This window comes from Burkholderia sp. AcTa6-5 (assembly GCF_017815075.1).
In the GTDB taxonomy this organism is placed as follows: domain Bacteria; phylum Pseudomonadota; class Gammaproteobacteria; order Burkholderiales; family Burkholderiaceae; genus Burkholderia; species Burkholderia sola.
Window position 1 is genome coordinate 53,612 of the sequence record NZ_JAGIQE010000025.1, and the last position, 48,945, is coordinate 102,556.

The 48,945-nt window shown below is 66.1% G+C and carries 45 protein-coding genes and 1 pseudogene (1 of these 46 running past the window's edge); 32 read left to right on the plus strand and 14 right to left on the minus strand.

Features of this window, described 5'->3' with window-relative positions:
• From J8I33_RS27465 to J8I33_RS27475, 3 genes are all read left to right on the plus strand, one after another.
• Positions 1 to 221, plus strand: the final stretch of a protein-coding gene (locus tag J8I33_RS27465; RefSeq protein ID WP_124594885.1) for an NAD(P)/FAD-dependent oxidoreductase. 1,138 nt of this gene lie to the left of the window's left edge; 221 of the gene's 1,359 nt are visible here — the last part of the coding sequence; the start codon falls outside the window, past its left edge; it ends in the stop codon at positions 219 to 221.
• Between the two features lie 326 nt (positions 222 to 547).
• Positions 548 to 982: a phosphatase gene (locus J8I33_RS27470; protein ID WP_050017113.1), complete on the plus strand. Its 435-nt coding sequence runs from the start codon at positions 548 to 550 to the stop codon at positions 980 to 982.
• Positions 983 to 1,164: 182 nt separating this feature from the next.
• Positions 1,165 to 2,784, plus strand: coding sequence for a histidine-type phosphatase (locus J8I33_RS27475; RefSeq protein WP_209939473.1), 1,620 nt, complete (start codon positions 1,165 to 1,167; stop codon positions 2,782 to 2,784).
• Positions 2,785 to 2,858: 74 nt separating this feature from the next.
• Here J8I33_RS27475 and J8I33_RS27480 read toward each other — a convergent pair whose 3' ends face one another.
• The gene (locus J8I33_RS27480) at positions 2,859 to 3,662 is read right to left on the minus strand and encodes a YcxB family protein (protein WP_245170263.1); all 804 of its coding nucleotides are present in this window, start codon (positions 3,660 to 3,662) and stop codon (positions 2,859 to 2,861) included.
• A gap of 60 nt (positions 3,663 to 3,722) precedes the next feature.
• Between J8I33_RS27480 and J8I33_RS27485 the strand changes: the two genes are divergently transcribed.
• Positions 3,723 to 4,031, plus strand: coding sequence for a hypothetical protein (locus tag J8I33_RS27485; RefSeq protein WP_050017116.1), 309 nt, complete (start codon positions 3,723 to 3,725; stop codon positions 4,029 to 4,031).
• 22 nt (positions 4,032 to 4,053) lie between these two features.
• Here the strand turns inward: J8I33_RS27485 and J8I33_RS27490 are convergent, their stop codons facing one another.
• The gene (locus tag J8I33_RS27490; protein ID WP_050017117.1) at positions 4,054 to 4,350 is read right to left on the minus strand and encodes a hypothetical protein; all 297 of its coding nucleotides are present in this window, start codon (positions 4,348 to 4,350) and stop codon (positions 4,054 to 4,056) included.
• A 425-nt stretch (positions 4,351 to 4,775) separates the two neighbouring features.
• On the opposite strand from J8I33_RS27490, the gene J8I33_RS27495 reads away from it, so the two are divergent.
• Complete coding sequence (locus J8I33_RS27495; RefSeq protein ID WP_209939474.1) at positions 4,776 to 6,380, plus strand: EAL domain-containing protein; 1,605 nt, start codon at positions 4,776 to 4,778, stop codon at positions 6,378 to 6,380.
• 18 nt (positions 6,381 to 6,398) lie between these two features.
• Here J8I33_RS27495 and J8I33_RS27500 read toward each other — a convergent pair whose 3' ends face one another.
• Positions 6,399 to 6,758 (minus strand): hypothetical protein, encoded by a 360-nt coding sequence (locus tag J8I33_RS27500; protein WP_239469000.1) that lies wholly within the window; start codon positions 6,756 to 6,758, stop codon positions 6,399 to 6,401.
• A gap of 221 nt (positions 6,759 to 6,979) precedes the next feature.
• On the opposite strand from J8I33_RS27500, the gene kdgT reads away from it, so the two are divergent.
• From kdgT to J8I33_RS27520, 4 genes are all read left to right on the plus strand, one after another.
• Positions 6,980 to 7,999, plus strand: coding sequence for a 2-keto-3-deoxygluconate transporter (gene kdgT / locus J8I33_RS27505; RefSeq protein ID WP_050017119.1), 1,020 nt, complete (start codon positions 6,980 to 6,982; stop codon positions 7,997 to 7,999).
• Between the two features lie 139 nt (positions 8,000 to 8,138).
• Complete coding sequence (locus tag J8I33_RS27510) at positions 8,139 to 8,435, plus strand: hypothetical protein (RefSeq protein ID WP_050017120.1); 297 nt, start codon at positions 8,139 to 8,141, stop codon at positions 8,433 to 8,435.
• A gap of 79 nt (positions 8,436 to 8,514) precedes the next feature.
• Positions 8,515 to 10,899, plus strand: coding sequence for a DNA polymerase II (locus J8I33_RS27515; RefSeq protein WP_209939475.1), 2,385 nt, complete (start codon positions 8,515 to 8,517; stop codon positions 10,897 to 10,899).
• Positions 10,900 to 11,079: 180 nt separating this feature from the next.
• The gene (locus J8I33_RS27520) at positions 11,080 to 12,213 is read left to right on the plus strand and encodes a J domain-containing protein (protein WP_209939476.1); all 1,134 of its coding nucleotides are present in this window, start codon (positions 11,080 to 11,082) and stop codon (positions 12,211 to 12,213) included.
• Between the two features lie 41 nt (positions 12,214 to 12,254).
• Here the strand turns inward: J8I33_RS27520 and J8I33_RS27525 are convergent, their stop codons facing one another.
• The 6 genes from J8I33_RS27525 to J8I33_RS27550 form a co-directional block, all read right to left on the minus strand.
• Positions 12,255 to 13,160 carry a LysR family transcriptional regulator gene (locus tag J8I33_RS27525; RefSeq protein ID WP_209939477.1) on the minus strand — a complete coding sequence of 302 codons (906 nt, stop codon included), beginning with the start codon at positions 13,158 to 13,160 and terminating at the stop codon, positions 12,255 to 12,257.
• 61 nt (positions 13,161 to 13,221) lie between these two features.
• Entirely contained in the window at positions 13,222 to 14,466 is a 1,245-nt protein-coding gene (locus J8I33_RS27530) for an acyl-CoA dehydrogenase family protein (RefSeq protein WP_124675950.1), read from the minus strand.
• A 39-nt stretch (positions 14,467 to 14,505) separates the two neighbouring features.
• Positions 14,506 to 15,264, minus strand: coding sequence for an SDR family oxidoreductase (locus tag J8I33_RS27535; RefSeq protein WP_209939478.1), 759 nt, complete (start codon positions 15,262 to 15,264; stop codon positions 14,506 to 14,508).
• A gap of 7 nt (positions 15,265 to 15,271) precedes the next feature.
• A complete protein-coding gene (locus tag J8I33_RS27540; protein ID WP_050017141.1) occupies positions 15,272 to 16,036 on the minus strand; it encodes an SDR family oxidoreductase in 765 nt (254 codons plus the stop codon).
• Between the two features lie 50 nt (positions 16,037 to 16,086).
• Positions 16,087 to 17,118 carry a phosphotransferase gene (locus tag J8I33_RS27545; protein WP_050017142.1) on the minus strand — a complete coding sequence of 344 codons (1,032 nt, stop codon included), beginning with the start codon at positions 17,116 to 17,118 and terminating at the stop codon, positions 16,087 to 16,089.
• 19 nt (positions 17,119 to 17,137) lie between these two features.
• Entirely contained in the window at positions 17,138 to 17,812 is a 675-nt protein-coding gene (locus tag J8I33_RS27550; RefSeq protein ID WP_209925910.1) for a histidine phosphatase family protein, read from the minus strand.
• Positions 17,813 to 18,013: 201 nt separating this feature from the next.
• Here J8I33_RS27550 and J8I33_RS27555 point away from each other — a divergent pair, with 201 nt between their 5' ends.
• The 14 genes and pseudogenes from J8I33_RS27555 to J8I33_RS34610 form a co-directional block, all read left to right on the plus strand.
• Complete coding sequence (locus J8I33_RS27555) at positions 18,014 to 18,169, plus strand: DUF3309 family protein (RefSeq protein ID WP_006483086.1); 156 nt, start codon at positions 18,014 to 18,016, stop codon at positions 18,167 to 18,169.
• 375 nt (positions 18,170 to 18,544) lie between these two features.
• Positions 18,545 to 19,282 (plus strand): response regulator, encoded by a 738-nt coding sequence (locus J8I33_RS27560; RefSeq protein WP_209939479.1) that lies wholly within the window; start codon positions 18,545 to 18,547, stop codon positions 19,280 to 19,282.
• Positions 19,279 to 20,364 (plus strand): ATP-binding protein, encoded by a 1,086-nt coding sequence (locus J8I33_RS27565; RefSeq protein ID WP_209939480.1) that lies wholly within the window; start codon positions 19,279 to 19,281, stop codon positions 20,362 to 20,364. The genes J8I33_RS27560 and J8I33_RS27565 overlap by 4 nt, the downstream gene beginning before the upstream one ends.
• A 189-nt stretch (positions 20,365 to 20,553) precedes the next feature.
• Entirely contained in the window at positions 20,554 to 21,828 is a 1,275-nt protein-coding gene (locus J8I33_RS27570) for a sugar ABC transporter substrate-binding protein (protein ID WP_209939481.1), read from the plus strand.
• Positions 21,812 to 22,771 carry a sugar ABC transporter permease gene (locus J8I33_RS27575; RefSeq protein WP_239468949.1) on the plus strand — a complete coding sequence of 320 codons (960 nt, stop codon included), beginning with the start codon at positions 21,812 to 21,814 and terminating at the stop codon, positions 22,769 to 22,771. The genes J8I33_RS27570 and J8I33_RS27575 overlap by 17 nt, the downstream gene beginning before the upstream one ends.
• Positions 22,759 to 23,586: a carbohydrate ABC transporter permease gene (locus J8I33_RS27580; protein ID WP_050017147.1), complete on the plus strand. Its 828-nt coding sequence runs from the start codon at positions 22,759 to 22,761 to the stop codon at positions 23,584 to 23,586. Before J8I33_RS27575 ends, J8I33_RS27580 begins: the two co-directional genes overlap by 13 nt.
• A 10-nt stretch (positions 23,587 to 23,596) precedes the next feature.
• The gene (locus tag J8I33_RS27585) at positions 23,597 to 24,631 is read left to right on the plus strand and encodes an NAD(P)-dependent alcohol dehydrogenase (protein WP_124556811.1); all 1,035 of its coding nucleotides are present in this window, start codon (positions 23,597 to 23,599) and stop codon (positions 24,629 to 24,631) included.
• 3 nt (positions 24,632 to 24,634) lie between these two features.
• The gene (ugpC, locus tag J8I33_RS27590) at positions 24,635 to 25,828 is read left to right on the plus strand and encodes a sn-glycerol-3-phosphate ABC transporter ATP-binding protein UgpC (protein WP_209939482.1); all 1,194 of its coding nucleotides are present in this window, start codon (positions 24,635 to 24,637) and stop codon (positions 25,826 to 25,828) included.
• Between the two features lie 29 nt (positions 25,829 to 25,857).
• The gene (locus J8I33_RS27595) at positions 25,858 to 26,793 is read left to right on the plus strand and encodes an AraC family transcriptional regulator (RefSeq protein ID WP_209939483.1); all 936 of its coding nucleotides are present in this window, start codon (positions 25,858 to 25,860) and stop codon (positions 26,791 to 26,793) included.
• Positions 26,790 to 28,256, plus strand: a complete 1,467-nt coding sequence (xylB, locus tag J8I33_RS27600) for a xylulokinase (RefSeq protein WP_209939484.1) — start codon at positions 26,790 to 26,792, stop codon at positions 28,254 to 28,256. The genes J8I33_RS27595 and xylB overlap by 4 nt, the downstream gene beginning before the upstream one ends.
• A gap of 82 nt (positions 28,257 to 28,338) precedes the next feature.
• Positions 28,339 to 29,394 (plus strand): MerR family transcriptional regulator, encoded by a 1,056-nt coding sequence (locus J8I33_RS27605; RefSeq protein WP_209925918.1) that lies wholly within the window; start codon positions 28,339 to 28,341, stop codon positions 29,392 to 29,394.
• A 31-nt stretch (positions 29,395 to 29,425) separates the two neighbouring features.
• On the plus strand, positions 29,426 to 29,713 hold the full coding sequence (locus J8I33_RS27610; protein ID WP_050017163.1) for a barstar family protein: 288 nt from the start codon (positions 29,426 to 29,428) through the stop codon (positions 29,711 to 29,713).
• A 385-nt stretch (positions 29,714 to 30,098) separates the two neighbouring features.
• The gene (locus tag J8I33_RS27615; protein ID WP_209939485.1) at positions 30,099 to 31,055 is read left to right on the plus strand and encodes a hypothetical protein; all 957 of its coding nucleotides are present in this window, start codon (positions 30,099 to 30,101) and stop codon (positions 31,053 to 31,055) included.
• Between the two features lie 42 nt (positions 31,056 to 31,097).
• Positions 31,098 to 31,199, plus strand: a pseudogene (locus tag J8I33_RS34610) (GNAT family N-acetyltransferase); the annotation flags it as partial.
• 68 nt (positions 31,200 to 31,267) lie between these two features.
• Here the strand turns inward: J8I33_RS34610 and J8I33_RS27620 are convergent.
• The 3 genes from J8I33_RS27620 to J8I33_RS27630 form a co-directional block, all read right to left on the minus strand.
• Positions 31,268 to 32,098 (minus strand): peptidyl-prolyl cis-trans isomerase, encoded by an 831-nt coding sequence (locus J8I33_RS27620; protein WP_124631472.1) that lies wholly within the window; start codon positions 32,096 to 32,098, stop codon positions 31,268 to 31,270.
• Between the two features lie 287 nt (positions 32,099 to 32,385).
• Positions 32,386 to 34,320, minus strand: a complete 1,935-nt coding sequence (locus tag J8I33_RS27625; protein ID WP_209939486.1) for an SMP-30/gluconolactonase/LRE family protein — start codon at positions 34,318 to 34,320, stop codon at positions 32,386 to 32,388.
• 453 nt (positions 34,321 to 34,773) lie between these two features.
• On the minus strand, positions 34,774 to 36,072 hold the full coding sequence (locus tag J8I33_RS27630; RefSeq protein ID WP_050017156.1) for a dicarboxylate/amino acid:cation symporter: 1,299 nt from the start codon (positions 36,070 to 36,072) through the stop codon (positions 34,774 to 34,776).
• A gap of 480 nt (positions 36,073 to 36,552) precedes the next feature.
• On the opposite strand from J8I33_RS27630, the gene J8I33_RS27635 reads away from it, so the two are divergent.
• Both J8I33_RS27635 and J8I33_RS27640 read left to right on the plus strand, forming a co-directional pair.
• Positions 36,553 to 37,707: a glycosyltransferase gene (locus tag J8I33_RS27635; RefSeq protein ID WP_209925922.1), complete on the plus strand. Its 1,155-nt coding sequence runs from the start codon at positions 36,553 to 36,555 to the stop codon at positions 37,705 to 37,707.
• Between the two features lie 103 nt (positions 37,708 to 37,810).
• A complete protein-coding gene (locus tag J8I33_RS27640; protein WP_050017165.1) occupies positions 37,811 to 38,545 on the plus strand; it encodes a polysaccharide deacetylase family protein in 735 nt (244 codons plus the stop codon).
• 187 nt (positions 38,546 to 38,732) lie between these two features.
• On the opposite strand, the gene J8I33_RS27645 is transcribed toward J8I33_RS27640, so the two are convergent.
• Positions 38,733 to 40,814, minus strand: a complete 2,082-nt coding sequence (locus J8I33_RS27645) for a hypothetical protein (RefSeq protein ID WP_209925923.1) — start codon at positions 40,812 to 40,814, stop codon at positions 38,733 to 38,735.
• 246 nt (positions 40,815 to 41,060) lie between these two features.
• Between J8I33_RS27645 and J8I33_RS27650 the strand changes: the two genes are divergently transcribed.
• The 7 genes from J8I33_RS27650 (at position 41,061) to J8I33_RS27680 (ending at position 48,656) form a co-directional block, all read left to right on the plus strand.
• Positions 41,061 to 42,179: a LuxR C-terminal-related transcriptional regulator gene (locus J8I33_RS27650; RefSeq protein WP_124631476.1), complete on the plus strand. Its 1,119-nt coding sequence runs from the start codon at positions 41,061 to 41,063 to the stop codon at positions 42,177 to 42,179.
• Between the two features lie 426 nt (positions 42,180 to 42,605).
• Positions 42,606 to 42,992 carry an ectoine synthase gene (locus J8I33_RS27655; protein WP_209939487.1) on the plus strand — a complete coding sequence of 129 codons (387 nt, stop codon included), beginning with the start codon at positions 42,606 to 42,608 and terminating at the stop codon, positions 42,990 to 42,992.
• Between the two features lie 107 nt (positions 42,993 to 43,099).
• On the plus strand, positions 43,100 to 44,320 hold the full coding sequence (locus tag J8I33_RS27660) for an MFS transporter (RefSeq protein ID WP_209939488.1): 1,221 nt from the start codon (positions 43,100 to 43,102) through the stop codon (positions 44,318 to 44,320).
• Complete coding sequence (locus J8I33_RS27665) at positions 44,310 to 45,833, plus strand: class I adenylate-forming enzyme family protein (RefSeq protein ID WP_209939489.1); 1,524 nt, start codon at positions 44,310 to 44,312, stop codon at positions 45,831 to 45,833. Before J8I33_RS27660 ends, J8I33_RS27665 begins: the two co-directional genes overlap by 11 nt.
• Positions 45,728 to 46,867, plus strand: a complete 1,140-nt coding sequence (locus tag J8I33_RS27670; RefSeq protein ID WP_245172474.1) for a class I SAM-dependent methyltransferase — start codon at positions 45,728 to 45,730, stop codon at positions 46,865 to 46,867. Before J8I33_RS27665 ends, J8I33_RS27670 begins: the two co-directional genes overlap by 106 nt.
• Complete coding sequence (locus tag J8I33_RS27675; protein ID WP_209939490.1) at positions 46,867 to 48,099, plus strand: acyl-CoA dehydrogenase family protein; 1,233 nt, start codon at positions 46,867 to 46,869, stop codon at positions 48,097 to 48,099. Before J8I33_RS27670 ends, J8I33_RS27675 begins: the two co-directional genes overlap by 1 nt.
• Complete coding sequence (locus J8I33_RS27680) at positions 48,096 to 48,656, plus strand: RidA family protein (RefSeq protein WP_089489956.1); 561 nt, start codon at positions 48,096 to 48,098, stop codon at positions 48,654 to 48,656. The genes J8I33_RS27675 and J8I33_RS27680 overlap by 4 nt, the downstream gene beginning before the upstream one ends.
• Before the next feature lie 113 nt (positions 48,657 to 48,769).
• On the opposite strand, the gene J8I33_RS34785 is transcribed toward J8I33_RS27680, so the two are convergent.
• Positions 48,770 to 48,907, minus strand: coding sequence for a hypothetical protein (locus tag J8I33_RS34785; protein ID WP_348636028.1), 138 nt, complete (start codon positions 48,905 to 48,907; stop codon positions 48,770 to 48,772).
• Positions 48,908 to 48,945: the final 38 nt, after the last annotated feature.

Below are 48,945 nucleotides of genomic sequence, written 5' to 3' on the forward strand. Positions count from 1 at the left end.
CGGGCACCGTCGTGTCGCTCGGGCAGGCGGGCGCCGTGTACCAGGCGGACATCGGCGTGCGCTCGCGCTCGCTGATCGTCGACGGGCTCGCGGCGATCGGGCTGTACAAGTTCCTGTATCGCAAGCACCTGTTCAGCGTGGTCGGCGCGAAGCGCGCGCTGTTCCAGTCGCTGAGCCACTGGCTGCAAAGCCGTAACCAGCCGTCGATCAAGCTGCACTGATCGCACCTGTTCGCGCACGGCATCGCAACGCGGCATATCGGGCCGGCATCGCTCGATATGTCGTTTTTTTATATGCCTATGCTCGATGCATTCACCATGCGCGCCACGCTGGTGCATCACGTCGAACGCCGTCGACACGATTCCATTCATGCGGGGCATGCCGCGCGACACGCAGCCCGCGCCCGCTCTGGCTTGCCGCCCCATTCATTAGTCGAATCGTATAAGTCGGCTAAAAATATTAATTGGTCGCGTTTTCCGGATCGACGCTAAGGTGTGTGGCATTCCCGTCGGCGAACGGATCATCACGTTTCTGAAAAGGAATCACCGTGGTCATCGAAGCCATCGTCACCCGTCTCGACGCAGCATTCGCGCAGATCGAAGCAACCCCGGATTCGCGCGAATCGCGCCATCAGCGCGACGCGATCATCCAGTGGCTCGACCGCGCATCGGAAGAAGGCTATCGGCTCGGCCTCGTCACGACGCTGCCGGCCGCGCGGCTCAACGACATGTTCGAAGGCCAGTTCGGCCGCGCGAACCTCGACCGCTTCTCGGTCGTCGTCACGGACACCAATCAACAGGACTCCAGATCGAATCAGCATCCGTTCGATGTCGCGCTGCAAGCGCTCGGCGTGCCGCGCGAGCGCGCGGTCGGGATCGCGAGCAGCGAACCGGAACGCCGTGAAGCCGAGCATTTCGGGCTGTCGCGCTGCGTGAACATCACCGATACAGTGCGCTCGATCGCATCGGCCGGGCTGCACTGAACGCCCGCACACGGGCCGGCCGTGGCCGGCCATCATCGTCGATTCGGCGGCAATCCGACGATTGCCCGACCTCACCCTGACATTCTGCTGTCAAAGTCGCTTGCAACACTTCGGGGCTCGACTACTTTCCCCAGAAGACGGGACGACGCACATGCGCTTCGTCCCGTCCGTTGCCCGTCACGATGACACGCCCGACCCGCACCGCCGCCGCCCTCGCAATTGCCTGCCTGTTGCTCGCCGCTTGCGGCGGTGAAGATTCGACACCACCCGCCACGTCGGCCGGCAACAACGGCACGACGCCCGCACCGCAGCCGCAGCCCACGCCGACTCCGGCACCCGCGACCTACTACCAGACGAAGACGCCGTACCGCCCGCAGCAGGACGCCGCGACGTACGAAGCGCCGCCGGCCGGCTACGCGCCCGTCTATGCCGAACTCGTCGCCCGTCATGGCTCGCGCGGGCTGTCGGGCTTCAAATACGACGGCGCGATCTACGCGATGCTGGTCAAGGCCGAGGCCGACGGCGCGCTGACGCCGCTCGGCGTGCAGCTCAAGGCCGACACGTACGCGATGATGAAGGCCGATGCGCTGCTCGGCTACGGCGTACAGGGCATCTCGACACCCGGGTACGGCAACCTCACGCAAACCGGCATCCGCGAACATCAGCAACTTGCCGCGCGTCTCGCGCAGCGGCTACCCGCGCTGTTCGCGGCGGGCAACCGGCAGGTGGTCGTCGTCAACTCGGGCCAGGATCGCGCGGTCGACAGTTCGACGTATTTCTCGGCGGCACTGGTTGCCGCGCAGCCGGCACTGGCGCCGGCCATCACGCTGCCGGCCGCGCCGGCCGGCTATCCGGCGAGCGCACCGGTCGCGCAGCCGGCCGGCACCAACCGCTTCCTGCTGTATTTCCATTCGCTGAAGCCGGCCACCGATCTCGTGACCGACACGAGCGATCCGTACTACGCGACCTATCAGGCGAGCCAGGCGTACCAGACCTATGCAAACGACGCGACGGTGGCCGCGAAGCTGAAGGCGATCAAGGCCGCGCCGCAGGCCGCCGACGTCGCGCAAACGGTGCTGTCCGCGCTCGTGTCGCCGGCCTTCATCGCGAAGCTCGGCGCCGACGGCTACACATTCGCGAACACCGGCACCTATGCGTTCACGTCGACGGATGGCAAGTTCACCAACACGCTGAAGGGCGACGGCAAGACGAAGATCGCAACCGCCGTCGATGCGGTGAACGTGTTGTACAACCTGCTGCAGGTCGCGCCGGCCATGACCGCGGAAACCGGCGGCGTCACGATGGAAAAGTACATCGGCGCGGAGCAGGCGCAGTATCTCGCGTATCTGCAGGATGCCGAGGACTACTATCAGAAGGGGCCCGGCATCCAGGAAGCGAACCCGGTGACGTACCGGATGGCGAAGGTGCTGCAGGACGATTTCTTCGGCGAAGTCGACGCGATCGCGCGCGGCGACCTGACGCACGCCGCGAAGCTGCGCTTCACGCATGCGGAGATCGTGATTCCGTTCGCGTCGATCATGAACCTGAAGAACGTGTTCGTGCCGACGCCTCAGGCGCAGACGTACACGTATGCGAACAATCCGTGGCGCGGCGACCAGGTGTCGCCGATGGCCGCGAACATGCAGTGGGATGTCTATCGCAACGGATCGCGCCTCATCGTGAAGATGCTGTACAACGAGCGCGAGACGGATTTCCAGGCCGCGTGCGACGGCGCGAAGATCGCGCCGGGCAGCCACTTCTACGACTACGCGGGGTTGAAGCGGTGTTACGGGTATCAGTGATGGGATGCGCGGGGCCTCCTGGCCGCAAGCGCGCGTTGAAACCCGGACGGCGCAGGCCGTCCGGCCACGGCCCGCTAGACTTTGTGCACGCCGTTCTGAAGCAGCACTCGATACAGGAATGCCACTTGTCCGTCGTTCAGCACGCGCTTCGGTACCACGCGGAACATCACCGATGACTGATATAGCAGGATCATTTGACGATCCTCGCTCCAGTGAATGAGATCCGCGTAGTGAATTTCGTCGCGCGAAGTCGGCGTTTCGACAATGAACCGGTCGCCTTGGAAAATGACCGTGTGAACCTGATGAAGCGTCCTTTGCTGGTCGTAAATCTTGCGACCTGCGCGCGGCAGTATCAGATGATTCAGGATGGGCACGCCGATCGCGACGACAGCCGCGATTCCCGCGGCCATCCAGACATAGCGCCATTCCGGAAAATGTCCGCTTGCTATCCGGACGCCGCCGACCAGCAGGACGATGTACACGATCGCACCGATCGCAAATGACTTGAGCAGGTATTTCCAGTTGCACCTGCGCCAAAGATGCAGGCGGTAGGCGTGGACGAGATCGTCCGCGGTTATTTGAAAAACGACTTCGGTATCGCTCATGGGCGGGCTCGGAACGCTCTCTGGTTCTTGTAATTGCTCTGGACGCTTCGCCGCGAGCACCGCGCTCGGGCGGGTTGGCAGTGCGCGCACAGAGACGTGCAAACGAAGCGGCGCGATATCGCCGGCCGATCGATGCACGGCGACAATATACATGCGTGGAACGACACCCGTGCGGCGAGTCGCCGCGGCGGTGGTGCGGCCTGCGGCGAGCGGCAGACGCGGACGGCCGGCATTGTACGCGGCCAGCAGTCTGTTCGGGGAGGTGACTCGCATGTTGCGCCCACGAACTCACGGCGGCTCGCATGGTCGAACGTGCATCGCCGGAGAACCCTCATGAAACGCGTCGCCCTTGCCGCTGCCCTGACCCTGTTTGCCACCATCGGCGTGTCCGCGCCGGCCTTCGCCGGTGCGTCCTCCGGCATCGCGCCGGTTCCGGTTCAGGCCTACGCGAAAAATTGCGTGCCGTCGCGGGATGCCGCGCAAGGCGCCCATTCGCCGTCCAGCGCGCCGCCGATCCGCGTCTGCGTCGGCGATTCCGATACGCAGTTGAACCTGCCGTGGTTCGTGACCGATGTCCTCACCGCCGTGGACACGCACCAGTCGCCCAGCGGCCTGCTCCACAAGATGCGCAACGACTTCTGACGCGCCGCCGGCACCGCATCGTTCATGGCTCGTCGGGGCGCGTCAGCACCTGGATGAACGTGCCGACGATGCCGGCCCACATCGCGGGGTCGGCGATGCGCGCCAGCAGCCCCCGCAATTCCCGTCGCTCTCTTTCCGACAGCACGCCGTGCGCGCCGCGGATGCTGTCGTAACGCGGCGTACCGCGCGACGCGAGCGCGCGATCGAGCGAATAGTCGCGGGCCTCCCCGTCCACCGAAATCCGGATCCACAGCGAACCGCCGTCCGCCGCGGCGGCGCCATCGGTCACGATGACCGTCGGTGTGGCATTTTCTTTCATCGCAACGCTCCGGTTTGACGCGCTGGCGGCAAATTGCCGACCACGGCGCCCTATTGAAATGTTTCTTTTCGAGACGCAATCCCGAAACATCATCAATTTTTAGACAACGATATTACGTAATGGCGCGCCGCATCTTATACTTGCCACGCACCATCCTCGTGCCAAGAGACGGTGTCTTTTGTCCCGGCTGCACGCACCGTGCGGCCGGGGCTTTTTTCGGTACGTTACATCGAGATACATGCCGAATGTGCGCATGTTCTTAAGGAATGCTGCCAGATGAATGGCTGATCGCGACTGGCCGAGCGGATGCCGTCGCGACGCCCGACTCGATCGGCGTCCCGAAACCGGCGCGCAAGCCGCATGGTCCGAATCAGGCATGCGGCTTGCGCGCCGTCGGCGCACCGACCGGTTCGACTTGCCACGCCATGCGTACAACACCAAAGGCAACCGCGGGATTACGGGCGCTCCCGCCCGGCTCGACGCATCTTTTCCACCGCGGCGGCGCGTGGCCGCACGTCGTCCTTTTCGCCGCCGTGATCATTTGCGTGCTCGTGCCCGCGTTCGCGATCGTGCTGGCCGACCGCTACGCCCGCGATACCGTCACCGCGCATGAGCGCGCCGTGGCCCACGACATCGTGGCTTCCGTGGACCGCATCCTGGACGGCGTGCGCCTCCGCCACGCGGACGAGCTGACCGCGCTGGTCGGACAGCCGTGCGCGACGGTGTTCCGGACGCTGGCCGAAGTGGGCACTCGCCTGCGCTATCTGCGTGCAGTCGCGCTGGTGAACGACGGCCGCGTCATATGTTCGTCGGCGCTCGGCTCGATCGACGTGCCGCTCGTCAAGTATGCGCGCGAGCCCGAACCGGGATCGATGACCGTCACGCTGCTGCGCCAGACGGCGTTCCAGCGCGGCATTCCGGTGCTGTACGCATTCCGCGCCACTGCGCGCGGCGCGGGCGTCCTGTACCTGATCGAAGGCGACTACGTGGCCGACGCGCTCGCCCTCGGCACCGCCAACGGGGCGGAAACGGCCACGCTGTCGATCGCGGGGTCGGGCCGCCTCGATCAGCACGGGACGTTCGCGCCGGACACGGACGCCGGCCCCACGGGCGGCAGCACGATTGCGTCGCAGCGCTGGCCGTTCACGGTGTCGGTCGTCGCATCGGCGCGCTACGCGTCACAGGTCCGGCGCCACGACCGGCTGATTTGCGCGACGATCGTCCTGCTGGCCGACAGCCTCGTGATGGCCGCCTACCTGCTCGCGATGGCGCCGCGGCGGCTGTTGCTGAAGGCCGTGCGCCACGCGCTCAGGCGCAACGAATTCCATGTCGTATACCAGCCGATCGTCGACGTGCAGACGCGCAGGACGGTCGGCGTCGAGGCGCTGCTGCGCTGGCACCATCCGAAGTGGGGGGCCATCAGCCCGGCCGTGTTCATCCCGCAGGTGGAATCGAGCACGCTGCTGCCGAAGGTCACCGAATTCGTGTTGCGCACGGCGGTGTCCGAGCTGACCGCGCTGACGCCGTCCGCGCCGCTGCGCATCGCCGTGAACGTGGCGCCGCGGGATCTCGAGCGCGCGCGGTTCGTGGCCGTCGTCGAGGAAACGATCCGCGCGCTGCCGCCCGGCTTCACGCTGGTGCTCGAAGTCACCGAGCGCATCCTGCTCGAGAAGAACGCGCGCACCACCGAGATCTTCCAGGCGCTGCGATCCAAAGGCGCGAAGTTCGCGATCGACGATTTCGGCACGCATCACAGCAATCTCGACATGCTGTCGCGCTTCCCTTTCGACTACGTGAAGATCGATCGACAGTTCGTCTCGCAACTGGACAGCGGCAGCGCGAAGCTGATCGAAGGGATCGCGACCGTCGCGCACCACTACGGCATGAAGATCATCGCGGAAGGCGTGGAGACGGAAACCCAGCATCGCGCGCTGCATGCGATCGGGATCCAGTACGCGCAGGGATACCTGTACCAGCGGCCGCTGCGCGCGAAGAACCTGAAGCGCGACGTCGCATGGGCGACGGTGTAGCGGCGACGCCGAAGGCGACTACTGCGCGCCGTATTGACCGCCGACGCGCACGCGATCCTGCTCGACCCATCCTTCGACGTCGTCGCCGGTCTTGCCGTTCACGTACATGATGTTGTACCAGCGCCCGTGCGACTTGTAGACGGTCACCGAATCGCCAGGAACGATGAAGGTACGCTTCGTGATGCACTGCGCGTCGGGCGCAGAGTAGAAATACGCGCGCCCCGTGCCGACGACCGTGCCGGACGCCGGCGGCCGAAAGTTGTCGTCCGGGCCGCTCGTGGCCGCGTCGAGCTTCCCGCAATCGACCGCGCTCTTTGCGTGCGCGCCGTTCGCGCCCACGCTCGCACCGAGCACCAGCATCGCGATGCCGATGCGCATCGTCGTTTTCATCTTCATCATTCGCCCGCTACGCCCTATCGTTTTCTCGGTTTGCCGGTTCGCGGCCGGCACTCGCTCAATCCTGCGCGACGGTCGTCGCTTCCGGATGATACGACGACCATCGAAGCGCATAAAAACGGACCACCGTTCCGAATCATGTCCTATAGTCAGTCAGCAGACATCATTCGACAACGGGACGCATCGACGTCCACGGAGGAGACGTGAAGCTGAAACAGGCCATCGACCGCATTCCGGGCGGGCTCATGCTGGTCCCGATGCTGCTGGGCGCGTGCGTGCACACGTTCGCCCCGAACGCCGGGAAGTACTTCGGCTCGTTCACCAACGGCCTGATCGCGGGCACGGTGCCGATCCTCGCCGTCTGGTTCTTCTGCATGGGCGCGACGATCGACCTGCGCGCGACGGGCGTCGTGCTGCGCAAATCGGGCACGCTGCTCGCGACGAAGATCGTGGTCGCATGGCTCGCGACGCTGATCGCCGCGCGGTTCATCCCCGACGACGGTATCCGCACGGGCCTGTTCGCGGGCCTGTCGCTGCTCGCGATCACGACGTCGATGGACATGACCAACGGCGGCCTCTATGCGGCCGTGATGCAGCAATACGGCACCAAGGAAGAAGCCGGTGCGTTCGTGTTGATGTCGATCGAATCGGGGCCGCTCGTCAGCATGCTGATTCTCGGCGCGGCCGGCGTCGCGGTGTTCGAGACGCGGCTTTTCGTCGGCGCGGTCCTGCCATTCCTGATCGGCTTCACGCTCGGCAATCTCGATGTGCAGCTGCGCGACTTGTTCGGGCGCTGCGTCCATCCGCTGATCCCGTTCTTCGGCTTCGCGCTCGGCAACGGCATCGATCTGAACGTGATCGCGAAGAGTGGGCTGCCGGGTATCGCGCTCGGGCTCGCGGTGATCGTCGTGACGGGCGTGCCGTTGATTCTGGCGGACAAGTTCCTGGGCGGCGGCAACGGGACGGCCGGGCTGGCCGCGTCGTCGACGGCCGGCGCCGCGGTCGCGAACCCGGCGATCATCGGCGAGATGATCCCGAAGTTCAAGCCGATGGTGCCGGCGGCGACGGCGATCGTCGCAACCGCGTGCCTCGTGACGGCGATTCTCGTGCCGATTCTGACGGCGATGTGGGCGAAGCGGGCGGCGAGGGTGTCGGGGGTGCCGATGCAGGTCGCCGCGCGCTCGTCGCCGGGACGGGCGATCGAGCATGAGGGGCATGTTTGAGGGGGTGCCGGTTCGAGTCTGGCCTCAGGCACCGCACATCCTGGCGTCTGCCAGCCATGATCCCGCAAACGCTCACCTTCATGTAGGCTCCGGAAGCCGGCTCACGTCGCCCAGGCCGGCGTTTTCCGGAGCGCTTTTCATGCCCACTGCCGTCCTGCTGCGGACAAACCATTCGCACCTCTACCCGGGCAGCATCGTGACGCTCGACCGCGATGCGCCGCGCACCGCCCAGCCGCATCCCGCCGTCATCGAATTCGCGGACGGCTCCGGCGCCGCCGCGACACTGTCCCGCGTCGGCGACGATACCCTTGAACTCGCGGTAGACGAATACGTCACGCAGAAGCGCAATACGATCGCCGCGCGCCGCTGGTTGCTGCAGCCGATCGATGCGGCCCAGACGGGATGGCGCGTCGCGCTCCGCCTTCCTGCCACCTGATGCCAGACGACCGCCGCCGGCGCGAAGCGCTTCCAGGCGCTAAAATCCGCCGCCTGAGCATCCACGACGAGCAAGCGTTTTGACGGCGTTCGAGCAGGGTTTCATCCTCACCCGCCACTGGCGGGACACCGCATCCGGCATCGAGATCGAGTTCTGGCTGGCAACCGAACACGGTCCGCGCCGCGTACGGTTGCGCCCGCAGGAAGCCGTCGCGTTCATTCCGGCCGAACAGCAGGCGCTCGCCGAACGCACGCTGGCCGGCGAGCGCGAGGCCGAGTTGCGCCCGCTCGCGCTGCGCGACTTCCGGCAGCGCCCCGTCGTCGGCCTCTATTGCAAGCGCTATCGCCATCTGTCCGGGCTGCAGAAGCGGCTCGCCGCCGCCGGTGTCGACGTCTACGAAGCCGACGTGCAGCCGCCCGACCGCTACGCGATGGAGCGCTTCATCACGGCGTGCGTGCAGTTTCGCGGGCAACCCGGCCCCGACGGCACGCTCACCGGCGGCGAGCTGAAGCCCGCAACCGGTTACCGCCCGACGCTCCGCTGCGTGTCGCTCGACATCGAAACCAGCGTCCACGGCGAGTTGTACTCGATCGCGCTCGAAGGCTGCGGGCAACGACAGGTCTACATGCTCGGGCCGCCGAACGGCGACGCAAGCGGCAGCGCAGGCGCCTTGGACTTCAACCTCGACTACTGCGACAGCCGCGCCACGATGCTCGCGCGGCTCAACGACTGGTTCGACGAGCACGAGCCCGACGCGGTGATCGGCTGGAATCTCGTGCAGTTCGACCTGCGCATCCTGCACGCGCACGCGGAGCAATACGGCGTGCCGCTGAAACTCGGGCGCGGCGGCAGCGTGCTCGACTGGCGCGCGCACGGTCAGCAGCCCGACCACTTCTTCGCGGGCGCGGCCGGCCGGCTGATCCTCGACGGCATCGACATGCTGAAATCCGCGACGTGGACCTTCCCGTCGTTCAGCCTCGAATACGTGTCGCAATCGCTGCTCGGCGAAGGCAAGTCGATCGACAATCCGTACCAGCGGATGGACGAGATCCAGCGCCGCTTCGATCACGACAAGCCCGCGCTCGCGCGCTACAACCTGAAGGATTGCGAGCTCGTCACGCGCATCTTCGACAAGGCCGACCTGCTGTCCTTCGCGCTCGAACGCGCGAGCGTCACGGGGCTGGCTGCCGATCGCACCGGCGGGTCGGTCGCGGCGTTCACGCACCTGTACCTGCCGCGCATGCATCGACTCGGCTATGTCGCGCCGAACCTCGGCGACGTGACGGGGCAGAACAGCCCCGGCGGCTTCGTGATGGATTCGCGCCCCGGGCTGTACGACTCGGTGCTCGTGTTCGACTACAAGAGCCTCTATCCGTCGATCATCCGCACGTTCCTGATCGATCCGGTCGGCCTGATCGAGGGGCTCGCGCATCCCGGCGACGACGCATCGGTGCCCGGTTTTCTCGGCGCGCGTTTCTCGCGCACCGCGCACTGCCTGCCCGACATCGTGCGGCGCGTGTGGGAAGGCCGCGACGACGCGAAGCGGCAGCGCAACGCGCCGCTGTCGCAGGCGCTGAAGATCATCATGAATTCGTTTTACGGCGTGCTCGGCTCGACGGGCTGCCGCTTCTTCGACCCGCGCCTCGCGTCGTCGATCACGATGCGCGGCCACGAGATCATGCACCGCACGCGTCAACTGATCGAAGCTCAGGGTTACGAAGTGATTTACGGCGATACCGATTCGACGTTCGTGTGGCTCGGCCGCGCGCATGACGACGACGAAGCCGGCGCGAAGGGTCGAGCGCTCGTCGAGCACGTGAACCGCTGGTGGCAAGCGCACCTGCGCGAACAGTTCGGGCTGGACAGCGCGCTGGAGCTGCAATACGAACGGCATTACCGCCGCTTCCTGATGCCGACCGTGCGCGGCGCGGAAGAAGGCAGCAAGAAGCGGTACGCCGGCCTCGCGGCGACGGCCGACGGCGGCGAGGACCTCGTGTTCAAGGGGCTCGAAACGGTGCGCACCGACTGGACGCCGCTCGCGCAGCAATTCCAGCGCGAGTTGTACCGGCGCGTGTTCAGGCTCGAACCGTACCAGGATTTCATTCGCGACTACGTACGCCGCACGCTGGCCGGCGAATTCGACGATCAGCTCGTGTACCGCAAGCGCGTGCGCCGGCCGCTGCGCGAATACGAACGGAACGTGCCGCCCCACGTGCGCGCGGCGCGCATCGCCGACGAGTTCAATCATGCGCAGGGCCGGCCGCTGCAATATCAGCGCGGCGGCTGGATCAGCTACGTGATGACGACGGCCGGCCCCGAGCCGCTCGAAACGATGCGCTCGCCGATCGACTATGCGTTCTATCTGAGCCGCCAGCTTCAGCCCGTCGCCGATGCGATCCTGCCGTTCCTGCGCGACGATTTCGAACGCGTGATCTCCGGGCAGGGCCAGTTGTTCGGCGACTGACGGGCCGATGGGCCGAACGGTGCACCGGGCGCGGATTCCGGCGCGCCAGCCGTGCCCGCCGTGAAGCGCCGACGCGCCGCCGATCGCTGCGGGGAAGCACCCCGTTCCACGCCGCCCCGCAGGCATGCGGCTAAAATACCGGCCTGCCGCGCGTCCCGCCGCGGCCGGAGGACACTCATCATGACCGCACGTCGCGGTGCCGCGGTCGCCATCGCACCCGGCCACGAGACAGCCAGCCTGTCGAAAGCCCAGCAAACGTTCAATACGCTCGTCGAGCAGATCGAGACGCGGCGCGAGCGGCTCGGTGCATGGGAAGCCGTGATGCCGGCGTTCCAGAAGAAGTTCGTCCACGGCCTGTTGCCGCTCGAACAGGAAGCGACGGCGCTGCGCATCCGACTGATCCATCTGCTCGACGACGCGTTCCTGCAGAAAGGCCTGAGCAAGGCCGAGCAGCGCACGCTATCCGCGCTGATCGCCGACATGGCGCGCGACTTGCTCGGCGTCAGCGACGACGCGACGTTGAAAATCATCTACAACCGGCACTGCCCGTCCGACGACGACGGCGCCGCAGCGACGGCCTCCGCACGGACGAAGCCGGAACCGGAAACGGAAACGGAACCCGCCGCCGAACCAGCGGACGATCTCGACACGCTGTCGCCCGACGAACTCGCCGCCCGCATCCAAGCCGAATTCGACGAACAGTACAAGCGCGACATGGCCGCCCACGAGGCCCGCGAAGCCCAGCGCGCGAAGCGCAAGAAAGCGCCCCGGCAATCGGCCGCGCAGGCGCGACGCGAAGCCGAGCTGGCCGAATCGAGCAAGTCGCTCCGCGACGTCTATCGCAAGCTCGCCAGCGCGCTGCATCCCGATCGCGAAACCGATCCCGAGGAACAGGCGCGCAAGACCGTGCTGATGCAGCGTGTCAACCACGCGTATGCGAACGGCAACCTCCTGCACCTGCTGGAGCTGCAACTGGAGATCGAACAGATCGACCGGCGCGCGATCGACGGCCTGAGCGAAGCGCGGCTGACGCACTACAACGGCATCCTGGAGGAACAGCTCCGCGAGCTCGACCAGGAGATCGGGCACGTCGAGAACGATTTCAGGCGAACCTACGGCATCGCGTCGTCCACCAAGGTCGCACCCGATACGGTGATGCGCATGCTGACGCGCGACATTGCCGGCATGCAGCGCAGCAACCACGACCTGACCGTCGCGCTGTGCGAGTTCGACGATCCGGATCAGGTCAGGCGCTGGCTGAAGGACATGAAGCGCCGGCCGGCGTCGTCTCGCTTCGACGACGATTCGTATTGAGCCGACAAGCACGGGCGAACGGGCGACGCGCACGCCACCCTTTACCGCCCCTTCCCCATCCCGCCCATCAGCGCCATCAGCTGCCCGCGCAGCCACTGGCTGCCCTGATCCTGATCGGCGCTGCGATGCCAGTAGCAGAAGTAATCGAGTCCCGGCATCTCGAACGGCAGTTCCAGAATGCGCGCCGGATAGCGCTGCAGCAGCCGCAGCGGCGCCGTCAGCGCGAGATCGCCGCGCATCGCGATCAGCGGCGCGACCATGTAGTGCTGCACGCGCATCTGGATGTTGCGGCGCAGCCCGAGCCGCGTCAGTTCCGCGTCGACGTGCCCGCTGCCCTTGCGGCGGCTCGATACGTGGATGTGCCCCATCGACAGGTAGTCGTCCAGGGTCAGCGTGTCGCCCTTGAACGGATGATCGTCGCGGATCATGCACGCGTAGCGGTCCTGCACGAGCAGCGCCTGGTGCAGATGCGGATCGCCGATCAGCGGCGCGTCGATCGCGATGTCGACCGAGCCGTTCGCGAGCGCGGTCGCGACCTCGCGGCGGTCCATCGTGTAGCTGCGCACGTGCATGCCGGGCGCATGCGTCTGTAGCAGCTCGCCGAGCGCCGGCAGCAGCAGCGCTTCGGTCAGGTCGCTCATGCTGAGCCGGAACACGCGCTCGGACGAAGCCGGATCGAACACGTCGCCTTCGTGCGCGCTCGAATCGAGCAGTTGCAGCGCCTCGCGCACGCGGCCGACGATGTTCTCGGCCATCGGCGTCGGCATCATTCCGGCCGGCGTGCTGACGAACAGCGGATCGTTCAGCGTCTTGCGCAGCCGCGCCAGCGCGTTGCTGACGGCCGGCTGCGTGAGGTTCAGCACCTCGGACGCGCGCGTCAGGTTGCGCTTGTTGTAGATCGCCTCGAATACGACGAACAGGTTCAGATCAATCTTCGAAAGGCGCATCGCCGGATCTCCTTGCCGAGATCTTACGGCGGGCGCCATTCGTTCGTCCATGTCGCCCCGCTCAGCCGCGCGGCGGCGGCGTCAGGTACGGCGCGGTCGCACCGGGTTCGCCGCCCTTGATCTCCATCCGCGCGATCGCCTGCAGGTGGACCTCGTCCGGGCCGTCGGCGAAGCGCAGCGCGCGGCCCCAGGTCCACAGGTCGGCGAGCGGCGTATCGGGGCTCAGGCCCGCTGCGCCGAATACCTGCATCGCGCGATCGCACACGTCCGTATAAACGGTCGGCACGAGCGCCTTGATCATCGAGATCTCCTTGCGCGCGGCCTTCGCGCCGACCTTGTCGATCATCCACGCGGCCTTCAGCACCAGCAGGCGTGCCTGGTCGATCTCGATACGCGAGCGCGCGATCCATTCGCCGACGGTGCCGTGCCGGTTCAGCGGCTTGCCGAACGCGACGCGCGACTGCGCGCGGTCGACCATCAGCTCCAGCGCCAGCTCGGCCGCGCCGATCGAGCGCATGCAGTGGTGAATGCGGCCCGGCCCGAGGCGCGCCTGCGCGAGCGCGAAGCCGCTGCCTTCCTCGCCGAGCAGGTTGCGCGCCGGCACGCGCACGTTGTCGAACGTGATTTCGCAGTGCCCTTCCGGCGCGTGGTGATTGACCACCGTGATGTTGCGCACGACCGTCACGCCCGGCGTGTCGCGCGGCACGAGGATCATGCTCTGCTGCTGGTGCGACTCGGCCTCGGGATCGGTCTTGCCCATCACGATGAAGATCTTGCAGTTCGGATGCGCGGCGTTCGTGATGAACCACTTGCGGCCGTTGATCACGTACTCGTCGCCCGCGCGCTCGATGCGTGTCGTGATGTTGGTCGCATCCGACGACGCGACGTCGGGCTCCGTCATCGCGAACGCCGAGCGGATTTCGCCGCGCAGCAGCGGCAGCAGCCACTGTTCGCGCTGCTCGGGCGTCGCGAACATGTGCAGCAGCTCCATGTTGCCGGTGTCCGGCGCATTGCAGTTGAACACTTCCGACGCCCAGCTCACGCGCCCCATGATTTCGGCGAGCGGCGCGTATTCGAGGTTCGTCAGGCCCGTGCCCGGCTCGTCGTCCTTCAGGTGCGGCAGGAACAGGTTCCACAGCCCCTCCGCTTTCGCGCGCTCCTTCAGTTCCTCCATGAACGACACCGGATACTTGCCGGCGTGCACCTCTTCGTTCCACTGGCGGATGCGCGGCACGATGTGCGCATCCATGAATGCGCTCACGCGTTCGCGCAGTGCTTCCACTTTCGGGGTGTAGCCAAAGTCCATGATCGACTCCTCGAGATTCCGTATTTCCGTTCGTTCGGTTCAGAAGGCCGAGACGCCGCCGTCGACGGCGACGGCCTGCCCGGTCAGATACGTGTTGTCCTTCGCGCACAGCATCAGCATCGTCGCGACGATTTCGTCGGGGCGGCCGAGCCGCTTCATCGGCGAGCCCTGCGCCAGAAAATCCTGGCGCTCGCCGATCTCGCTGTCGGTGACCATCGGCGTCGTGCTGTAGAACGGGCACACCGCGTTCACGCGGATGCCGTGGCGCGCGTATTCGAGCGCGGCCGTCTTCGTGAGCCCGACCACCGCATGCTTCGACGCCGCATACGCGGCCAGCTTCGGCGCGCCGCCGAGCCCGGCCATCGACGCGACGTTCAGGATCACGCCTTCGCGCTGCGCGAGCATCTGGCGGATCTGGTGCTTCATCCCGAAGAACACGCCCTTCGCGTTCACCGCGAAGCTCAGGTCGAGATCGGCTTCGTCGGTGTCGATAAGCGCCTTCATCGGCGGGGCGATACCCGCGTTGTTGATGCCGACGTCGAGCCGCCCGAAGCGTGCGACGGCTTCATGCACCAGCGATGCGACGTCCGTTTCGATGCGCACGTCGCAGTGCCGCGCGACGACGTCGGCGCCGGCCGCTCGCAGCGGCGCGGCCGCGCGTTCGAGCGCATCGCCGTTCAGGTCGCCGAGCGCGAGCCGCGCACCCATCGCGGCGAGCTCGCTCGCGAGCAGCGCGCCGAAGCCGCTCGCGGCGCCGGTGATCATCACGGCCTGGCCGGCGTAGCTGTCGAGTCTCATCGTGCGCTCAGATCGTCAGGCCACCGTCGACGACGATGCATTCGCCGTTCGTGTAGCTCGCCGCGTCCGACACGAGATACAGCACGGTGCCGGCCATTTCGCGCGGCTCCGCGTGGCGGCGCAGCGGGATCTTCGTCATCCACGCGTCGTAGATGTCCTTGTCGGCGAACAGCGCGCCCGCGAACTTCGTCTTCGTGAGGCCCGGCAGCAGCGCATTCACGCGGATGCCGAGCGGCCCGCACTCCTTCGCGAACGCCTTCGTCATGTTGACGACGGCCGCCTTCGTGATCGAGTAGATGCCTTGCCGGTCGCCCGGCTGCAGCGCATTCACCGACGCGGTGTTGACGATCGCGCCGCCGCCGTGTGTCTTCATCAGCTTGCCGGCTTCGACCGACATGAAGAAGTACCCGCGGATGTTCACGTCGACGGTCTTCTCGTACGCGGCGAGATCGGTATCGAGGATGTGCCCGAAATACGGGTTCGCGGCCGCGTTGTTCACGAGGATGTCGAGGCGGCCGTGCTTGCCGCGGATGTGCTCGAACGTCGCGGCGATGTCCTCCAGGCGCCCGACGTGGCACGCCAGCGCCTCGGCGCGGCCGCCCGCCGCGACGATCGCGTCGGCCACGGCCTGGCAGTCGTCGAGCTTGCGGCTCGACACGATCACGTACGCGCCCTGCTCCGCGAGCAGCTTGGCGATTTCCTCGCCGATGCCGCGGCTCGCGCCCGTCACCAGCGCGATCTTGCCCGTCAGGTCGAACAGATTCGTTGCCATGTTGCTGTGCTCCTCCATTGATTGAGTTGTCGTGTCGCCGCGTGGCGATATCAGCGATGCGCGTCGATCACGCCGACGGCCAGTTCGGCCAGCCGGCCGGCCATTTCGCCGACGCGCAGCGCCTGCTCGCTCGATGCGTTGCCCTGCAACGCGCGCGCCTTCACGCCCTGCGCGATCGCCGCTAGCCGGAAGAAACTGAAGGCGAGGTAGAAATGCCAGTCGCGGATCGGCGCGATGCCGCGCAGTTCGCAGTAGCGCGCGACGATCGCCGCTTCGTCCGGAATGCCGAGTTCGGCACGATCCTGGCCCGCGAGCCCGCGCACCTGGCCGCCGGACGGTAGCCGCAGGCACATGCAGAAGTACGCGAGATCGGCGAGCGGGTTGCCGAGCGTCGACAGTTCCCAGTCGAGCACGGCCTGCACGCGATAGCCGTCCCGCGCGAACATCAGGTTGTCGATCCGGAAGTCGCCGTGCACCAGCGCCGGCCGGCCCGTGTCCTCGGGGCATGCCTTCGGCAGCCAGTCGATCAGCGTCTCCATCGCGTCGAGGCGCCCGGTTTCGGCCGCGCGATACTGCTTCGTCCACACGCCGATCTGCCGCTCGAAGTAGTTGCCCGGCCGGCCGTAGTCGGCGAGGCCCACCGCGTCGACATCGACGTCGTGCAGCGCGGCCATCGTCTGCAGCAGCGCGTCGTAGCAGGTCGCTCGCTCGGCCTTCGGCAGCTCCGGCAGCGCGGGGTCCCAGAAGATCCGGCCGTCCTCGAAACTCATCACGTAGAACAGGCTGCCGATCACGTCGCGGTCAACGCAGAGGTGATACGGGTGCGCGACCGGCACCGCGGTGCCCGACAGCGCGGTGAGCACGCGGAATTCGCGGTCGACCGCGTGCGCGGATTTCAGCAGTTCGCCCGGCGGCTGGCGGCGCAGCACGTAGCGGCCGCTCTTCGCATTCAGCAGGAAAGTCGGATTCGACTGGCCGCCGGCAAACTTCTCCGTGTCGACCGGGCCTTCGAAGCCCGGCACGTGGGTTTCCAGATAGCGCGTAAGGCGGGCTACGTCGAGTTGCTGGGAAGGATTCGTCATCGTCGCGATCGTTCGTGGGTCAGCCGTAGGTGCGCAGCGCGTGTCGTTCGGGGTCCTCCAGATGCGGGATGCCGTTGAACGACGCGAGGTGGAACGCCTCGGCGTTGAAGAAAAACTGCGAAAGACTGCTGTTGCGGATCTGCAGGTTCAGCGCGATCGCGCTCGACGGCGGCGCGGCGAGCACCTGCTGCACGGTGACCGCGATCGGGCCGCCGGAACTCACCGCGAGCACGCGCTGGCCGCCGCCCTCGCGGATCGCCGCGCGCGCGTCGGCCACGCGCTGCTGGAAATGGGCCCAGGTTTCGGGGGCCGCCTCGCCGAGCTTGTCCTCGGTCCACAGCTGCAGCACCTGCCGGAGCGCGCGGAAGTGTTCCTTCATCGAGCCGGCCGAGAGCCGCGCGATCTCCGGATAGTCGCTGGCGGCTGCCGCGAACAGCCCGTGGAAATCGTATTCGTTCAGGCCCGGATGGCGATCGACCACGACGCCTTCGCGGCCCATCCCGCGCAGAATCGCGGCGACCGTCTGCGCATGGCGGTTCATCGTGCCGCAAATCACGCGGTCGAACGTCAGGCCCTGCCGCGCGAAGTATTCGCCGAGCCACACGCCCTGCTGGTCGCCCGCCGCGGACAGCCGGTCGTAGTCGTCGGTGCCGAACGACGCCTGCCCGTGCCGTACCAGAAAGAGTTCAGCCATTGCGCTCGCCTGAGGAAAACGAAGGCCCAGCATAGCGACCGGGCGTGCATTTTTGAAATTTATTTTCTGAATCAAACAGTATTCATCGCATGAATTACGCGGATTCATACGATGCGCTTGCGCCGGTTTCATCTGTCCCCACGTCGCGGCACGCGAATTGCGACAGCGCACACCGTGTCGAATAAATTCTGGAGGGATGCGATGCTCGGTACGATCCTCATCATCGTTCTGATTCTGCTGCTCATCGGAGCATTTCCTGCATGGCCGCACAGCCGAAGCTGGGGTTACTGGCCATCGGGGACCGTCGGGCTGATCGTCGTCATTGTCGTGATACTGGTGCTGCTCGGTCGCATCTGAACACGGCCGCGCGTGCCGCTGCATGGGCACGCGCGTTCCGATCGACGTCCGATCTGCCGCCGTGACTTCTTTACACGCGAAAGTAAGCCGTAAAGGAAAACGCGACGGCATCGCGTACGCTTACTTGGGCGTCCGCTCGCTTGCGGTCCAGCCATCCACGGACACGCACAGGTGCGGCGCATGATCAGGTGCGCCATTTCTTGCGAACACAACGTCTCGCCGATGTGCGGGTGCGTCACCGGATAATCCATCTGCATCGCGCAACACAGCGCCTTGCGCGTCAACTCGCGCGCCCCGTTCGTCTTCATTCGATGGATTTGGCCGTACGGTAGTATGGCGATTCGATGGAACCCCGCTGAATCCGAACGAGTGGCCATGCCCGAATTTCCCTCATCTCCCGGCGCCGGCCAAGGCGCGCAAGCGCTCATCCTCATCGCCGAGGACGAACCCGAGATCGCCGAGATCCTGACCGCCTATTTCGCGCGCAACGGCCTGCGCACCGTGCACGCCGCCGACGGTCGCCGCGCGCTCGAACTCCACCTGTCGCTGAAGCCGGACCTCGTGTTGCTCGACGTGCAGATGCCGCACGTCGACGGCTGGAAGGTGCTCGCCGAGATCCGCCACCGCGGCGACACGCCCGTCATCATGCTGACCGCGCTCGACCAGGACATCGACAAGCTGACCGGGCTGCGCATCGGCGCCGACGACTACGTGGTCAAGCCGTTCAACCCCGCCGAAGTCGTCGCGCGCGCGCAGGCGGTGCTGCGCCGGTCGATGGCCGGCTCGCGCCAGGAAGAGCAGCGCGTGCTGCGCGCCGCGCCGTTCGAGATCGATCTCGAGCACCACGAAGCGACGGTCGAAGTCGACGGCGCGCGCCACACGCTCGTGCTGACGCTCACCGAATTCAAGCTGCTCGCGCAACTCGCGCGCGCGCCGCGCCGCGTGTTCAGCCGCGCCGAGCTGATGGCGACCTGCCTCCCGGAAGGCGATGCGCTGGAGCGCACGGTCGACAGCCACGTCAGCAAGCTGCGCAAGAAACTCGACGATCTCGGCGTCGCCGGCATGCCGGCCAGCGTGCGCGGCGTCGGCTACAAACTGTGGAGCGGCGAGTGAGACTAGACGGCCTGAGCCGCCAGATCGCGCTGACGATGGGCGCGATCGCCTTTGGCGTCACGGTGCTGATCGTCGTGACGGCCTACGCGTTCTACTACCTGCTGTACCACTACTCGCCGGAGTCGTTCAAGCCGGAAAGCTGGCTCCCGAGCGGGCCGGAGTGGGTGTGGATCACCTCGACCACACTGGTCGGCCTGCTGATCGCGGTCATCGTCGCGATCAACCTGTCGCGCCGCATCCTCGTGCCGCTGAATTCGGTGACGGACAGCATCCGCCGCGTCGCGCGCGGCGATCTCGGCGCGCGCGCGGTCGCCGGCGACCGTTCGTTGAAGGAGGCGGCGCTGCTCGCCGACAACTTCAACGCGCTCGCGAGCGAGCTGCAGCGCGTGACCGACGAGCAAACCTTCTGGAACGCGGCGATCGCGCACGAACTGCGCACGCCGGTGACCGTGCTGCGCGGCCGCTTGCAGGGGCTCGCCGAAGGCGTGTTCACGCCGAGCGACGCGCTGTACCGCAGCCTGCTCGCACAGGTCGAAGGGCTGACGCGTCTGATCGAGGATCTGCGCGTGGTCAGCCTCGCCGACAGCGGCCACCTGAGCATCGAGATCCGCGACACCGATCTCGCCGCCGACGTGCGCGCGGTGGTCGACGTGTTCGCGCACGCGCTGCAGGCCGCCGGCCAGCATCCGGAACTCGATCTCGACCCGCGGCGCATGCGCTGCGACCCGGTCCGCATCCGCCAGGCGTTGCTCGCGCTGCTGGAGAATGCACGCCGCCACGCGGTGCCCGGCACGATCCGGATCCTGACGCGCATCGAGGACGGCATGTGCCGGCTGTGCGTCGAGGACGACGGCCCGGGCATCCCGGCCGAGTTCGCGCCGCACGTGTTCCAGGCGTTCCGGCGCGTCGACGCGTCGCAACCCGGCGGCACCGGCCTCGGGCTCGCCGTCGTCGCGGCGATCGCGCATGCGCATCGCGGCGAAGCGCTGTGCGTGCCGACCGGCGCGGGCGGCACGCGGTTCGAGGTGCGGTGGCCCGACGATCTCGCGCCGGCGCCCGAAGGCGAACGCTTCCCGGCGTAACGCGCGGGCCTCGCCGCTCACGCGCGCGGTTTGCGCCCGGCCACCACATTTTGTGCATCGCACGACCAACCCTGAGCAAAAAGTATCGGTTCCCGAACTCTTTTGATGTGGTGATCGCATCGCCCGCGTCACACCATTGTTCCTGCCGTCATCGGCGGCATTCGAACAAGCAGAATCAAGGAGACACGGGTGAACAAGATGCGAATCGTCGCAGCCGGCGTGCTGCTCGGCGCCTGTCTGCCGGGCGTCGCGGCCGCGCAAACCTGCAAGGTGCCGACCCTCCGCGTGCTCGCGCAGAAGAGCCTCGGCCTGTCGGTGATGGAGAAATCGCTGGCCGACTACGAAAAGAAGAACGGCACGAAGGTCGAGATCAGCTATTTCGGCGAGAACGACCGCCGCGCGAAATCGCGGCTCGACGCGTCGACTGGCGCGGGTTCCTACCAGATCTACTACGTCGACGAGGCGAACGTCGCCGAATTCGCGTCGGCCAACTGGATCGTGCCGCTCCTCAAGTACTACCCGAAGGACTACGACTACGACGACTTCCTGCCCGGCCGCCGCGCGGTCGCGAGCTACAACGGCGTCGCGTACTTCGCGCCGCTGATCGGCGGCGGCGACTTCCTGTTCTATCGCCGTGACCTGCTCGACGCCGCGCATATTCCGGTGCCGAAGACGCTCGACCAGCTCGTCGCCGCGATCAAGCAGCTCAACGCGCCGCCGAAGCTGTACGGCTGGGTCGCGCGCGGCCAGCGCGGCTCGGGGATGAACGTGTGGCGCTGGTCGCCGTTCATGCTCGGCATGGGTGGCACATGGACCGACAAGGGCGGCCAGCCCGCGTTCAATTCGCCGGGCGCGGTGAAGGCCACGCAGCTCTACAGCGACCTGTTCAAGTACGCGCCGCCGGGTTCGGCGACCTACGACTGGAGCAACGCGCTCGAAGCGTTTCGCTCGGGCAAGGTCGCGTTCATGATCGAATCGACGCCGTTCGCGGACTGGATGGAGGATACGAGCAAGTCGAGCGTGGCCGGCAAGGTCGGCTACACGCGGCCGCCCGCACCGCTGCCGTCGGCCGCGTATGGCCACGGCTTCGCGATCTCGGCGGTCGGCGCGAAGGACGACTGCACGCGGATGGCCGCCGGCCGCTTCATCGCATGGGCGACCAGCAAGGATCAGGAACAGGCGCGGCTACGCAACGGCGTGTTCAGCGACTACAACCGCTCGAGCACGATCGGCAGCCCGTACTTCAAGCAGCACGTCGCGCCGCAGATCCAGGCCGGGCTGAACGACACGAACCCCGTCACGCAGGTGACGATCTGGCGCACGCCGCAGTGGCCGGATATCGGCGACAACCTCGGCATCGCGCTCGAACAGGTGTTCACCGGCACGCAGACGGATATCCGCGGCACGCTCGACGACGCGGACCAGTACGCGAAGGACGCGCTCGAACATGGCGCTCGCAAATGACGGCGCCGGCGGACGTGCGCTCGGCGTCCGCCCGGCCTCTCCCGCACCGTCGACCCGGCGCGGCCGCGCGCGCCGCGACCGCACGAGCCTGCCGTGGGTGTTCCTCGCGCCGACGCTCGCGCTGCTCGCGGTCCTGAGCCTCGTCCCGACGATCGCCGCGATCAACCTCGCGCTGCGCAACCGCGTGCTGCGCTACCCGGACAGCGAATTCGTCGGCCTGCGCAACTTCGTGCGGCTCGCGTCGGACCGGCGCTTCCTGAACGCGATCGAGGTGTCGGTGCTGTGGGAGGTCGTCACGGTCGCGGGCGCGGTGCTGGTCGGGATCGCGCTCGCGGTGTTCCTGTTCGAGCGCGTGCACGGCCGCTGGCGCCGCTTCGCGTCGCTGGTGCTGATCATGCCGGTGCTGCTGCCGCGCGTGTCGGCCGCGTTCATCTGGAAGTTCATGTATGCGCCGCTCACCGGCATCCTGAGCTGGCTGCTCGGCGCGCTCGGCGTCGAACACACCGCGTTTCTCGCCGATCCGCATCTCGCGCTATACGCGGTCGCGCTCGTCGACGTGTGGCAGTGGGGGTTGTTCTTCGCGGTCGTGATCCTGAAGCTGCTGGAGACGCTGCCGCCCGAGCCGCTCGAAGCCGCGCGGCTCGACTACGCGACGACGTGGCAGGTGCATGCGTACATCGCGCTGCCGATGCTGAAGGCGCCGCTCGTGAGCCTCGTGTTCATCAAGATGGTCGAGTCGCTGCGCTCGTTCGACCTGATCTACGTGATGACGAAGGGCGGCCCGGGCATCGCGACCGAGACGCTCGATCTCTACGCGTACCAGCAGGGCATCGGCCTCGCCGGCAAGGTGTCGTATGCGTCGGGCATGGCCGTGCTGATGATGGTCGCGACCACGCTCGTGTTCACGCTCATCTGGAAGAGGGTCAACAAATGGGACGACTGATGGCCCGGCGCGGTGCCGCCGCCGTTTCCACCGTCGCGATCGCCGGCGCGATCCTGCTCGTCGCCGCGTTCCCGCTGTTCTGGGCCGTGCTCAATTCGCTCAAGCACCTGCTCGACATCGTCACGCCCGTGCCGCGCTTCTTCTTCACGCCGACACTCGCAAACTACGAGCAGGTGTTGTCGAGCCCCGAGGTGCTGATCGGGCTCGGCAACAGCATCGCGATCGTCGGCGCGGCCGTGCTGATCGGCGCGGTGCTCGGCGTGCCGGCCGCGTATGCGATCGCGCGCTATCCGGTGCGCGGCAAGCGCGACATCCAGTTCTTCCTGCTGTCGCTGCGCTTCCTGCCGCCCGTCGCGGTCGCGCTGCCGCTGATCGCGATCTGGGTCGATCTCGGGCTGTACGACACGAAGCTGTCGATGATCGTCACGTACCTGCTCGTCACGCTGTCGACCATCACGTGGCTATCGATTCCCGTGTTTCGCCGGCTGCCGCGCGAGATCGAGGAAGCCGCCGCGCTCGACGGCTACGGCCCGTACGCGGTGTTCTGGCACATCGCGCTGCCGGTGTGCGCGAGCACGCTGCTCGGCGGCATCGTGTTCAGCTTCGTGCTGGTGTGGAACGAACTGATGATCGCGCTCGCGCTCACGTCGTCGCGCAGCGCGACGCTGCCGGTGGTCGCGTCCGCGTTCACGTCGCTCGGGCAGGAAGTGCCGTGGGGCGTGATCAACGCGTCGACGGTGCTGCTCGCGCTGCCGCCGCTCGTCTTCGTCGGCATGCTGAGCCGGCTGCTCAATTCGATCGTCAAGGGAAAATAAGGAGAACACGTTGAAAGCACTCGTCCTCGAACGCACGCGCGAACTCGCGCTGCGCGACATCGACCTGCCGCAAGCGGTCGGCCCCGGCGACGTCCGGATCAAGGTGCATACGGTCGGCGTCTGCGGCAGCGACGTGCATTACTACGTGCACGGCGGGATCGGCCCGTTCCGCGTCGACGCGCCGATGGTGCTCGGCCACGAAGCGTCCGGCACCGTCGTCGAGACCGGCGCCGCCGTCACGCACCTGCGCGTCGGCGACCGCGTGTGCATGGAGCCCGGCGTACCGCGCCTCGATTCGCCCGCGACGCTGCGCGGGCTCTACAACCTCGATCCCGACGTGCGCTTCTGGGCGACGCCGCCCATCCACGGCTGCCTGACGCCGTTCGTCGTGCATCCGGCCGCGTTCACGTACCGGTTGCCCGACAACGTGTCGTTCGCCGAAGGCGCGATCGTCGAGCCGCTGTCGATCGGCCTGCAGGCCGCGAAGAAGGCGGCGATGAAGCCGGGCGATCTCGCGGTCGTGATCGGCGCGGGCACGATCGGCGCGATGACGGCGCTCGCCGCGCTCGCCGGCGGCGCCGCGCGCGTGATCCTCGCCGACGTCGTGCCGGACAAGCTCGCGCTGTTCGCCGACAACCCGGCCGTCACGACCGTCGACGTGCGTACGCGGCCGCTGGCCGACGCGGTGGCCGAGGCATCCGGCGGCTGGGGCGCGGACGTCGTGTTCGAGGCAAGCGGCAGCACGAACGCGTACGCGGGCCTCGTCGGACTGATGTGCCCGGGCGGCTGCGCGGTGCTGATCGGGATGCCGGTCGCGCCGGTGCCGCTCGACGTGGTCGCGCTGCAAGCGAAGGAAGGCCGCATCGAATCGGTATTCCGCTACGCGAACATCTTTCCGCGCGCGCTCGCGCTGATCGCGTCCGGCGCGATCGACGTGAAGCCGTTCATCTCGCGCACGTTCCCGTTTTCCGAAGGCGTGCGCGCGTTCGAGGAAGCGGCGAGCGGCCACCCGCGCGACGTCAAGATTCAGATCGAAATGGATTGAGTCATGGCCCAGATCACCTGCAAGGCTTTGTCGAAGCACTACGACGGCGGCCCCGCCGTGCTGCATCCGCTCGACCTCGAGATCGCCGACGGCGAATTCATCGTGCTGCTCGGCCCGTCCGGCTGCGGCAAGTCGACGATGCTGCGGATGATCGCGGGCCTCGAGGCGATCACCGGCGGCGAGCTCGTGATCGGCGACGCGGTCGTCAACGACCTGCCGTCGCGCGAGCGCAATGTCGCGATGGTGTTCCAGAACTATGCGCTGTACCCGCACATGACGGTGTACGACAACATCGCGTTCGGCCTGCGACGGCTGAAGGTGCCGGCCGACGAGATCGACCGCCGCGTGCGCGACGTCGCGCGCACCCTGAGCCTCGACGCGCTGCTCGACCGCCGCCCGCGCGCGATGTCGGGCGGCCAGCAGCAGCGCGCGGCGATCGCGCGCGCGATGATCAAGACGCCGGCCGTGTTCCTGTTCGACGAGCCGCTGTCGAACCTCGACGCGAAGCTGCGCACGCAGTTGCGCGGCGACATCAAGCGGCTGCATCGGCAACTGAAGACGACCACGCTGTACGTCACGCACGATCAGCTCGAAGCGATGACGCTCGCCGATCGCGTCGTGCTGATGCGCGGCGGCCACATCGAGCAGATCGGCACGCCGGCCGAACTGTACGGCCAGCCGCACACGCTGTTCGCGGCCGGGTTCGTCGGCACGCCTGCGATGAACTTCGCGGACGGCACGATCGAGCGGGTCGGCGCGAACGTGTGGGTCGACTGCAACGGCGCGCGCTGGCCGCTCGCGTCGTCGCGCTTCGCGCGGCTGCAGCACGGCCAGCAGGTCAAGGCCGCGATCCGACCGAATCACCTGCGGCTCGTCGCGGAAGGCGATCCGCCCCCGGGCACGCTCGCGCTGACCGGCACGGTCGAGCTCGTCGAGTTGCTCGGCGCCGAGGCGCTCGTCACGCTGGACTGGCGCGGCCAGCCGTGCGCGGCCCTCGTGCCGGCCCCGATGGCCCCGGCGCCGGGCGCCGTGGTAGCGTTTCGCTTCGACGAAGAAGCGCTGCATCTGTTCGACGCCGGCACCGAGCGCAACGTCACGCTGCCGGACCCGAACCCGATCGCGCACGCGGTGCCGCCGGCGGCCGCGACGCGCGCCACGCCGCCTGCCGCGACGAGCTGGTCGATGTCCCGTCCGTAGCGCGCCGGCACGCCCCGACGGAGCACACGATGAACCCGGATCTCGAGATCGTTCCCACCCACCGCGACGAATCGTTCCGCGCGTGGGTCCACGACTATCCGCATTCGGTCGCGAAGTGGCACTTCCATCCCGAGTACGAGATTCACCTGATCCAGGCGTCGCGCGGCAAGGTGTTCGTCGGCGACCACATCGGCGACTTCGCGCCCGGCAACCTGATCGTCACCGGGCCGAACCTGCCGCACAACTGGGTCAGCGAGCTCGCCGACGGCGAACGCGTACCGTCGCGCGACGTCGTGCTGCAGTTCTCGCGCGATGCGATCGAAAAGATGGTCGGCGCGTTCAGCGAGCTGCAGCCGGTGATCGACCTGATCGACGACGCGGCGCGCGGCGTGCAGTTTCCCGACCGCGTGGGCGGCGAGGTCGCGCCGCTGATGCTCGAACTCGCTGACGCGCACGGCTGCCGGCGCGTCGAGATCCTGATGTCGCTGTTCGACCGGCTGTCGTCGTGCCGCGAGCGGCGCGTGCTCGCGGGGCCCGGCTACCGCAGCGACGCGCAGCACTACATGTCGTCGACGATCAACCAGGTGCTGTCGTACCTGCAGCAGAACCTGCCCGGCATGCTGCGCGAAACCGACGTCGCCGCGTTCGCCGGCATGAGCGTCAGCACCTTCACGCGTTTTTTCCGGCGTCACACCGGCTCGTCGTTCGTGCGCTACCTGAACCGGTTGCGCATCAACGAGGCGTGCGAGCTGCTGATGTTTTCCGACCTGACGGTGACCGACATCTGCTACCGGGTTGGCTTCAACAACCTGTCGAACTTCAACCGTCAGTTTCTCGCGATGAAGCAGGTGCCGCCGTCGAAGTTCCGCGCGCTGCACCGGCTCAACGAACCGCACGGCCGCGACGACGCGCCGCCCCCGCGACGCGTGCCGCCGCGCGCCCCAGACAGGATGCTTCATACGTGACATATCTCGGCATCGATCTCGGCACGTCCGAGGTCAAGGTTCTGCTCACCGATTCCCGATCGGTCCCCCTCGCGACCGGCTCGGCCGGCCTGTCGATCAGCCGGCCGCATCCGCACTGGTCCGAACAAAGCCCGCAGGCGTGGTGGCACGCGATGCTCGACGCGATCGCGTCGGTGCGCGCCGCGCATCCGGCCGGCTTCGCCGCGCTGCGCGGCATCGCGCTGTCCGGGCAGATGCACGGCGCGACGCTGATCGACCGCGCGGACCAGGTGCTGCGCCCCGCGATCCTGTGGAACGACACGCGCGCCGGCACCGAATGCGTGGAACTCGAGGCGCTGGTGCCGGAATCGCGCGCGATCACCGGCAACATGGCGATGCCCGGCTTCACCGCACCGAAGCTGCTGTGGCTCGCGAAATACGAGCCGGCCGTGTTTCGTGCGGTGCACAAGGTGCTGCTGCCGAAGGACTACCTGATCTGGCGCCTGTCTGGCGAATTCGTGTCCGATATGTCCGACGCGTCGGGCACGCTGTGGCTCGACTGCGCGCGCCGCGACTGGTCCGACCGGATGCTTGCCGCGACCGAGCTGTCGCGCGCGCAGATGCCGCGCCTCGTCGAAGGCAACGCGGCCGCCGCGCAGTTGCGCGACGCGCTGCGGCGCGAATGGGGGATCGCCGGGCCCGTGACGATCGCCGGCGGCGCCGGCGACAACGCGGCGTCCGCGATCGGCATGGGCGTCACGGGCGCCGGCAGCGGCTTCCTGTCGCTCGGCACGTCGGGCGTGCTGTTCGCGGGCAACGACCGCTTCGCGCCGAACCCGGACGCGGCCGTGCACGCGTTCTGCCACTGCGTGGAAGGGCGCTGGCACCAGATGAGCGTGATCCTGTCGGCGGCCGCGAGCCTCGACTGGCTCGCGCGCGCGCACGGCACGACGCCCGGCGTGCTGGCCGCCCGCGCCGAGCACGCCGATCCGGCTCGCGCGCCGCTGTTCCTGCCGTATCTCGGCGGCGAGCGTACGCCGCACAACGACGCGCATGCGCGCGGCGTGTTCTTCGGGCTGTCGAACGAACACGATGCGGACGATCTCGCGTATGCGGTCATGGAAGGCGTCGCGTTCGCGATGGCCGACGGCTACGGCGCGCTATGCGCGGCCGGCACGACGCTCGACGCGGTGTCGTTCATCGGCGGCGGCTCGAAAAGCGCGTTCTGGGCGCGGTTGTGCGCGAATGCGACCGGGCTCGCGATGCAGCGCCATGCGGATGGCGCGGTCGGCGCGGCACTCGGCGCCGCGCGGCTCGCGCGACTGGCGGCGACGGACGACAGCCTGGAAGAAGTCTGTGTCGCGCCGCCCGTCACGGAGACGGTCGCGCCCGATCCCGCGTCGGTCGATCTGCTGGCGGGCCGGCTCGCGCGCTATCGACGGTTGTATCGCGCGCTGCGCGACGAGTTCGCGGCCGGCGACTGAGCGTTGGAGCGATCGCGCTTGACCCGACCCTTGGGACTGCCTTTATGCTGACCGCAACGAATCGACAGCAAAGAGGTGACGGATGGGTACGGACACACTCCGCTTGAACGCATCGGCCGCCGCCGCGCGGCTCGGCATCTCGATCAAGGCGCTACGGCTGTACGAGCGGCACGGCCTCGTCATGCCCGAACGGACGCCGGCCGGATACCGCGCGTACGGCCCGGACGATCTCGCCCGCGCCGCCGACATCGCGGCGCTGCGCAAGCTCGGCCTCGGTCTCGCGCAGATAGCGAACGTGCTCGGCGGCGACGCGCGCAGTCTCGATGCCGCGCTGGCTGCTCACGAAGCGGCGCTCGATCGCGGGATTCAGGATCTCGTTGGCAAGCTCGACAGCGTGCGCGCGATGCGTGCCGGCCTGGCACGGGGACGGATGCCGACAGACGGCGAACTCACCCGGCTGGTCGACCCTGGCAGCGCGGGCGTCGCGTTCGACCTGCCGTGGCCGTGGGGCGGCGAACGGTTCGAGTGTCGCGATATCCGGCCGTTGAACTACATCATCGGTTCCCTCGGGAGCGGCAAGACGCGGCTCGCGCTTCGGCTGGCCGATGCGTTGCCGGGCGCCGTGTTCGTCGGCCTCGATCGGCTGGACGACGACTGTGCCGCGGCATTCGATGCATTGCGTGCCGATCCGGAACTGAAGTCGCGCGTCGACCGCACCGTGGCGTTGCTCGCCGGCAATGGTGCGGCGCCGTCGGCGGCGCTGACCGCCCTGCTCGTCAGCCTCGAAGCGGCAGGTCCGCGCGTACTGATCGTCGACATGATCGAACAGGATCTCGATCAGGCCACGCAACGCGCGTTGATCGCGCATCTGCGCGCATGCGCGGCCGCCGGCATGCGGCCGCTGTTCCTGCTGACGCGCTCGGCGGCGATCCTCGATCTCGCGGCGGTCGGCCCCGACGAAACCATCCTGTTGTGCCCGGCCAATCACAGCCCGCCTGCGCGCGTGGCGCCTTACCCCGGCGCGCCGGGGTACGAGGCCGTCGCGACGTGCCTGGCGGCGCCGGCGGTCCGGGAGCGGATTGCGCGGCCGCCGGAAGCGCGCGCTATGATGCTCGGTACGGCGCGCGAAATGAATTGAATGTTGCGCGACCTGTCCGTCGGAGAACATGATGGCACGCGACACGCGGGTGGAAATCGAGCTCGACGATATCGAATCGACCGAACAGTTGCACGTGCGGCTGATGAAGCAGTTGAGTTTCCCGGATTGGTACGGAAGAAACTGGGACGCGTTCCGGGACGCCATTACCGCGCTGGTCGATATGCCGCTCATTCTTCGGCTGAAAGGCTGGTCGGAATTCGAACGCCGCTTTCCGCGCGACGCGAGGCTGATGCGCAACTGCCTGCAGGACATGGCTCGGCAATATCCGGCCTTCGCATCCCGTGTCGAGTACGATTGATCGAACTCGCCGGGAGCCGCACGATCGCGCGACCCTTCTTTCGGGGCTAGCCTTTTTCCCGCACGGCGAGGAATTGCTCACCGTTCAATTGGCGTTGCATTGCCTCGATCTGCGTGCACAGCGCTTCCAACTGATTCATGGTCGCAGCAACCGGAAATGGATTCGCATCCGGATCCCGTCGCGCCCTCCTCGGCGCCATCGCTGCGTTCACCGCATGCACGGGACCGGACAAGTTCGTTGCTTGCCGCGCGCTATCGGGACCTGTCGAAAAACCGTCTTGTCCAGACGGCCAAAATCGCCTGCAAACGGTCATTCGCGTTCAACATGAAGGGCATCCGGAAGCGTTCGTTTCGGGTATCGTCACCCTCTCCTGCCAGCACTCGACATGACAGCACGCAATGGAAACAGTACCGACCCGGCCGAAATCGGCCCCTTCGACGCGATGAGCCGATTTCGCGTGACGTACGACGGGCCCACGCTCGATTCGTCCGAGATGGACGTGCGCGAACTCGCGCCCGCGCTGCTGGCGTTCGGCGATTTGCTCGACGCGTCGACGCGCGCACTATGCGGCGATCGGGTCCGGCCACTGGTCAACGTGCGCGGCAGCTTCAAGACCGGCAGCTTCGGCATCGACTTCACGCTCGCGACCTCGCTGCTCGGCCGCATGCGCGACATGCTGAGCGGCAACGAAGGCACGGCGCTCGCCAATGCGGTCACGATCCTGACCGCGCTCGGCCTTGCCGCACCCAAGACGAGGAAGGGGCTGTTCGCCGTCCTCAAATGGCTGCGCGGACGCGAAATCACGCATGTGCGGATGCAGGACCACACCGCGGTGCTGGACGTCGACGGCGACACACTCGAAATCGACCTGCCCGTGCTCACGCTGCTGCGCGACGTCCGCGTTCGCCGTGCCACCGCGCAAGTGCTGGCACCGCTCGCGCGCGAAAGCATCGAGATTTTCGCGGCCGGCACCGACACCGAGGTGTACGAGACGGTCGCCCGCAACGAGATCGCATGGTTTCGCGCGCCGGAGCCAACCGATGCGCTTCTGCTCGACGAACATCGCAAGATGGCGTTCTCGATCGTGTCGCTCGCGTTCAAGGACGATAACAAGTGGCGCCTGTACGACGGCACGTCGACGATTCACGCGACGATCTCGGATGCCGGCTTCCTGTCGCGCGTGAACAACAGCCAGATCAGTTTCAGCAAGGGTGACGTGCTGTTGTGCAATGTCCGTATGCAACAGTGGCAAACTTCGGACGGCGCAAAAACCGAATACGAGGTCACCGATGTCCTCGAACATCGCCCGGCCGGCCTGCAGATTCCGTTGTCGGGCCTGTGATCCACGCCGTGGCCTCGCGCCCGACGCAACCGTTCATCACTCATGAAACCGGCGATCCATCTGCGTGCTGCTTCCCAGGAAGATCTCCCGTTCCTGCTGACGCTCCGTCGACTCACAATGACCGAGCACCTGCAGCGCGTCGGAGACCGACACCAGCGCGAACATGATCTGGCGCGCGTCACGCGCGGCGATTCGACACCGCCGCATTACCGTTACTGCGTGATCTTCGCGTCCTTCAGCAGATTGCCGATCATCTGCGCACTCGCCTTCTCGGCCGCGATCGCCTGCAACTGCTGCTGAAGCGTCGGCTTCGCGGTTTCGAAACCCGGCACCTGCGTCGGCCGCTTCGCATCCAGCTTCACGATCGCGCGCGCGCCATCGACCGGAATCGAATCCTTCGTCACCGCGCCGACCGGCAGTTTCTCGAGCGCCTGCGCGACCGGCAGCGGCAGCCCGGCCGTCTTGCCTTCCGCGGCCGGCGTGTTGAAGCTCACCCACGGCAGCTCGCCGCCGGTATCGCGGCTCGGCGCCAGGCTGTACTGGCGCGCCAGCCCGTCGAACGACTTGCCCGCTTTCAGCTCGCTCAGCACGGTCGCCGCCGCCACCGGATCCTTGACGACGATCACGCGCGGCTTGTACTCGTTCTTGCCGAGCGCCGCGACGAGTTCGTCGTAGCGCGCCTTGACCTGCTCGTCGGTGACCGGCTCCGGCTTCACGTTGTCGCGCAGGTACAGCTGCACCTCGGCCGTCACCTTCGCCTGCTGCATCGCCGCCTTGACCTCGGGCTTGTCCGCGTAGTTTGCTTTCTCGGCCGCCTGCTGAACCAGCACGCGCGTGATCAGCTGATTCTTGATCGCCTGACGGATCTGCGGCGAATCGGGCTGCCCGGACGCGCGCAGCAGCGTATCGACGTCGGCCTGCGTGATCGGCGTGCCGTTGACGGTCGCGACGGTCGCCGCCGTCTGCGCGTGGGCAGCGCCGCTCAGTGCGCCGGCCAGCGCGACGATCGTCAACAGGCGATTCGGTGTCGTTTTCATCTTCATCGGTTGGGTCGCTTCGAGCATAAGAAACGCGGCAGGGGTAGCCGCGCCGGTTCATCGTGCACGCCCGCATACCGTTCGCGGGAGTCGCTGCCATTGTGCACGGAACCGCATTTCCACGTCGGGAGGTTCGGGAAGCGGGTCCGACACGGCGCCGCGCGCATGGTGCCCGCGGTTCATTGCGTGCGCGTTGCGCAACAATCCCGCGGAATCGCATCGATTGCGCGCACGATTGCTTTCACGACTTCGCGCCTACGGCCGCTGCCCAAGGCGGCCGCACGTTCAAACCGTCACGGCGTCCACCGGTACACGGTGATGCTGTTCCCCTTCACGTTGTTCTTCATCACCACGTATTCGCCGTTCGAGCGGCGGTACGCGCGGATGCTGTACATCGCATCGATCGCGCTGCTGGTATCGACGGTCGCGGGGCTCGCGTTGATCAGCGTCGTGTCGAGATTGCCGGTGTTGAGGTTGAACGCGTCGACGTTCGGCCACAGCGGCCCGCTGCTGCTGAACCAGTAGCCGACGAACAGGTGGTTGCCCGCCGCGTCGATCGATTTCGCGCCGCTGTGCGGCAGCGTGATCACCGGGTCCGGCTTCGTCGTGTTGCCCGCGCGCCAGCCGTGATACACCTCGATGCGCGTGCCGATCGACGTCCAGTCGTTGGTCCCGACCGCGCCCTGCGCGAGCACCATCGTGTCGCTGTCCGCGAGATAGACGATGCGCGTGAGCGGCAGGATGCTGGCCGGAATGCGGGTCGCGACGCCCGGCCCCCACGACGGCTTGCCGTTCGCGTCGAAGCCGGTCAGCGGGTAATGCGTGATCGCGCCGGTCTTGTCGAGCCCGGCCCATATGCCGCCCAGGCTGTCGACGCTGAAGCCGCCCGTCACGCGCTGCGTCGTGTTGAACGCGGGGCCCGGAAGCGAACCGTCCGGAATCGCGATGTAGCCGTTCGCCGCGTTGAAGTGATAGAAGTAGAAGACCGGCGGGTTCTGGCCGGCCGCGACGAGGATCCGGTTCGCACCGACCGACGTGAGCAGCCCGAAGTGTTCGTCACGCTGCGTGTCGCTCATGTTGATGCGCGGGTCCGACGGATACGTGAACGGATCGACGGTGTTCGCGACGAACTTGCCGCCCGCGCTGCCGCTGTAGATGTGCGTGCCGCCGTAGAACAGCGCGCCGTCCGTGACCGGGTCCGGCGCGGCGATGCCTTCGAAGTTCAGCGACTGCAGCGTCCAGCGCAGGTTGCCGCTGCTGCCGTACGCATGAATGTCGGTCGCGCCGTTGCGGCCGAGATCCCAGCTGCCGCCCCACGGGTTGTTGAGCACGTAGAGGTTGCCGCCGGTGTCCTTGCCGATCCCGGCGATGCGCGTGAAGCGTTGCGCGCCGACCTGCCCCTTGATGCCCGTCGTCGTGTCGAGATAGCCGCCGCGCACGCCGAACGTGCCGGCCAGCGCGGGCCGGCCCGAGATCGAATAACGCTTGATGTTCTGGTCGGGGCCTTCGTCGCCCACCAGCAGTTGTCCGGCCGCCGCATCGACATACAGCGCCGACGGGTGCGAACCGGCCGGCATCCGGATCGTGTTCAGCAGCGCGCCGGCGGGGCCGAAGCCGACGATCGAGCCGGCACGCTTCTGCGCAACCCACACGTTGCCCGCGCCGTCCACCGCGAGCGCGCCCGGCGCCGACACGGCGATGTCCCGCTGCCACACGCCATCGGTCGTGAACACGCGCACGCGATTGCCGTAGAAGTCGCTCGCATAAAGCAGCGAGCCGGCCGTCGCGAGCCCGGTGACGACGTCGATGCGCGGCTGGTTGGTCGCCGCGCTGATCTGGATCACGAGGTCGCGATACTTGGTCGCGCGGTTGTAGCGCCCCACCGCGCCGCTGCCATACGTCTTGCCCGGCTGCAGCGCGACGAACAGCGACGTTGCATTGCCGGTGATCGCGCTGCCCTGGAATTCCGAATGCGCGCCGATCGAGCCGAGGCTCTTGCCGTTCTGGTAGATCGCGACGCCGCCTTCATCCTCGTCCCACATCGATGCGGTGTAGATCACGCCTTCGGGCGCGACCCACATCGCGCGCGCGACGTTGCCGACGTGCGCCGCGAGCGTGCCGTACGTGTTCGCGATCCAGTCGGTGGTGTTGGCTGCGTGCGTAGGGGGCGCAAATGCGGCGATTGCTGCGGCGACAAGCGCGGCCCGGATTCGTTGTCTGGCGACCATGACGGATGCTCTCCTGAACGGGGCAAACATTCACATAAGGGATCGGCCGGCCAGATGGCTTGAAGTCCGCGAGATGTAAATTCTTCCCCGAATCATCCGGCGCGGTCGGTATGACGTACGGCATGCATTCGAAAATGCGCAGGGCGAGAATAGCGTTATATAAATCGAAAAAAATTGCGAATCGCCCGCGCTTGCGACGAGCGCGACTATGCGTCAGTGAATGGTCACTTACGCGGCGGATCGGGAATCGGGAAAATCAGGCACTTGCCTGACGGAATATCGCCGCCAATTCGACGTCGATCAATTGAAACGGCGAATGCCATTTCGGAAGTATCGAAAAAGCTACTGCGCCCAACGCAAATCGCCAGCCTGAATCCGTATCGAATCCAGGCCGGCGCATATCATGTGTCGCGGGTCGGGCAACGCGGCGTTGCACCGCCGCGTTGCAGTGCATCATGCCGACGTTTCACGCACCTTCACTTCGGCTACGCGCGCGCCGTCCGATTCGTCGTCGTCGCGCGGCGCGTCGAGCTGCCCCTCCCATTTCGCGACCACGGCCGCCGCGATCGAGTTGCCGACCGCGTTGGTGGCCGAGCGCCCCATGTCGAGGAACATGTCGACACCCATGATCAGCAGCAACCCGGCTTCGGGCAGGTTGAACTGGTTGAGCGTCGCCGCGATCACGACCAGCGACGCGCGCGGCACGCCGGCCATCCCCTTCGACGTCACCATCAGCATCAGCAGCATCGTGATCTGCGTGCCGAGCGGCAGATGGATGCCGTACACCTGTGCGATGAACAGCACCGCGAACGTGCAGTACATCATCGAGCCGTCGAGGTTGAACGAATAGCCGATCGGCAGCACGAAGCTCGAGATCTTGCGGTTCACGCCGAAACGGTCGAGTGCGTCCAGCAGCTTCGGATATGCGGCCTCGGAGCTGGCCGTCGCGAACGACAGCAGGAACGGCTCGCGAATCAGCCGGAGCAGCGTGAACGCGCGCTTGCCGAGGAACGTCACGCCGGCGAGCGTCAGCACGGCCCACAGCAACGCGAGCGCCAGATAGAAGCTTGCCATGAACTTCGCGAACGTGAGCAGGATGCCGAGCCCTTCGGTCGTGATCGTCGACGCCAGCGCCGCGAACACCGCGACCGGCGCGAACCCCATCACCGCGCCCGTCACCTTCAGCATCACCTGCGCGAGATCGTCGATCACGCCGGTCAGGCGCTTGCCCGCTTCGCCGAGCGCGGACAGCGCGGTGCCGAAGAAGATCGAGAACACGACGATCTGCAGGATTTCGTTGTTCGCCATCGCTTCGGCGATCGACTTCGGCACCAGGTGCACGACGAAATCCTTCAGCGTGAACGCGCCCGTCTTCAGGTTGAGCGCCGCATCGGACGGCGGCAGCGGCAGGCTCAGGTGGCTGCCCGGCTGCAGGATCGTCGCGGTCAGCAGGCCGAGCAGCAGCGACGTGAACGACGCAATGACGAACCAGCCGAACGCCTTGACGCCCACGCGGCCCACCGCGCCGCCATCGCCCATCTGCGCGATGCCGACGGTCAGCGTCGCAAACACCAGCGGCGCGATGATCATCTTGATCAAGCGCAGGAATATGTCGGACAGCAGCGATACGTAGCCGGCGACTTCCTTCGCCATCTTCGGGTCGGGAAACGCGCTATGGCACGCGTAACCCACGGCAATACCAAGCATCATCGCGACAACGATGTACTTGGTAATGTTGTGTTTCTTCTTCATTAGTCGTCCAAATTACAAAGCGTATGTTGCTAACGGCGGGCCAATCATTCGCGTCCGGCTGCGAATCGAAACCTGTGTCGACATGCCGGCGATCTGTCCGCTGCGGGCGGTCTCCGGCGGTCACCCGGGCGGACAGGGGGGGCATTCTAACGCAAATGGCGCACCAGCTTTCAATTCCGAAAGCCGCGCCGGTTGATTTGCGTCCTGATGTCGTCGGGAAAGGAGTCTCGTCGCGCACGACGCGACGCGATGCAGCGATCGCGACACATCCTCACAAAGATGCGCAGACATCGACACTACGGCACGTAACCGATCTGTAATATTTGGAAATGATTCGCGTTGACGCCGGCGCTTGACGCCAACACGCAATCTCGAGCCGGAAACGCGGCACCGCGTTCACGTCATTGCTTCCATCAGGTCGAGTCATTCATTTCATCAGCAATCCTTCGAAATGAATGACCGAAAAAAAGCGGCATCGTGATGAACATTCTGTACACCAACTTCCACGGCGATTACGGCGGCGGCCAGGACACCTACGTCCGCGATCTCGCGGTCGCGATGAGCCGCCATCATCGCGTGACCGTGGCGTCGCCGGAAGGCAGCCGCCTGTCGCGACTCCTGCAGGACAGTCCCGACGTGGCGATCTTCGACATGGAATTCAAGCCGCGCTGGAACCGGCTGTGCCGGGAGATTCTGCGGCTGCGCCAGCGGATCGCCGCCGAGCGCTTCGACGTGATCCACGTGAACGGGTCCGCCGATCACCGGCAGGTGATGCTCGCGCTGCTCGGCTGCCGGTATCGGCCCGCGGTCGTGCTGACCAAGCACAATACCTATCGCGCCGACAGTTTCGGCAACCTGCTGCGCGCGCGGCTCGCCACCGACCATACGATCGCGGTCAGCGACTACGTCGCGAGCATGCTCGCGCTGCGCTCGCCGTACGGAAACGTCACAGTGGTCAAGCACGGCGTGCGCCGGCCGGCTGCCGAACGACTGGCGGCCGACGAGATCCGCCGCCGCAAGATCGCGCGGTTCGGGGCATCCGGCGCGGACGCGATCGTGCTGGGCAGCAGCGCCGGCACCGCGCCCGAAAAAGGCTGGATGGACCTGATCGCGGCGCTCGGCCGCCTGCCCGAAGCCGAGCGCGAGCGGTTTCGCGTGCTGCTGGTCGGCGCGGAGCCGTCCCGCGAGCAGCGCGAGCAGCTCGCGCGGCACGGCATGGCGTCGCGCACCGCGTTCACCGGGCGGCTCGACGATGTGCGCGCGCCGTTCTCGATCATCGACGTGTCGTTCGTGCTGTCGTACCACGAGAGCCTGTCGTATGCGTGCCGCGAAGCGATGTCGCTCGGCTGCCCCGCGATCGTGACGCGGGTGGGCGGGCTGCCCGAAAACGTCGAACCGGGCGTGGACGGCTGGGTTGTCCCGCCGCGCGAGCCCGCGGCGATCGAAGCGATCCTGCGCGCGATCGTGCAGGCGCCCGGCTGCATCCGGGCGATGGGGCGCAGCGCGCGGCTGAAAGGCCGGCGCGAATTCTCGTTCGACGCGTTCATCGACGCGACCCTCTCCGTCTATCAGAAATCGGTTCGACGCAACCCGTCGCGCTGGGGGACCTCGTTGAGAACCACGAAATGGCCATGAATATCTGGAAGAAGTACTGGGACCTGCGCACGCACGAGTGCGACTTCAAGACCCTGCGGATTTTCCGCAAGGCCGCGTAACCCCACTTTCCTGCGACCCACCCATGCTTGCGCGCACCTCACGCTATCCGATCCTGATGTATCACCAGATCCGCCCGCTGCCGCCGCCGACCGACCGGTTGCGCGGCCTGAGCGTCGCGCCCGACGCGTTCCGCCGCCAGATGACGCTGTTCAGGCGGCTCGGCTATCGCGGCCTGAGCGTGCGCGAGCTGCAGCCGTACCTGCGCGGGGAGCGGCAGGGCAAGGTCTTCGGCATTTCGTTCGACGACGGCTTTCTCAATGTGCTCACGCATGCAATGCCCGTGCTCGACGCGCTCGGGTTCACCGCGACGTGCTACTTCGTCGCCGGCCGGTTCGGCGGCGCGAACGACTGGGACGCGGGCGCGCCGACTGCGCGCTCGCCGCTGATGACGTGCGCGGACATGCTCGCGTGGCGCGATCACGGTCATGAAATCGGCTCGCATACGCTCGATCACGTCGCGCTGTCGTATGTGCCGTCGCCTGTCTCGGACTTTCAGCTTACCGAATCGAAGCGGAAACTCGAAAGGCTGAGCGGCCAATGCGTCGAATCGTTCTGCTATCCGTACGGTGATCTGGATGCGCGCGTGCGCGATCAGGTCATCGCTGCCGGTTACGGCAATGCGACGACGACCCGGCGCGGATGTGCCGGTGCGAACGACGATCCGTTTCTGTTGCCGCGGATTCCGGTCGCGGGCGGCGTCGGCGCCGTGAGGCTGGGGTTCAAGTGTTTGAAGGCGCGGGTGGCGGCGGCCTGGTAGCGCGCATCGTCGCCGGGGCATGCGCCGCAGCGGCTCGTCCGCCGACATCCCGATACCCGTCCATGCCGTGTGGGCGCACGGACGGGCTCCGCCATCACGCCAAGGCCGGCGAGCGGAAACGCGCCGACGGGATCGCGAATCGTCCCGCCGGCCGCGCGTTCGCCGCACGCATCGGCCCGGCTGCCCGTTACCGGTCGTACTCGAAGGACTCGGTGAAAGCCGTGTCGCCCGGATCGGACCAGCTCAGGCTCACGAACGAGAAGTCCGTGTTGCCGCCCCAGCCGGCCACCGACGGGAACGCGACGCCCTGATCGCCCGGCACGTTGAGCGTCACCGCCGCACCCGGCTGGACGAGCGGCGCCGATGCGGTACCGTTGACGAACGTCGCCGTTGTCTGCCCGGTCGCGGTTGCGCGAATCTGCACGTTGCCGCGCTTGACGAACGGCAGCCCCGCTTTCGACGTCCACGCCAGCGGGAAAGTCGCGCCGCCCGCGAACGTGGCGGCAGAGCCCGGCGTCAGCTTGTCGCGCGTGGACTGCGCGAGGTCGTGCCACGCGTACTGACGCAGCGCATCGGGCGACGGCGACGGCGTGCGCAAGCGCACCGTGTAGTGCCTGGCCGGCGTCGACGTGTTGCCGTTCTGGTAGACGTCGATCGTATAGGCGCTGAACGGCTTGATGTCGGCCAGCTCGGCGGCGCTCAGTTGCGGCTTCGCCCACGCGGTATTGTTGCGCGGTGCGTCGCCGGGCCACGTGAACAAGCCCTGGTTCGCCGGGTCCTGCGCGACGCCGGCCAGGCGGAAGTTGTTGCGGCACTGCGCACTTTTCGCCAGTGCGGCGAGCTGCGCCGGCGTCTGCCCGCTGGCGATCTGCGCGCGGATGTTCAGCGTGTCGCAGGTGCCGCTCGACGGCTGGAGAAACACGCCGTTGCGCAAGCCGGGGCCGTTGACGATCGCGAAGTCCACCGCGACACCGGACGCGTCGACGGCGCCCACCTGCAGGTTGAGCGAATCGACGAACGCGTGGGTCCCCGTCGACGGATTGGCCGGGTTCAACCAGTCCCACTTCTGCGCGTTCGCGTTGACCTTGCTCAATACCGCGCGCTGGTTGCCGATCACGCGCCAGCCGGTATCGCCATTCGCGAGACTGCCCGGCCGCACCGCGAGCTGCACGTGTTGCTGCATGCCGTCGCGAATGCCGTCGCTGCGGGTCCACGCGAGCTTGATCCACATCGTGTCGCTCGCGACGACGCGGATGACTTCCGGCAGGCTGAAGCTGGCGTTGTTCATCGCATCGTCGGCCACGATGCCCGGCGTGCCGCTGGCCGGCGCACCGAACTCCTGGTCGACCGACAACCCGTTGTTCAGATACGCGGCGGGCACGCCTGCATTCAGCGCGCCGGACGCGACATCGTCGACGAAGATCTGGCCGCACGCCGATACGCTCCCGCCCGTGCGCGCAGCGCCGGTCGACCCGGCGAAACACTGGTTGAGCGCGCGCTGCAATGCCGCCAGATCGCTGGCGCTCGGCAGGTTCGACACCACCGCGCCATTGATCGTCGCGGCAGCAGGCAGGCTGGCCTTGTCGCTCGCCTGCGGCGCGACGCCGGGCGCGAGCTGAAGCTGCACCGGCGTATCGCTGGACGCGCCCGCCACCGAGCTGATCTGGACGCCGCCATCCGGCAGCACGTTGATCTTCACTTGGTCGAGCAACCGGTCGAGCCCCGGCGCACCCGCGGTCAACGGGCCGGAAATCAGGTCGACGCCCGTATTGCCAGTGGCGGCGAGCAGGTCGGCCAACACCGTCGAATACGCCTGCACCGTGCCGGCAACGGCCTGGGCCGTGACCTTGCTTTGCAGCAAACCGGTGTCGGCCAGCAGCTTCGTCGGGTCGCCGCCGACGATCGTGGCGGCGATCGCGTTCGTGATCGGCGTGATGTTGATCGTCTGCGTGCCCGCGGTGGCGCTGAGCGCGATCAGCGTGGCCTGCGAATCGGCGACGTTGCCGTATGCGGACAACGCAAAAGGCGCGGTCAAGCCGGTCACCGCGCAATGAAACGCGCCGGTTGACGCATCGGCCGGGCAGTCGACCGTCTTGCCGGTCGCATCGACCAGCTTCACGGTGGCGGCCTGCATCGCAGCGCCGGCCGCCGCGACGCCGCTGACCGTCTGAGCCGCCGGCTGCCCGGGCGATGGCGAAGAACTGTCGCTACCACCGCAAGCCGACAGGACGAGCGCTGCAATACCGGATACGACAGGCGTGAGTTTCATTGCGTTTCCCCCGACATCCTTCTGGTTGATGCGTGTCATATGCACCGCTCATGCACGCTGGACGGCAGGGATTCTCGCAAAGCCGATTTTTGCGATCATCATTCACGTGGATGAAAATCGGCAAATAACACCGCATGAAACGCAAACAACCTGTGTTAGCCTGAAAAAAATCCTGAAAATTCGGTATTCGAAGCAATATCGTCAGACAAAAACCACATACGAAGATCGCGAAGCGACGGGGGAAGCATGCAACGGGACCAACTCATCGGGGACCTCTATGAGGCCGCGCTGCAGCCGGACGGTTTTCTCGAAGTTTTTCATCGGGTATCCGAATCGCTCGGCGCAAACGTTTTTCACATGTTCAGTTGGGACGCCGCGCGCAATGCCCCGCAATTCTCGATCTATTCGCCGCGCGCGGAATTCGACGAGATCATCGCCCGCTACGACCAGTATTACGGCGCGCTCGATCCACGCCGCGGCTTCGTCGAGAATGCACCGCTCGGCGAATTCGTTTGCTGTCAGGATCACCTCACCGACCGCGACGTCGAACGCAGCGAGTTCTTCCAGGACTTTCAGATTCCGTCGGGATTTCGCTACCTGATGGGGATTCGCTTCGCGCGCCCCGGCAGCGACAACATTCTGCTCGGGCTACTGCGAGCGCATGGCCGCGCGCCGTATTCGCCGGAGGAACGCGCGACGCTGACCGGTATGGCCGGGCATCTGCAACGCTCGATCAACCTGTGGCGAGACGCGCGCGTGCTGCATCGCGACGCCACGCTCGGCGCCGAACTGATGGAGGAGCTGGGCCTCTCCGTCTTTGCGCTGGACAGGCACGCGCATGTCGTCTTCGTCAACCGGGCGGCAGAGTCGATGCTGCGCGCCACCACCTGCCTCAAGCTCGAGAACGGCTACCTGAGCGCGACGAGCGCGCCGCAGAACGATGCACTCAAGGCGGCGTTGACACGTGTCGCGAAGACTCGCAAGAGCGAGAGCCTTGCGCTTTCGGGCACGCTGGTGGCCGCGCATGAAGTTTTTCTCAGCATCGCGGCACTGTCCGGACAGGCGCTCCATGCGACGTTCGGCGATGCGACGCTGTTGGTCACGGTCAGGCGACGCGGCGCGGCGCCGCTCGTCGTCGCACAACAGTTGCGGCAGTCGTTCGGTTTGTCGAGCGCCGAAGCGGCGGTGGCTGAGGCACTGATCAACGGCAAGACGCCTGATGAGTGTGCGGCCAGCGCGGGTGTGTCGCTGGCGACGGTGCGTACTCAATTGCGGGCGATCTATGAAAAGACCCATTCGCGGAATCAGGCCGAAGCGGTCGGACGGATGCTTTGGGTACTGCCGCAGCAGAAGCGGAAGGATTGAAACGGCGAAGGGCGGGTAGTTGTAGCCGGGTCGTGATCAGCGATCAATTCGATAATTAGAGGATCACGCGACTCGCAAAAATGCCGGGTTTAATACATCCATCGAAGATAGAACATTCAACCCTTCCCAAACTATGAAAACACCCCTCATCAAGACAGCTTTGAAAGTCAGGCAACCCACGGATATGTAGAAAAACTACATAGCCCCTCTCCAGCGCAGCTCCCAACACCATCAAGACAGATTTACGTAATCACCAGAAATTCCGTCATATTCCGCGCTTGACCAGCTACGCCGCCAGCGGTTAATGTTGAAAAACTACATGATTTAGCCGGCCATCCTGTTACGGGCACTGGCTTGCTTTTTCGTGGCTTCGCTTCCACCGAGAGCAGGACAATAATTTCTTACATAAAAGAAAGGAGTGCGAATATGTTCGTCAGGAACCTGAGAGATGTCGAAAAAGATGGACTGCTTGTCGAATGGGGATCCGGCACAAGCCATCGCTTGTTGACGGAAAAGGACGGCATGGGATACGGCGTGTGCCATACGGTGGTGCGTGCGGGTACGGAATCGCTACTGCAATACCGCAACCATCTCGAAGCCTGTTATTGCATTGCGGGCGAAGGCGAGGTCGAGGACATGAACGGGAACGTCTTTCCGATCCGCCCGGGCACCCTCTACGTGCTCGATCAGCACGACCAGCATTACCTGCGCGGCGGCAAAGACGGGGATCTGGTGCTTGTCAGCGTCTTCAATCCCCCGCTCAAGGGACACGAACGGCATAACCTGGCGTCTGTAGAAGCATCCGCTTACTAAGGCTCGATACGCTCATTCCGGGAGGCCCCGGGGTAGTAGCCCTCCCGGCAACGTCCGCGGGAGCGCGCATGCATCGCGTGCTCCGCGCAAAAGAAAGGTGACCGTTCGTGCGCGCCCAGCATCAAGCCTTTTTCCATTCGCTTTTCCTTGCCCGCCTCGCCGACCAGATTCTGTTGTTTCTCGTGCCGCTGGTCATCTTTCAGATGACAGGACGCGTGTCCTGGTCGGGCATCGCGTTTTCGCTCGAAACACTGCCGAGATACCTGTGCTTCCCGTTTCTAGGCGCGCTTTGCGACCGGTATTCGCCCACGAAGCTGATGCGCGTCAGTCAGATTCTCCGCGCGGCGGTATGCGTCGCGGGCGTCGCCGCCTACGACCTCGTCGGCGGCATCGGATGGCTGATCGCGCTGTCCGCGTTGTGCGGCATGCTGACGAGTCAGGGCATCGTTGCGCGCGAGGTGATGCTGCCGCAGATATTCAGCAGCCATCGCTTCGAAAAAGTGCTGTCGTATTCGCAATTGGCCGACCAGCTTGGCCTGGTACTCGGCCCCATGCTCGCGGCGGTCCTGCTGTCCTGGTGGCGCTGGGAATTCGTCGTGGCGGCCGCGGCCGTGCTGTTCGTCACGGCCGACGTCGCGCTCGCCTATTGGCAAAAGGCCAGCGCGTTCGAATTCGCGATGCCGGAAGGCACGCACGGCACCTGGTTCAAACCGATCAGGACGGCCTTGTCTCATGTCGTCCATCTCCCGGGCCTCAAATCCGTCATCATGCTGGCCGCCGCGGAGAACCTCGTGATCGGCGTCACGCTCGCGACATCCGCCGCGATGGTCACCGGCTTTCATCACGAAAGCGGACGCTATTACGCAGGACTGCAAACGGCAGGCGCGTGCGTGACGATCGCGATTCTGCTGATGACGGCGAGGTTGCATGTCCCGCGGCGCATCCTCGGCCTCGTCGGCTTCGGTTCGATCTGTGTCGGCGGCGTTATCGCGGCAGCCAGCCCGGGAATTGCGGGGTACGTTTTCGGCTTCCTGCTGATCGTCGGGTTCGACAAGATGTTCAACGTGTACATCCGGAGCACGCGACAGAAGATCATCCCCGCGCGCGACTACGGCAAGACGACGGGCGTCGTCATCCTCCTCAACAACATGACACAGCCGCTCGCGGGCGTCGCGGTAGGCGTGTTCTCGACGCGTTTCGGACCCGACACGGTGATCATGGTGCTGTCCGTGTGCATGGGTTGCCTCGGGTTGCTGGTCTCGCTCGCGCCCCGCATTCGAAAAGACCACGGCCCCTCGTCGGCCTCGGCGTCCTCGCATGAAGGCTGATGCCATGAGTGAACGATTCCCGACATACTTCGAGCGCAGCGCGAGCGGTCGGCGAGACAAAGTCGCGCTGGTGGTCGACGGACGTTCGGCCACCTACGGCGAATTGCTGGACGTGATGTCGACGATAGCCGATACGCTTCACCGTCTCGGCATTCCCGCCGGCGCGCGCGTCGCGCTCTATTCGGAGATGTCCGTGCATGCGGTGGCGGCTGCATTCGGCATCCTGAAGGCGGGATGCATCCTGGCATGCATCAGGCACACGATCGACACCGCCGAACTGGAGCAGCAGATCGCGGATTGCGGCGCCAGCGCGCTCGTGGCATCGCGATCGACCTCGCCGCGCATCGCGTCCCGTCATCGCGCAGTCACAATCGACGCGGCCCGCGGCGACCTGTCGGACTATGTCGTCTGCTTTGCGACCGACGGCGCATCCGAAGCGGTCAATCCCTCCGTGGATGACGCCGCAACGATCTTCTACACATCCGGCTCGACCGGCGATTCGAAGGGCGTGCTCGTCACGCACCGGAACATGATTGCCGCATTCCGCTCCGTCTCCGGCTATCTCGCCAATAGCGAACGCGACATCGTGCTCAGTTTCTCCCCGGGCTTGAGTTCGGACTACGGCTTTTACAACACGGTCATGCCGCTGCTGTTCGGGGGCCGTGCCGTGGTCGAGACGGCATTGCCCGCGTCGGGCGCCGCCATCGTCGACATCATCGAGCGACACGGCGTAACCGGCCTGCACGTCTTTCCGCCGGCGCTTTTCCGTCTGTGCGAATCGGGCGACCTGCCTGCCTCGAGACTGCAATCGCTGCGGTATGTCTCGACCAGTGGACAGGCGTTGCCCGGCAAGTACATTCGCCTGCTCAGGCGTGCGCTACCGGCTGTCCTGATCTACTGCAACTACGGTTCGACCGAGTGCAAACGCATCGCCTACCTGCCGCCCGCCGAACTCGATAGACGTATCGGCTCGGTCGGCAAAGCCATTCCGGGCATCAGGACCTACCTCGTCGGCAACGACGATGCGCTCGTGGTCCAGCCCTGGCAGGTCGGTGAACTGGCGGTAGCCGGCGATCTGCTGATGGAGAAATACTGGGAGCGCGAAAGCGATACCGCCCGCGTCATTCGCAAAGGATGTTTCGGTGAATCGCGCGTGTTCATGACCGGTGATCTGTTCGCGATGGACGAGGAAGGATTCCTGTTCTTTCAATGCAGGAAAGGCGACCTGTTCGATCGAGACGGCGTGCCGGTGAATCCGCGCGCCGTCGAGCGGGTATTGCTCGACCACGAATCCGTTGCGGAGGCGCTCGTCGTACCGGTTTCCCGATCCGACGGCGCACACGTCCCCAAAGCCTATGTCGTTCCGGCTGCGACATCTGCGGCCAATGCAATCGAACTGCTCGATCATTGTCGCCGCCATCTGGATTCCGCTGCGGTTCCGGCAAGCATCGACTTTCTGCGAGCGCTGCCAAGAACGTTCGGCGGCAAGGCGTCCGCCCAGGGTTTGAACTGATACCACATGCAAGGAGGTCAACCATGACGTCAAGCGGAATCGAGGACGGCGCGGAGCAGTACCTGGAAAGCGCGCCGATGATCCGGATGGCAAGTTATTTTCACAGCCTGGCGACGGGCGCGACGCAGGTGCCGAAGCAATCGGTCGCGAGCCGCATCCGCCATTTGCTGCGCGATCCGGACGTGCTTGCCTATCACGACCTGATGGTCGCCGAAGCCGGGCCGCTGTTCACGCATTTCCTTGCCAGCGTGCCAGCCATACTGGAGGAAATGTCGCGCGTCGGCGTCGCGCTCACGCGGTATTCCGAACGTCGCAGGCAGCACGCGGATCAGCACTTCGAGTTTTACGAGGTCGATGCCTTCGACGGCACCAACGGCAGAACGCTGGCAAAACGATCGAACGGCCTGATCCGCACGTTCACGAACTCGCCCAATCCGGCCAACGAAACGACGTTCAACCGGTTCGCCAATCACGACTTCTCGGCGTTCCACCCGCAGGCATTCGCCCACGTCACCCCTCGGCTGTTCCGCGAACATGCGCGCCTCGACCGCTTCTCCGGCACGTTCGACTACATCTACGAGACTGCCGCATTTCAGTTCTATGGCGTGGATCGCGCGGACCAGATTCGTCACGTCGCGCGCCTGCTCAAACCGAACGGATTGATCTTCTTCCTCGAGAAGCTCAACTGCGATTCGCTCGACGAGTATGACAAGCGCGAACGCGTCAAGGACGAACTGCACAAGCGCCATTACTTCAGCCGGGAGGAAATCGACTGGAAGCGCAACCAGATGCTGTCGCAGATGCAAAACGGGCAGGTGACGTTCGATACGCTCGTCGCGTCGATTCACGAGCAATTCGAACATGTCTATCTGCTCTGGAACGGGACGAATTTTCACGAGTTCGTCGCCTCCAACAACGCACGATCGATCGAGGCATTCGTCTCGCTGCTCGGCGAACCCTGCATCGAGCCCGTGTTCTGCTTCGAGCACCCCGTACCGCGCAGAGTAGCCGGGCCGCGAGGAGACGCGACGTGATGCAGCTGCATGATGACTTGCCGGCAATGGATACGATCCGGTCATGCGTGGACGGGCTCGAACTCGAGCGCACGCAGATCGGACGACGCATCGAACAACTGCTCCCGCACTGGCAGGCTCGCGCACAGGCGGCCGATCAGCTCGCGCGCCTGTCGCCCGAGACCATGGCCGAACTGCACGATACCGGGCTCCTCCACCTGCTGACGCCGCGCCGCTACGGCGGATTGCAGCAGGACTTCCCGACACTCGTCGAAGCTGCCCGGCTCGCGGCCACCGCATGCGCGTCCACGGCCTGGATGTTGAGTGTCGTCGGCGGACATGTGACGACTGCGGCGCGCCTGCCCGCCGCCTGTCAGGACATCATCTTCGCGAACGGGCCGCGACAGCTGTTCGCGACGGCCACGGTTCAGAACGGCACGTTCGTCAGGGACGGCAGCGGATTCCGGTTGAACGGCATCTGGCGCTACAGCTCGGGCATCGATCACGCAACCTGGGTAATCGTCTCGGCACGACTCGGCGGGACGGACGCACCGGAGGCCCAGGAGATCTTCAAGGTCGTGGTTCGACGCGAAGACGTCCGTGTGCTCGACACGTGGCACGTGTCCGGCATGCGCGCGACAGGCTCCAGGGATATTGCATTCGACAAGCTGTACGTGTCGGACGAGTGGGTGTTCGCTCGTTCGACCTATTTTGGCCCGCATCCCGCCGGCGCCGACCTGCATCCCGACGCGTATCTGTACGACGTGCCGCTCATCCCGTACAGCACGACGTGGATCATCGGACCGATTCTGGGCTGCGCACAGGGCGCATACCGGCACTGCATCGATACGCTCCGCAGCCGCGGTAGAAGCGGCGACGCGGTGCTTTGCGGGCACATCGCGAAAAGCGACGCGGAGCTCGCCTGCGCCGGTCGTCTCTACGACGCGCTGGTCCGCACCTTGCACACGGCCGGCATCGCGCGACGCGCGGTGTCGCCTGCCGAGACGGTCCGCATCAGGCGTGATCGCGCGTTCATCGCACAGCTTTGCGTCGACGCGATCCGGCGACTGATCGGCAGCATGGGCACCGCCGTGGCATTCGACGCCCATCCTGCACAACGTCACTGGCGCGACCTGCAGGTCATGGCGTCGCACATCGACGTCGGCTGGGACGCGGCGGCTGTTGCGTATGGCGGCCACGCGATCGCGCATTCGACGGACACGTCCCGCGAGTCTCCGCCGGTGTATCAATGAATACCGCGATGCCGGACGACGAAACGGAGACGATCGACATGAACCGGGACGCGATATTCCGCGGCATTGCCGATGCGCTGGGACTCGCCGTGGACGAGGATTTTGGTGCGGCCGGGCGGTACGCGCCGCTCGTGCGCTGTGACAACCAGATCTTCGTCAGTGGACAAATTCCGAAGCTCAACGGCGAAATCGCCGTTCGCGGTTTGATCGGATCGGACGTGTCGGTGGACAGCGGTCGGCGCGGCGCGATGATCTGTGCCGCTCGCTGCATCGCGCTGTTACAACGGTCGCTCGGCACCCTCGAGCGGGTCCGGGCCGTTCCGCGCCTCGGCGTCTATATGCAAAGCGATCCTGAATTCGAAGAACACAGTGCCGTCGCCGATGGCGCGTCGGAGGTGGTGCATTCCGTGTTCGGCGAAGCGGGCGTGCACGCAAGAACGTCACTCAGTGCATTTCGGCTGCCTCGATACGCTGCGGTCGAAGTGGATCTGGTTGCGTTCGTCTGGCGGGATTCCGGCGGAGGGAGGGGTACGGCGAGGGGTAAGGGGCAGACGTAAAACTCCAAAAATTGCGGCGGTTAAAGCAGATTATTTCGAGGCGTTTTCATCATCAATTCAAAGACAACAGATTGGGACTGCGGACGCGCGTTCCCGTCCTTCTAGATTCGACGCTACGCGACGAACCGGATCGCGCCGTTCTCGATGGCAGCCTGGTTGCCGTATTGCCAAGTGATGTTGCGGTGTTCATGTCCGATCGGCAGACCCGAGTAGATCGGCAGGCCGAAGCCGCGCAGCACGTCGACAAGCATCTGCTCGAGCGTGAAATCCGCGCCGTCCGGGATCGGGC

Coding starts and splice junctions, on each gene's coding strand:
- J8I33_RS27480 (WP_245170263.1), bottom strand. CDS start 3,662: ATGCGAGTCACCTCCCCGAACAGACTGCTGGCCGCGTACAATGCCGGC.
- J8I33_RS27540 (WP_050017141.1), bottom strand. CDS start 16,036: ATGGCAACGAATCTGTTCGACCTGACGGGCAAGATCGCGCTGGTGACG.
- J8I33_RS27490 (WP_050017117.1), bottom strand. CDS start 4,350: ATGAAAGAAAATGCCACACCGACGGTCATCGTGACCGATGGCGCCGCC.
- J8I33_RS27610 (WP_050017163.1), top strand. CDS start 29,426: ATGGCACGCGACACGCGGGTGGAAATCGAGCTCGACGATATCGAATCG.
- J8I33_RS27510 (WP_050017120.1), top strand. CDS start 8,139: ATGCCCACTGCCGTCCTGCTGCGGACAAACCATTCGCACCTCTACCCG.
- J8I33_RS27560 (WP_209939479.1), top strand. CDS start 18,545: ATGCCCGAATTTCCCTCATCTCCCGGCGCCGGCCAAGGCGCGCAAGCG.
- J8I33_RS27580 (WP_050017147.1), top strand. CDS start 22,759: ATGGGACGACTGATGGCCCGGCGCGGTGCCGCCGCCGTTTCCACCGTC.
- J8I33_RS27630 (WP_050017156.1), bottom strand. CDS start 36,072: ATGAAGAAGAAACACAACATTACCAAGTACATCGTTGTCGCGATGATG.
- J8I33_RS27605 (WP_209925918.1), top strand. CDS start 28,339: ATGGGTACGGACACACTCCGCTTGAACGCATCGGCCGCCGCCGCGCGG.
- J8I33_RS27595 (WP_209939483.1), top strand. CDS start 25,858: ATGAACCCGGATCTCGAGATCGTTCCCACCCACCGCGACGAATCGTTC.
- J8I33_RS27640 (WP_050017165.1), top strand. CDS start 37,811: ATGCTTGCGCGCACCTCACGCTATCCGATCCTGATGTATCACCAGATC.
- J8I33_RS27650 (WP_124631476.1), top strand. CDS start 41,061: ATGCAACGGGACCAACTCATCGGGGACCTCTATGAGGCCGCGCTGCAG.
- J8I33_RS27615 (WP_209939485.1), top strand. CDS start 30,099: ATGACAGCACGCAATGGAAACAGTACCGACCCGGCCGAAATCGGCCCC.
- J8I33_RS27495 (WP_209939474.1), top strand. CDS start 4,776: ATGCGTACAACACCAAAGGCAACCGCGGGATTACGGGCGCTCCCGCCC.
- J8I33_RS27545 (WP_050017142.1), bottom strand. CDS start 17,118: ATGACGAATCCTTCCCAGCAACTCGACGTAGCCCGCCTTACGCGCTAT.
- J8I33_RS27635 (WP_209925922.1), top strand. CDS start 36,553: ATGAACATTCTGTACACCAACTTCCACGGCGATTACGGCGGCGGCCAG.
- J8I33_RS27625 (WP_209939486.1), bottom strand. CDS start 34,320: ATGGTCGCCAGACAACGAATCCGGGCCGCGCTTGTCGCCGCAGCAATC.
- J8I33_RS27535 (WP_209939478.1), bottom strand. CDS start 15,264: ATGAGACTCGACAGCTACGCCGGCCAGGCCGTGATGATCACCGGCGCC.
- J8I33_RS27520 (WP_209939476.1), top strand. CDS start 11,080: ATGACCGCACGTCGCGGTGCCGCGGTCGCCATCGCACCCGGCCACGAG.
- J8I33_RS27485 (WP_050017116.1), top strand. CDS start 3,723: ATGAAACGCGTCGCCCTTGCCGCTGCCCTGACCCTGTTTGCCACCATC.
- J8I33_RS27475 (WP_209939473.1), top strand. CDS start 1,165: ATGACACGCCCGACCCGCACCGCCGCCGCCCTCGCAATTGCCTGCCTG.
- J8I33_RS27530 (WP_124675950.1), bottom strand. CDS start 14,466: ATGGACTTTGGCTACACCCCGAAAGTGGAAGCACTGCGCGAACGCGTG.
- J8I33_RS27680 (WP_089489956.1), top strand. CDS start 48,096: ATGAATACCGCGATGCCGGACGACGAAACGGAGACGATCGACATGAAC.
- J8I33_RS27675 (WP_209939490.1), top strand. CDS start 46,867: ATGCAGCTGCATGATGACTTGCCGGCAATGGATACGATCCGGTCATGC.
- J8I33_RS27500 (WP_239469000.1), bottom strand. CDS start 6,758: ATGCGCATCGGCATCGCGATGCTGGTGCTCGGTGCGAGCGTGGGCGCG.
- J8I33_RS27645 (WP_209925923.1), bottom strand. CDS start 40,814: ATGAAACTCACGCCTGTCGTATCCGGTATTGCAGCGCTCGTCCTGTCG.
- J8I33_RS27575 (WP_239468949.1), top strand. CDS start 21,812: ATGGCGCTCGCAAATGACGGCGCCGGCGGACGTGCGCTCGGCGTCCGC.
- J8I33_RS27555 (WP_006483086.1), top strand. CDS start 18,014: ATGCTCGGTACGATCCTCATCATCGTTCTGATTCTGCTGCTCATCGGA.
- J8I33_RS27665 (WP_209939489.1), top strand. CDS start 44,310: ATGAAGGCTGATGCCATGAGTGAACGATTCCCGACATACTTCGAGCGC.
- J8I33_RS27655 (WP_209939487.1), top strand. CDS start 42,606: ATGTTCGTCAGGAACCTGAGAGATGTCGAAAAAGATGGACTGCTTGTC.
- ugpC (WP_209939482.1), top strand. CDS start 24,635: ATGGCCCAGATCACCTGCAAGGCTTTGTCGAAGCACTACGACGGCGGC.
- J8I33_RS27550 (WP_209925910.1), bottom strand. CDS start 17,812: ATGGCTGAACTCTTTCTGGTACGGCACGGGCAGGCGTCGTTCGGCACC.
- J8I33_RS34785 (WP_348636028.1), bottom strand. CDS start 48,907: ATGCTTGTCGACGTGCTGCGCGGCTTCGGCCTGCCGATCTACTCGGGT.
- J8I33_RS27620 (WP_124631472.1), bottom strand. CDS start 32,098: ATGAAGATGAAAACGACACCGAATCGCCTGTTGACGATCGTCGCGCTG.
- J8I33_RS27525 (WP_209939477.1), bottom strand. CDS start 13,160: ATGCGCCTTTCGAAGATTGATCTGAACCTGTTCGTCGTATTCGAGGCG.